The organism is Nostoc sp. EspVER01, from assembly GCF_034530635.1.
Classification (GTDB): Bacteria; Cyanobacteriota; Cyanobacteriia; order Cyanobacteriales; family Nostocaceae; genus Nostoc.
On record NZ_JAVRCS010000030.1, the window covers coordinates 1 to 57,671 of the forward strand.

At 40.7% G+C, this 57,671-nt stretch carries 51 protein-coding genes and 2 pseudogenes (1 of these 53 running past the window's edge); 34 read left to right on the forward strand and 19 right to left on the reverse strand.

The window, feature by feature from the left end:
• Positions 1 to 67 precede the first annotated feature (67 nt).
• Entirely contained in the window at positions 68 to 952 is an 885-nt protein-coding gene (locus RMX69_RS22035) for an aldo/keto reductase (RefSeq protein ID WP_409877961.1), read from the forward strand.
• Positions 953 to 1,125: 173 nt separating this feature from the next.
• Here RMX69_RS22035 and RMX69_RS22040 read toward each other — a convergent pair whose 3' ends face one another.
• Complete coding sequence (locus RMX69_RS22040; protein WP_289798100.1) at positions 1,126 to 1,323, reverse strand: hypothetical protein; 198 nt, start codon at positions 1,321 to 1,323, stop codon at positions 1,126 to 1,128.
• Between the two features lie 34 nt (positions 1,324 to 1,357).
• On the opposite strand from RMX69_RS22040, the gene RMX69_RS22045 reads away from it, so the two are divergent.
• The 4 genes from RMX69_RS22045 to RMX69_RS22060 all read left to right on the forward strand — a co-directional run bounded on the left by RMX69_RS22045 (position 1,358) and on the right by RMX69_RS22060 (position 6,055).
• Positions 1,358 to 1,858 (forward strand): DUF4174 domain-containing protein, encoded by a 501-nt coding sequence (locus tag RMX69_RS22045; RefSeq protein WP_322638715.1) that lies wholly within the window; start codon positions 1,358 to 1,360, stop codon positions 1,856 to 1,858.
• Positions 1,859 to 2,412: 554 nt separating this feature from the next.
• On the forward strand, positions 2,413 to 2,685 hold the full coding sequence (locus RMX69_RS22050; RefSeq protein ID WP_104909288.1) for a GlsB/YeaQ/YmgE family stress response membrane protein: 273 nt from the start codon (positions 2,413 to 2,415) through the stop codon (positions 2,683 to 2,685).
• A gap of 1,167 nt (positions 2,686 to 3,852) precedes the next feature.
• Positions 3,853 to 4,551, forward strand: coding sequence for a hypothetical protein (locus RMX69_RS22055; RefSeq protein ID WP_322638716.1), 699 nt, complete (start codon positions 3,853 to 3,855; stop codon positions 4,549 to 4,551).
• A 151-nt stretch (positions 4,552 to 4,702) separates the two neighbouring features.
• On the forward strand, positions 4,703 to 6,055 hold the full coding sequence (locus tag RMX69_RS22060) for a hypothetical protein (protein ID WP_322638717.1): 1,353 nt from the start codon (positions 4,703 to 4,705) through the stop codon (positions 6,053 to 6,055).
• A gap of 328 nt (positions 6,056 to 6,383) precedes the next feature.
• Here RMX69_RS22060 and RMX69_RS22065 read toward each other — a convergent pair whose 3' ends face one another.
• The 5 genes from RMX69_RS22065 to RMX69_RS22085 form a co-directional block, all read right to left on the reverse strand.
• A complete protein-coding gene (locus RMX69_RS22065; RefSeq protein WP_289798095.1) occupies positions 6,384 to 7,193 on the reverse strand; it encodes a superoxide dismutase in 810 nt (269 codons plus the stop codon).
• 332 nt (positions 7,194 to 7,525) lie between these two features.
• Entirely contained in the window at positions 7,526 to 8,089 is a 564-nt protein-coding gene (locus RMX69_RS22070; protein ID WP_322638718.1) for a 3'-5' exonuclease, read from the reverse strand.
• 189 nt (positions 8,090 to 8,278) lie between these two features.
• The gene (locus RMX69_RS22075; RefSeq protein ID WP_322638719.1) at positions 8,279 to 8,713 is read right to left on the reverse strand and encodes a hypothetical protein; all 435 of its coding nucleotides are present in this window, start codon (positions 8,711 to 8,713) and stop codon (positions 8,279 to 8,281) included.
• Positions 8,714 to 8,862: 149 nt separating this feature from the next.
• Complete coding sequence (locus RMX69_RS22080; RefSeq protein WP_289798091.1) at positions 8,863 to 10,125, reverse strand: sensor histidine kinase; 1,263 nt, start codon at positions 10,123 to 10,125, stop codon at positions 8,863 to 8,865.
• Positions 10,126 to 10,406: 281 nt separating this feature from the next.
• Positions 10,407 to 12,317 carry an ATP-binding protein gene (locus RMX69_RS22085; protein ID WP_289798090.1) on the reverse strand — a complete coding sequence of 637 codons (1,911 nt, stop codon included), beginning with the start codon at positions 12,315 to 12,317 and terminating at the stop codon, positions 10,407 to 10,409.
• A gap of 258 nt (positions 12,318 to 12,575) precedes the next feature.
• Here RMX69_RS22085 and petN point away from each other — a divergent pair, with 258 nt between their 5' ends.
• The 3 genes from petN (at position 12,576) to RMX69_RS22100 (ending at position 16,136) form a co-directional block, all read left to right on the forward strand.
• A complete protein-coding gene (gene petN, locus RMX69_RS22090) occupies positions 12,576 to 12,665 on the forward strand; it encodes a cytochrome b6-f complex subunit PetN (protein WP_012408302.1) in 90 nt (29 codons plus the stop codon).
• A gap of 7 nt (positions 12,666 to 12,672) precedes the next feature.
• Positions 12,673 to 12,834: a hypothetical protein gene (locus RMX69_RS22095; RefSeq protein WP_094350864.1), complete on the forward strand. Its 162-nt coding sequence runs from the start codon at positions 12,673 to 12,675 to the stop codon at positions 12,832 to 12,834.
• Between the two features lie 152 nt (positions 12,835 to 12,986).
• Positions 12,987 to 16,136 carry a GAF domain-containing protein gene (locus tag RMX69_RS22100; protein ID WP_322638720.1) on the forward strand — a complete coding sequence of 1,050 codons (3,150 nt, stop codon included), beginning with the start codon at positions 12,987 to 12,989 and terminating at the stop codon, positions 16,134 to 16,136.
• 1,201 nt (positions 16,137 to 17,337) lie between these two features.
• Here RMX69_RS22100 and RMX69_RS22105 read toward each other — a convergent pair.
• The 6 genes from RMX69_RS22105 to RMX69_RS22130 all read right to left on the reverse strand — a co-directional run bounded on the left by RMX69_RS22105 (position 17,338) and on the right by RMX69_RS22130 (position 23,390).
• On the reverse strand, positions 17,338 to 17,961 hold the full coding sequence (locus RMX69_RS22105) for a hypothetical protein (protein ID WP_289798086.1): 624 nt from the start codon (positions 17,959 to 17,961) through the stop codon (positions 17,338 to 17,340).
• Between the two features lie 306 nt (positions 17,962 to 18,267).
• Positions 18,268 to 19,548 (reverse strand): acetyltransferase, encoded by a 1,281-nt coding sequence (locus RMX69_RS22110; RefSeq protein ID WP_322638721.1) that lies wholly within the window; start codon positions 19,546 to 19,548, stop codon positions 18,268 to 18,270.
• 190 nt (positions 19,549 to 19,738) lie between these two features.
• Complete coding sequence (locus tag RMX69_RS22115) at positions 19,739 to 19,966, reverse strand: hypothetical protein (protein ID WP_322638722.1); 228 nt, start codon at positions 19,964 to 19,966, stop codon at positions 19,739 to 19,741.
• A 442-nt stretch (positions 19,967 to 20,408) separates the two neighbouring features.
• The gene (locus RMX69_RS22120; RefSeq protein WP_322638723.1) at positions 20,409 to 21,815 is read right to left on the reverse strand and encodes an NAD(P)(+) transhydrogenase (Re/Si-specific) subunit beta; all 1,407 of its coding nucleotides are present in this window, start codon (positions 21,813 to 21,815) and stop codon (positions 20,409 to 20,411) included.
• The gene (locus RMX69_RS22125) at positions 21,812 to 22,105 is read right to left on the reverse strand and encodes an NAD(P) transhydrogenase subunit alpha (protein ID WP_190889745.1); all 294 of its coding nucleotides are present in this window, start codon (positions 22,103 to 22,105) and stop codon (positions 21,812 to 21,814) included. Before RMX69_RS22125 ends, RMX69_RS22120 begins: the two co-directional genes overlap by 4 nt.
• A gap of 112 nt (positions 22,106 to 22,217) precedes the next feature.
• Positions 22,218 to 23,390 (reverse strand): Re/Si-specific NAD(P)(+) transhydrogenase subunit alpha, encoded by a 1,173-nt coding sequence (locus RMX69_RS22130; protein WP_322638724.1) that lies wholly within the window; start codon positions 23,388 to 23,390, stop codon positions 22,218 to 22,220.
• Positions 23,391 to 24,157: 767 nt separating this feature from the next.
• Here RMX69_RS22130 and RMX69_RS22135 point away from each other — a divergent pair.
• The 8 genes from RMX69_RS22135 (at position 24,158) to RMX69_RS22170 (ending at position 28,577) form a co-directional block, all read left to right on the forward strand.
• On the forward strand, positions 24,158 to 24,670 hold the full coding sequence (locus RMX69_RS22135) for a DUF2808 domain-containing protein (RefSeq protein ID WP_289798079.1): 513 nt from the start codon (positions 24,158 to 24,160) through the stop codon (positions 24,668 to 24,670).
• 113 nt (positions 24,671 to 24,783) lie between these two features.
• Positions 24,784 to 24,918 (forward strand): 50S ribosomal protein L34, encoded by a 135-nt coding sequence (gene rpmH / locus RMX69_RS22140; RefSeq protein ID WP_084227158.1) that lies wholly within the window; start codon positions 24,784 to 24,786, stop codon positions 24,916 to 24,918.
• Between the two features lie 25 nt (positions 24,919 to 24,943).
• Positions 24,944 to 25,366, forward strand: a complete 423-nt coding sequence (rnpA, locus tag RMX69_RS22145; RefSeq protein WP_289798077.1) for a ribonuclease P protein component — start codon at positions 24,944 to 24,946, stop codon at positions 25,364 to 25,366.
• The gene (locus RMX69_RS22150) at positions 25,353 to 25,745 is read left to right on the forward strand and encodes a PH domain-containing protein (protein WP_289798076.1); all 393 of its coding nucleotides are present in this window, start codon (positions 25,353 to 25,355) and stop codon (positions 25,743 to 25,745) included. Before rnpA ends, RMX69_RS22150 begins: the two co-directional genes overlap by 14 nt.
• 178 nt (positions 25,746 to 25,923) lie before the next feature.
• Positions 25,924 to 27,075, forward strand: a complete 1,152-nt coding sequence (yidC, locus tag RMX69_RS22155; protein WP_322638725.1) for a membrane protein insertase YidC — start codon at positions 25,924 to 25,926, stop codon at positions 27,073 to 27,075.
• Positions 27,072 to 27,599 (forward strand): protein jag, encoded by a 528-nt coding sequence (locus RMX69_RS22160; RefSeq protein ID WP_289798073.1) that lies wholly within the window; start codon positions 27,072 to 27,074, stop codon positions 27,597 to 27,599. Before yidC ends, RMX69_RS22160 begins: the two co-directional genes overlap by 4 nt.
• A gap of 161 nt (positions 27,600 to 27,760) precedes the next feature.
• Positions 27,761 to 28,288: a YceD family protein gene (locus RMX69_RS22165; protein ID WP_322638726.1), complete on the forward strand. Its 528-nt coding sequence runs from the start codon at positions 27,761 to 27,763 to the stop codon at positions 28,286 to 28,288.
• A gap of 145 nt (positions 28,289 to 28,433) precedes the next feature.
• Entirely contained in the window at positions 28,434 to 28,577 is a 144-nt protein-coding gene (locus RMX69_RS22170; RefSeq protein WP_322638727.1) for a hypothetical protein, read from the forward strand.
• Here RMX69_RS22170 and RMX69_RS22175 read toward each other — a convergent pair.
• Positions 28,555 to 28,983 (reverse strand): putative toxin-antitoxin system toxin component, PIN family, encoded by a 429-nt coding sequence (locus RMX69_RS22175; RefSeq protein WP_322638728.1) that lies wholly within the window; start codon positions 28,981 to 28,983, stop codon positions 28,555 to 28,557. The genes RMX69_RS22170 and RMX69_RS22175 overlap by 23 nt on opposite strands.
• On the reverse strand, positions 28,983 to 29,204 hold the full coding sequence (locus RMX69_RS22180) for an AbrB/MazE/SpoVT family DNA-binding domain-containing protein (protein WP_094327679.1): 222 nt from the start codon (positions 29,202 to 29,204) through the stop codon (positions 28,983 to 28,985). Before RMX69_RS22180 ends, RMX69_RS22175 begins: the two co-directional genes overlap by 1 nt.
• 163 nt (positions 29,205 to 29,367) lie before the next feature.
• Here RMX69_RS22180 and RMX69_RS22185 point away from each other — a divergent pair.
• The 4 genes and pseudogenes from RMX69_RS22185 to RMX69_RS22200 all read left to right on the forward strand — a co-directional run.
• A pseudogene (locus tag RMX69_RS22185) lies at positions 29,368 to 29,484 on the forward strand (DUF177 domain-containing protein); the annotation flags it as partial.
• 576 nt (positions 29,485 to 30,060) lie between these two features.
• Positions 30,061 to 31,572, forward strand: coding sequence for an AAA family ATPase (locus RMX69_RS22190; protein ID WP_322638729.1), 1,512 nt, complete (start codon positions 30,061 to 30,063; stop codon positions 31,570 to 31,572).
• A gap of 292 nt (positions 31,573 to 31,864) precedes the next feature.
• Positions 31,865 to 32,368, forward strand: a complete 504-nt coding sequence (locus RMX69_RS22195; protein WP_322638730.1) for an SH3 domain-containing protein — start codon at positions 31,865 to 31,867, stop codon at positions 32,366 to 32,368.
• A 217-nt stretch (positions 32,369 to 32,585) separates the two neighbouring features.
• A complete protein-coding gene (locus RMX69_RS22200; protein WP_322638731.1) occupies positions 32,586 to 34,010 on the forward strand; it encodes a peptidoglycan-binding protein in 1,425 nt (474 codons plus the stop codon).
• A 54-nt stretch (positions 34,011 to 34,064) separates the two neighbouring features.
• On the opposite strand, the gene RMX69_RS22205 is transcribed toward RMX69_RS22200, so the two are convergent.
• Positions 34,065 to 37,091, reverse strand: coding sequence for an SMC family ATPase (locus RMX69_RS22205; RefSeq protein WP_322638732.1), 3,027 nt, complete (start codon positions 37,089 to 37,091; stop codon positions 34,065 to 34,067).
• Positions 37,092 to 37,445: 354 nt separating this feature from the next.
• On the reverse strand, positions 37,446 to 37,637 hold the full coding sequence (locus RMX69_RS22210) for a hypothetical protein (protein WP_289798063.1): 192 nt from the start codon (positions 37,635 to 37,637) through the stop codon (positions 37,446 to 37,448).
• A gap of 413 nt (positions 37,638 to 38,050) precedes the next feature.
• Between RMX69_RS22210 and RMX69_RS22215 the strand changes: the two genes are divergently transcribed.
• From RMX69_RS22215 to RMX69_RS22240, 7 genes and pseudogenes are all read left to right on the forward strand, one after another.
• Positions 38,051 to 39,397 (forward strand): hypothetical protein, encoded by a 1,347-nt coding sequence (locus RMX69_RS22215; protein WP_322638733.1) that lies wholly within the window; start codon positions 38,051 to 38,053, stop codon positions 39,395 to 39,397.
• 75 nt (positions 39,398 to 39,472) lie between these two features.
• Entirely contained in the window at positions 39,473 to 39,616 is a 144-nt protein-coding gene (locus RMX69_RS29490; protein ID WP_416211625.1) for a hypothetical protein, read from the forward strand.
• 390 nt (positions 39,617 to 40,006) lie between these two features.
• Positions 40,007 to 40,726, forward strand: a complete 720-nt coding sequence (locus tag RMX69_RS22220; RefSeq protein WP_289798058.1) for a conjugal transfer protein TrbI — start codon at positions 40,007 to 40,009, stop codon at positions 40,724 to 40,726.
• A gap of 1,643 nt (positions 40,727 to 42,369) precedes the next feature.
• A pseudogene (locus RMX69_RS22225) lies at positions 42,370 to 42,999 on the forward strand (S-layer homology domain-containing protein); the annotation flags it as partial.
• 416 nt (positions 43,000 to 43,415) lie between these two features.
• Complete coding sequence (locus tag RMX69_RS22230; protein ID WP_322638734.1) at positions 43,416 to 44,657, forward strand: S-layer homology domain-containing protein; 1,242 nt, start codon at positions 43,416 to 43,418, stop codon at positions 44,655 to 44,657.
• A 643-nt stretch (positions 44,658 to 45,300) separates the two neighbouring features.
• Entirely contained in the window at positions 45,301 to 46,035 is a 735-nt protein-coding gene (locus tag RMX69_RS22235; RefSeq protein ID WP_322638735.1) for a hypothetical protein, read from the forward strand.
• 6 nt (positions 46,036 to 46,041) lie between these two features.
• Positions 46,042 to 48,768 (forward strand): protein kinase domain-containing protein, encoded by a 2,727-nt coding sequence (locus RMX69_RS22240; RefSeq protein WP_322638736.1) that lies wholly within the window; start codon positions 46,042 to 46,044, stop codon positions 48,766 to 48,768.
• A 213-nt stretch (positions 48,769 to 48,981) separates the two neighbouring features.
• On the opposite strand, the gene RMX69_RS22245 is transcribed toward RMX69_RS22240, so the two are convergent.
• Positions 48,982 to 50,337 carry an ATP-binding protein gene (locus tag RMX69_RS22245; RefSeq protein WP_322638737.1) on the reverse strand — a complete coding sequence of 452 codons (1,356 nt, stop codon included), beginning with the start codon at positions 50,335 to 50,337 and terminating at the stop codon, positions 48,982 to 48,984.
• A 287-nt stretch (positions 50,338 to 50,624) separates the two neighbouring features.
• Here RMX69_RS22245 and RMX69_RS22250 point away from each other — a divergent pair, with 287 nt between their 5' ends.
• The gene (locus tag RMX69_RS22250) at positions 50,625 to 50,942 is read left to right on the forward strand and encodes a DUF3155 domain-containing protein (protein ID WP_041566316.1); all 318 of its coding nucleotides are present in this window, start codon (positions 50,625 to 50,627) and stop codon (positions 50,940 to 50,942) included.
• 451 nt (positions 50,943 to 51,393) lie between these two features.
• Here RMX69_RS22250 and RMX69_RS22255 read toward each other — a convergent pair whose 3' ends face one another.
• Entirely contained in the window at positions 51,394 to 51,924 is a 531-nt protein-coding gene (locus RMX69_RS22255; protein ID WP_289798054.1) for a cofactor assembly of complex C subunit B, read from the reverse strand.
• A 52-nt stretch (positions 51,925 to 51,976) separates the two neighbouring features.
• Positions 51,977 to 52,324, reverse strand: a complete 348-nt coding sequence (locus RMX69_RS22260) for a PadR family transcriptional regulator (RefSeq protein WP_289798053.1) — start codon at positions 52,322 to 52,324, stop codon at positions 51,977 to 51,979.
• A 666-nt stretch (positions 52,325 to 52,990) separates the two neighbouring features.
• On the opposite strand from RMX69_RS22260, the gene RMX69_RS22265 reads away from it, so the two are divergent.
• The 6 genes from RMX69_RS22265 to rpsN all read left to right on the forward strand — a co-directional run.
• Positions 52,991 to 53,569: a DUF3611 family protein gene (locus RMX69_RS22265; protein WP_181930989.1), complete on the forward strand. Its 579-nt coding sequence runs from the start codon at positions 52,991 to 52,993 to the stop codon at positions 53,567 to 53,569.
• A gap of 233 nt (positions 53,570 to 53,802) precedes the next feature.
• Positions 53,803 to 54,003 carry a hypothetical protein gene (locus tag RMX69_RS22270; RefSeq protein ID WP_289798052.1) on the forward strand — a complete coding sequence of 67 codons (201 nt, stop codon included), beginning with the start codon at positions 53,803 to 53,805 and terminating at the stop codon, positions 54,001 to 54,003.
• 153 nt (positions 54,004 to 54,156) lie between these two features.
• Complete coding sequence (gene serS, locus RMX69_RS22275; RefSeq protein WP_322638738.1) at positions 54,157 to 55,437, forward strand: serine--tRNA ligase; 1,281 nt, start codon at positions 54,157 to 54,159, stop codon at positions 55,435 to 55,437.
• A gap of 161 nt (positions 55,438 to 55,598) precedes the next feature.
• Positions 55,599 to 56,699, forward strand: a complete 1,101-nt coding sequence (gene rseP, locus RMX69_RS22280; protein ID WP_289798051.1) for an RIP metalloprotease RseP — start codon at positions 55,599 to 55,601, stop codon at positions 56,697 to 56,699.
• Positions 56,675 to 57,364: an endonuclease III gene (gene nth / locus RMX69_RS22285; protein WP_322638739.1), complete on the forward strand. Its 690-nt coding sequence runs from the start codon at positions 56,675 to 56,677 to the stop codon at positions 57,362 to 57,364. The genes rseP and nth overlap by 25 nt, the downstream gene beginning before the upstream one ends.
• 76 nt (positions 57,365 to 57,440) lie before the next feature.
• Positions 57,441 to 57,671, forward strand: partial view of a 30S ribosomal protein S14 gene (gene rpsN / locus RMX69_RS22290; protein ID WP_012410383.1) — the 5' portion only. It continues 72 nt past the right edge of the window; 231 of the gene's 303 nt are visible here — the first part of the coding sequence; it begins with the start codon at positions 57,441 to 57,443; its stop codon lies off the right edge, out of view.

The following is a 57,671-nucleotide window of genomic DNA, read 5'->3' on the forward strand; positions in this document are numbered from 1 at the left end:
AACTTCTCACTATGCTTGAGTCTCAAGCTCTTTCATACCAATTAGACAGCTAGGGGGTCGTGATGAAATTGAGGCGATAGCGACAATTCATCGAGCCTTAGAACTTGGAGTTAATTTTCTTGATACTGCTGATATGTATGGGCCGTTTACCAACGAGCAACTTGTAGGCAGAGCAATTAAAGATCGCCGAGATCGAGTAGTTTTAGCAACTAAATTTGGCAATGTCCGTACTGAAGATGGTGGTTTTAAAGGGGTTGATGGTAGACCAGAATATGTCCATCAAGCCTGCGATGCCTCGTTAAAACGTCTGGGAGTGGAGGTGATTGACCTCTATTATCAACATCGAGTAGATCCAACTGTCCCCATTGAAGATACTGTCGGGGCAATGGCAGAGTTAGTCAAGCTGGGAAAAGTGCGTTATTTGGGGCTTTCGGAAGCTGCCCCAGCGACAATTCGACGGGCTGTAGCAGTTCACCCCATTACTGCACTACAAACAGAATACTCTCTTTGGAGTCGAGAGCCAGAGGATGAAATTTTACCTACCGTGCGGGAATTAGGAATTGGGTTTGTTCCCTATAGCCCATTAGGAAGAGGGTTTTTATCAGGTGCGATCGCTAGCCCTGACGATCTTGCACCTGATGACTATCGGAGAAATTCTCCTCGCTTTCAAGGTGAGAATTTTTATAAAAACCTGCAATTAGTAGAGCAAGTCAAAGCGATCGCCAGCGAAAAAGGAGTAACTTCTAGTCAGCTTGCTTTAGCATGGCTATTCGCTCAAGGAGAAGATATTGTCCCAATCCCTGGTACAAAACGCCGTACTTACTTGGAGGAGAATGTTGCAGCTACCGAAATTATCCTGACTGAACAAGATTTGAATCGACTGGAAACAGTTGCACCAAAAAATGTGGCAGCTGGCGATCGCTATCCTGACATGAGTACTGTTAACCGTTGATCTATCTGAAAAACTGGAGTATTTTTTCAAATTCCGCTTTAGATGCCCAAGCAGACATTACCGCAGCTTAACAAAGTAATCACCCAGAATTTTCTAAGGAAATGTCAAAAGTAGCGTAGGCGCAGCCCGTCGTAGACATCGCTATTTTATCGCCTATATATCTGGATACTCATTCAATCATCTGGAAACTGCCAGCACGAGATATGTTCAATATCTTTGCTGCTGCATTTACTACAGACTGCATCAATCACAGAGTCCACCCATTCATAGCTGCAACTACGACAGTGACAGAAAATGTTATTGCGGTTAGCCATTTCAATACCTTGATGCCATTGTTGCAGTTGAGAAGAGTCTGGAAAAGCTTCTGACATTTCATCAAACCTTATTCATGTCATAGTCTACATTATGAGCCTAACAAACCCCAAAGTGAATAACTCAATATTAATCGCCCTGACTCTCACCGCGTCTATAGCCCTATCGCCCGTCAGCATTGCTGATACTGTCCAAGGTTCAACCCATACTATCAAAATGTCTTCATTTAACCTCAATTCTCAAAAATGGCAAAACCGGGTGCTGCTAATCTTTGCACCATCTGTTGATAACCATAACTATCAGCAACAGATGCAGGTATTTAACCAGCGCCAAAACGATTTTAAAGATCGGGATTTAGTTCTGGTTAAAGTCTTGGCAACAGATAAAAGCTATGCCAATGGACAGTTAATAGATGAGCCTTCTGCTGCCAATTTGCGAAATCGCTTTGGGGTTGATAAAGAAAATTTTCGCGTCATTTTGATTGGCAAAGATGGTGGTATTAAGCGCCAAGAAACTACACCAGTACAAGCTACAGCAATTTTTGAGCAAATTGACGCTATGCCCATGCGTCAGCAAGAAATACAAGAACGATAAATTGGCAAAGCAGTTGGTTTTATTGTTTAACACTAATGCAAGTACAGTCAATTGCCCTTTACTACGAATGCTACGCCAATCCCTAAGCGCAAACCTCTTACAGCACCAGAATTCTACAAGTTGAGTAAACTTAAGTGCGAACCTACAAGAGTATCTGCTTTCAAACCTGAGTTCAATGCTTCAAGTATATGAGAAAAATAGACCTCTTGCAAAAATATATTTTTGCACTTTTAGGGAAAAGGGAAAAGGTTAAAGGGAAAGGATTTTGGAATTTATTTACCCTTTTACCCTTCCCCTTTACCCCGACTTTTGCAAGAAGTCTAATCATGAAAAATGCATATACTGCAATTATCAAGCAATGAATTTATTAGCTCCTGGTTTTAGAATTACTAGGAGTTTTTTTATTATCCATCTCAATAAAGGGGGTTCATCACGAGAAGTAATAGCCTTCATCCTCAAGGCTATTAGTAATTGCTTCTGTTGGTAGATTGAATGTCAATATTTGGATTGCTATTGTGTATTTGTCACTAAAAAACGTTTATCAGATAAAAACAATGAATATTCTTGCTTGGATTGTTTTAGGTCTAATTGCTGGTGCGATTGCAAAGGCTATCTACCCTGGTCATCAAGGCGGCGGAATTTTAGCAACAATTTTATTAGGAATCGTTGGTGCTTTTATTGGCGGTAGTTTGGGTGTCTTCTTCAGTACAGGAAGCTTTGCTCTTGCGGCTCCCTCTTTGAGTATTCCCGGTATTGCAGTGGCAGTTCTGGGTGCAATTGTTGCAGTCTTCTTGTGGAACGCGTTAACTAGCCGCAGTGCTTTGTAATAAATTAAATTGAATTAATTAATTTGGAACTTACACACTTTTTGTCTTATCTGTCAATGTGTAAGTTCTATTTATCAACAATTATTGACATAATTTGCCGCTTGTTATGGTGATAGCCTCAACATTATTCAGGTTGATAATGTTGAGGCTATGATTTTATTTTGGATGCCCTATATGTCGCAAACGTTTTTTGAATTGGTATTAGAAAAGTCTTAAGTCTCTGCCTTACAGGCTTATAATAGCTGTGGCAACAACAGCTAATAGCGTGCTAAATCGCAAATTTGATACCTGTAATCTAACTTAACTTTGTTTGGTGCATAGGCGTAGCCCATCATAGACATGGCCTAACAGGATAATTAAAAACTTGGGTTAGCGATCGCAATCTATTATTTATACGTGTTTTATTTATATAAAAGTTATATTTAATACATATAATTACTGGGTTACTAACAATAGTATTAAGTTCTTAAATACTAGTAGTGTGTAAATATATTAAGCTTGCCTCTTACCTATTTACTATGAAATTTAATCAAGAGGTAGTTACGATTCCCAGTGTACAACTTTGACAACTGTCCACAATACTGTTGCATGTCTCAAGCTCATGGTAATATTATTTTACTGTCAGGGAGATATTATTTATACATCAATTTGTAACCATGCTGAAAGAGTTAGTTAGGTGCGCTACCTCCAAAAAACAAAAAATTATTCAACCTACCCAGGAAATCAACAAAAGCCCTAACGTGCAAAGCACAGAGCTTTTTAAACTCTGCTTATATAAGGTACTAAAGAGCTAACTAAAGCTTTTTTTTAGGAATCATCATAGCCAGCGAGAAAGGTATAAAACCCTCTTAGGATGGCAAAAAATTAGACAAGAGTAAATAGAAAAGTTTTGACACAATGTCAATAGTTTTTTGTATATGTAAAAATATCAAAAAGCCTAATTTGTATTGTCAACAAGACATTAGCGTTGTGTGTTTTATTTAGATATTGATTCTCTTTGTGGTTGTTACCTATATATAAAAGTCCTATTTGATTAGTGAAAACTTAAGCTACCTCGATCAAGTCAGGCAAACACTTAAATTTAATAAATAATTTCGGACTGCTAGATAATCTCGATCTAGTAAAAATTCGATTATCCACAAAGTCAGTAAGAGTAACAGGAAAAACATGAGTATCATAGTTCGTTTGTTTGGAGCCATCGTTCTCCAAGTATCTGCATTGGCTGCAATGTCTAGCATGGCAATGTCTGATGACAAGCCCTTTCGCGTCAATACCCAACAGACTCCTGCTGTTTATCCACGAAAAACAACACAGCCCTTTCGCGTCAATACTCAGCAGACTCCTGCTGTTTATCCACAAAAAACAACACAGAGGATTTGCTCTTTAGATCCCATTGAAGATTTATTACCTCCACCACAAACTAAGACAAGTAATTCTTTGCTTTCTTACCTTGCTGAACAGGGTTTTACACAAAATAAAGAGGGTTCCTGGGTCTGTTATGCGAACGATCCTAAAAAAGAAGGACGTTACTTTACTTTATTTAAGGTCAAACAAGTTAATAGCAGGCTCATAGCAAGTTCTTTCCTAGATGAAGGCAGTCTGATTCAAGGGCAGGAAAATCGTAGCTTGGACTTCTTTATGATGCTGATTGAGCGTCATACGAATAGTACTAAAGAGAACCGTCAAGGTATACGTAGATATTTACAAGCCTTCGTTTCCTTAGTTAAAAAAGGGAAGATCAGACCTACACGTCGTGGGTATCTTTTTGACCAACCAAACCGGGCTATGGTCTTGTATCACACACTTTCATCAGGAAACCTTAAAGGTACGGGAATCACGATCAACATCTATTTACCTAAGAGTTGAATTGGGGAAGTCGGGGAGCATAGGGGCAGGGTAGACAAGGGGACAAGGTGACTTAAGTCAGAACTTACAACAAATCTTTCCCCTTGTCCCCAAGTCCTCTTTCCCATGCCCAATCCCCAATTAAATTGCTGTCGTTTAGTGGAGGTGCATCTTGTCTAAATCAATTGTTCAAAGAATTGCGATGCCGAAGGTAGTTCGCTTTGCAGCGATCGCATTTTCATCTGTTGCAGTAGTACTCACTACGTGTCAGTCTGCTTTTGCACAGTTAAATGTTGGACGCTATGGCATCCAACAAGGACTGGAGTCTGAGTATCTCCAGTACCAAATTAATAACCAGAATTTGAGCAAGATGCGAGTCATTCCTGCATGTGATGTGGGATTTGGTCTGACCTGCAATAAGACTGGCTCGGTAATCCAACGATTAGTGGAGTTAAACAATGGGACTAGTTATCAAAACCTTCTAATCCGAGCAGCCGGTGGCGAGAGAAACTTCCAGAATTTCGCTAGCTTCTACGGCAATAATCCCAATCTCTCTGCCGTGCCTTACGCTTCATTTTGGAGAAATGCATCTCCCACAATCATGGATGGATCTCAATACCTCCTTGGACAACCTTTTGGTCGCAATCCAGTAGAAGGACTCGGACTTGTAACCAAGCAGTTCTACTGGGCACCATACTCAGGAGTCAATGACTCTGTTAGCCTTCGTAGTGGGTTACTAGACCTGAAATTGTCATACGGAAGGCTGCTGTTTGAAGAGGCCTCAAAAATTTCCAATATTCAAGAGCAGATTCAGTCTCTAGGTCTGTCGCCAGAGATGACTAATTTTTATTTAGATAAAATCTCTACAGGCTTGGATGCGTTGAGTTCTGGAAATCAGAACCAACTCCAACAGAAGATTTTTGAAGTTCTATCCTTTCCATACTCCGAAGATGGTGGGGAACTCGGACGCCCCAATAATGCGATTCCAGCGGAATTTAATCAGCTCTTAGGAGAAGGTATCGCAGGAGATACTTTGCTGAGTGACAATCCACTAGCGTTGGACGGAGAAACAATAGCTTTTGATGCTTTCCCTGGCTCTACGGGAGATGTCTTGGTACCAGACAGTTCTAATTCCTTTCCACTTTGGCCAATAATCGGCGTTGGGGGTCTTGGTTTAATTCTGCTTCTACTACTGAGTGGCGATAGTTCTTCAGCTCAACCATCGACACCTGTTTCTTCAGTTCAACCACCCACACCTGTTTCTTCAGCTCAACCACCTACACCTGTTTCTCCAGAAAATACACCTTTGTCTCTTACCAGTAAAGGCGAATGCGATCTGACCCCTAGTGGTAATGGTTCCAATCACACACAGATCATTGAGATTCCGTGTAATGTTACTCCTCAAACCCCCACGGAACCGAAGAAAGTAATGGAGCCATCAACGATCAAAGCGCTTGTATTGTTAATTGTTCTACTATGGATAGTCCGTAACAAACACCGAACTTTAAAAATCCTTAATTCGTAATTATGTTACATAAGGGGATTTAGCGAAAAGTTAGAGCGCTAGTTTCCAGCGATGTCTACGACAATCAATGTCTACGAGCATAGGCTTACAAAGAAATAATTAACCACTTAGGTTAGCACAGCCAGCTGTGCTAACCTACCCGTGTAATATCATGTCCGCTTGATTACTTACTAAACCCCAAGAACCCCACCCCGCCAAAGCTGCGCTTTGTCTCCCCTCCCGAAGAGCGGGGAGGGGCTGGGGGTGGGGTGCAATGACTCTGGGAATCATAACTAATTATGCGGACATGATATAACTCATTCAAATGAGAACGGCGAATACGTTTCTATTATGGGAATGCCTGGTTCGGGGAACGTCCCGTAGAGAAGGAAAGGTATCGCCTGTTAATCTGCGGCCAATTCACCACATTCCACCAATTATCCAAATACTCAGCCCGACGGTTGCGATATTTCAGGTAATAAGCGTGTTCCCATAGATCGTTACCCATGATCGGATATGAACCCTCCATAATTGGATTATCCTGATTTGCTGTGGTGACAATCTGGAGTTGCTTTTGAGGATTGCGTACTAGCCACACCCAACCACTACCGAAACGAGCTGCACCCGCTGCATTAAACTGTTTTTTAAAGGCATCAAAGCTGCCAAAAGTTTTGTTAATTTCTTGAGCGATCGCGCCTGATGGTTGTCCTCCACCTTGGGGACTCATCAGTTGCCAAAAAATCGTGTGGTTGAGATGACCACCAGCGTTATTACGTACCTTTGTGCGAATATCTTCAGGTACGCTGTTCAAATTCACTAGTAAACCTTCAACACTTCTTTTTTGCAACTCTGGATATTGCTTCAATGCATCATTTAAGTTCTTGACGTAACTAGCATGATGTGCGCCATGATGCAATTTCATCGTTTCAGCATCAATAGCTTTTCCTAGTGCCCCATAAGCATAAGGCAATGGTGGTAGCTGTGCAGGAGAAGCACTTAATGACCTATTAGGATAAGCTACTGTGGCAAACAATCTAGCAGGTATTGGTGTAGAAGTTTGTGCCTCAGCTATTGGTACTAGTTCATGAGAAATTAGCAGAATGGTCAACACAATTGTTGTGAAGAAAAAAACTATTGTTTTTCGCCAAAATCTAATCATAAATTGTAGCCTCAAAAACAATGTTATTGGCTTATAACCCGCTTATAAACTGTTAGTTCGCAGTTCAGTTTAGCAAAATCTTATATATATTACCTTAGTTGTTAGTTAATTCAAGCAAAATATAGCTGAAATTTTATTGTTTTAAGCTTATAACTAAAACGTTGTCAATAAGAAAATTTTTAGGCTAAGAATAATAAATTATTAATAGGAGTCTTGATTCTACTATGCTATAGAAGTCTGAATTCGCTTATGCAAACATCTTGATTACAGCATAATAGCTAGATTTTATCCACTATTTTAGCCAGGCTATGCTACTAAAACTTTTCTATTATTCAGCTTAGTTTTTTGTTTTTGATCCGTCTGTAAATAGCTGCAATATTGCGGGCATCATCAATGCCGCGATGGTGTGTACCTTTTAATTCTATCCCCAACTCATTAAGAGCCTGTGCCATACCAAATTTTTTAGACACGCCAAGATATTCCGAAAACTCCTCTTTGATATTTATGTGTTCTGAAGTAAAAGGATAAGGAAAATTATGAAACGCGCAATCTTGAATAAATTGCTTTTTGTCGTAATTACCCCAAGAACAAAAAATATAGTTAGGAAATAAATTAATCCAGTCTTTGAAGCGAGAAATTGCTTCTAAAAATTTTGGCGCTTCGTCAACATCTTGCTGGCGAATACTAGTCAGTTCTGTGCAAAAAGTTGTCAGTTGCGGATGTCTCACAGGTTGGATGAATTGCTGAAACTCCGAATCAATTTCCCACGTTGTTCGATTGAGCATCACTGCACCGATTTCAATGATTTCCATTTGGTGACGTGGAATAGTTTTACTGTTACAGCATGTAGCTTCCAAATCGACTATCAGATAATAGTGGGATATTTTAGTATTCATATTATGTAATAGAGTATGGTTAATTAATATTAGTAATTATTTATACGTATTTTTGATAAATTACACAATTCAAACTGTAAGTTGATTGTATTTATTATACTACATAATTTTGATACTTACAGCCTTTTTGATTTATTTGAACTACAGCTAGCTGTAAGATCACAACTTCACAACTTAGGTAAAGGGAATTTAGATTGATGAAAAAGGTTTAACCCAACGCAATTGGATAGCGATATCCAGAGCGATCGCAGCGATCGCAAACCATAACAAACTTTCTGCCGCCAACACCAAAAAAGGCCAAATTGTGCTGTGAGAATTCCATCCAAGTTCTATCTGAGTTAATCCGCGCACCAAGCCAAAGGCTAATACACCACCAGCTTTGAGTTGAGGATTTCGATCGGAGCGGATGATATAGCGGTAGGTGACACCAAATAAAAAACCAGTAAAAGTTGCGATCGCACCACTCACCAACAAAGGCCAGTTAACATCACTGTGCAGACATACAAGTGTCTGAAAATACTTTGCTAGTACTAGAGTATTCAACAGACTAGCGATCGCGAAGCTAAAACACACACATAATCCCCCAACTATTCCAGCCTTGAGGGATTCTATGCGTTCTGTCATTAATTGAGGATCTAAAATTGAGTTCACTCTATATAGAAGTTAAGGATTGGGTACTTGTACTGAGCGTTGCCGAAGTATTAAGAAAATTTTTCCTTACTCTCCAGTATGATAAATGCTTGAGCAGTTTTGTCATTAATTAAATACCGCTCTCAAGTGGGAATTTTGATAATAAACTCGGTTCCCATACCAGGTTGAGAATTCACTTCTAATACACCTTTGTGTTTTTCTACAACTATTTGATATGCAATCGACAAGCCAAGTCCAGTACCTTTGCCAACAGTTTTTGTCGTAAACAACGGCTCAAACAAGCGTTTTTTAAGCCGTTCAGGAATACCAATCCCATTGTCAGCAATCCGAATTATAACCAATTGTTCAGAATCTATTTCTGTGGCAATTTTAATCTGAGGAATTAGATTACTCATTTTGCCTTCCATTATAGCTTCATCAAGGGCATCAATTGCATTTGCGAGAATGTTCATAAATACTTGATTCATTTGCCCTAGATAGCAATTTACCTCTGGTAATATTCCATAACTTTTAATAACTTCAATACCGGGACGATCGCCATTAGCCTTGAGGCGGTGTTGCAAAATCATTAGTGTACTATCTATTCCTTGGTGCAAATCAGCAGATATTTTGGCATCACTATCCGAGCGAGAGAAGGTGCGGAGTGAATTAGAAAGGTTTTGAATTCGTTCGCTTCCTATGTGGAGTGAGTTCAAAATTTTTCCCATATCTTCGAGAACAAAGTTTAGATCCAAGTTCTCAATAGTATTGGTAATTTTGGCTGTTGGGTTGGGATACTCTTGTTCATATAGTCGAAGCAACTCGGTTACTGCTGTAATATGTTCTTCCAAGGGTGGAATATTGCTGGAAATAAAGTTGATCGGATTATTGATTTCATGGCCAATACCAGCGATTAGCTCTCCGAGTGTTGATAGTTTCTCTTGCTGTACTAGTTGGACTTGGGCTTTTTGCAAAGCCCTGGTGCGATCGCTAACTTGTTGTTCTAAAGATTCAGTCAATTGTTTGAGTTGTAAATGTACGCGTACTCTCGCAATCACTTCTTCTTGGGCAAATGGTTTCGGAATATAGTCTACTGCGCCAAGGGAAAATCCCTTCGTTTTGCTTTCCGTATCTGCTAAGGCAGTGGTAAAAATAATCGGAATGTTTTGGGTAACAGGATTAGCTTTGAGGCGGCGACAAGTTTCAAATCCGTCAATACCGGGCATTTGTACATCCAGCAAAATCAACTCTGGTTGATTGCGTTCGACTTGAGCGATCGCACTTTCCCCATCGACTGCAACCCGAAAACGAAAACCCTCACTATTGAGTGCTTCACACAGTAGAGATAAATTTGTTGGATTATCATCTACAATCAAAATAAATCCGGTATCTGAGGTCTTAAGCATGATAAATTAACAATTGAATTTTAACTCAAATTAATTGATATATTGTTGAATAAAAGAATTCAGTAACCAGAATTCAGAATTCAAAATGGAATCAGCATAGCTAGTTAGTAACTAGTCTTGAAATGCTTTTACCAAAAAAATGGGTAAAAGCCCCGTCGTTTTACGACGGATTTAAAGTAATGAGTAATGAGTGGATGAAAAATGGGTATTTACTTATTACTTATTACTTATTACTCCAGAATCACCGCGCCTTTAGGTCGGTGAGGATGTCAAAGTTCGTCTCATTTATTCTGACTCCTGAGTTCTGACTCTTGAATACTTACAATAAAAGTTTCCAAACGTTTGAGTTGAAAATTACTAGCAAGCTGGATGATTTGCTGGACAAAAATGCTTAAATGCTCATCAGATTTAGAAAGTTCCTCGGCCAATACCAAAACTTTTTGAATATCACCGTCTTGCGTTAGTTCGAGTAAATCTTGTAAAACCTCTTGCGCAGGATAAATCATCTCATTTGGTTGTTCCAAAGCATCTGTATTGGTTTTTTTGATTTCATCTACCTTCACGTCAAAAACCCATTCCAGTTGCAAAAACTGTCGTAGCATTTCCAGCAGCATTTCAGCTTCTACAGGCTTTGGTAGAAATGCATTTGCACCTACATCAATACTCTTGTATTGATCGGCTGCAAATACACTGGCTGAGGAAGCGATGACAGCAATCTCTTTAAATTGCTCAGACTGACGTAAACGTTCGATCAACTCAAATCCATTCAATATAGGCATCACTAAGTCAGTGATAATCAAGTCTGGTTTGTGGGTTAGAGTCTTTTCCCATCCTTCTTGACCCTGACTAGCTTCTACAACAGTAAACCCAACTGGCTCTAGTAAATTTACAATTACCGATCGATTTTCCCATTTGTCATCCGCAATCAAAATGGTGCGGCTTTGTCCTTGATAACCAATAATAGTTCCTTTCTCAACCACTCTAGAAACCTTCGCCCAGTCTTTAGATTCTGGGAATTCTGCCTCAAACCAGAAAGTACTTCCTTTACCAAATTCACTTTGTACTTGAATTTGACCACCCATCAACAAAACAATGTTTTGGCTGATTGCTAATCCCAAGCCTGTACCTTCAGATTGTCGTTTTTGATTTCCTACTTGTTCAAAGGGTTGGAAAATTTTCTGCGCTTGTTCAGGGATTATCCCTGCACCAGTATCTATTACCTCAAAACGAATTTTGTAGTTAGTTTGTCCATTAGTATTTAATTGTTGATTAATGACCTTAACTTTGAAGGTAACACTACCTTCATTAGTAAATTTAATTGCATTACTAAGCAAGTTAATCAGTACTTGCCGCAATCGTTTTTCATCAGTATGAATGCCGATTGGTAAATCAGGATCGAGTTGGACGTAAAATTCAATGACCTTTTGTTCTGCTCGGATGCGGGAAATTTCAGTCACGCTATCTATAAAGGCAGGTAAATAGAAATCAACAGGATACAATTCTAGTTTCCTGGCTTCTATTTTAGACAGATCCAGAACATCATTAATTAGGGTTAAAAGATGAGAACCACATTGATAAATGATGCTGACTCCTTTGCGTCCTTTCTCACTCAAAGATTCTGTGCGTTGAAGAATTTGTGTATAGCCTAGAATACCGTTAAGAGGTGTGCGTAGTTCATGACTCATATTGGCGAGAAATTCACTCTTGGCTTGGCTGGAGTTTTGAGCAACTTCTTCTGCAAGGCGTAATTCTTTTTCGATGCGCAAGCGCTCGACAATTTCAGTTGAAAGCGCTCGATTGATAACTTCTAACTGGGTTGGACTAGGTAGTATTAGAGCTTGAGGCATGAGATAAAATAACGCAAATGCCGTATATATCGAAATAATGGCAGTTAGAGCTTTTAAACTACCTGCAACCCAATAATTTGGATGCCAAAGCGTCCAAATATCCATCAAGTGTCCAGTACCGCAGGCAATGATAAAAGCACCAAATAACAAAAAGACTCCATTAAAGGGAACGTCTTTACGCTTAGAAATAAAGTAAATCAGCAGGAAGGGAATAGAATAATAGGCTAGAGCGATCGTGGCATCAGAAATAATGTGAAGCCAAACTAATCCAGTTTGCCAAAGATAACAATGTCCGTGGGGAATAAAACCGTTGGAGTGGAAAGGATAGTTGAAAAATGTCGGCATGATATTAAGGGTTGCTGGATTGGATGTATATACGCATAGCCCTAGTATTCCCAAAGCATTAAATCAGAAAGCGCGATCGCTACTTTATTTATATTAGTTTTCATTATTACGTACAGCGCTAAAGTATCAAAAAAAGATAGTATCTGGTTTACAGCTGCACGCAAAACTTACAATGTCATTGATAAAAAAATCTCAGCCTGCCCAATCCCTGTATGATAAATATTAGAAACCTTTTGTAATTATTTGAAAAATGGGACTATGGAGATTTTGACACTAGGTTGGGTATCGTTGTTAGTTGTGTTCACTTGGTCAATTGCAATGGTAGTGTGGGGACGTAACGGACTGTAGAGGCATTGTGGAAAGTCCATTCTTGAGTATTTTGGCTTTATTTGCTGTAGTGCTGCTTGTAGTAGTCACTGGTGGTATTGGTTATTTGACCTTGGCAGATTGGCGCGATCGCCGTCGTCGAGATGAAGAGAAACGCACCACCCGCAGCGCCACTCCCAAGCGGCGATAATTTTCTCGTGATTGAAAATTTTTTTGTAGGGACGCGATACAATCGTGTCCCTACATTGTTTTTATGACATTCCCAGGAAATAATTGTTACCTTTGCGATCGCAACGGGAATCATGAGATAGAAGACTTTCAATATTTAAAGTCCCACTGGGAATGGAAAACTCCTCTACTACTCAACCCATACAACCAAATTCAGAACACCAAGAATCTCATTCAGATGTAACATACTCCTTGCGTCAGAATGAGCAACAAAAAGCCTTGTCTGGAGTTATTGCCCGCATTCGGGAGTCTCTAGACATAGAAACTATCTTCAAAATTACAGTCACTGAAGTCCGCCAACTTTTAAAAAGCGATCGGGTTGGCGTGTTTCGTTTTTATCCTGATTTGGCATGGGAAGGAGAATTTATCTATGAAGATGTGGCAACCGAATGGGATTCGGCACTATCAGCCAAACTGCGCGACCACTGCTTTAGTGAGGAGTTCGCAGGACTTTATCAGCAAGGTCGAATTAGAGCAATAACTGATATTTATGAAGTTAATGCCAGTGATTGCTACATCCAAATTCTGGAAAAATTCCAAGTACGTGCCAGTATAATTGCCCCCTTGATCAAAGGTAAAGATTTATGGGGATTGTTGTGTATTCATCAGTGTGGTAATCCTCGACAATGGGAAGCATCAGAAATTGAGTTTGTGCAATTAATCGCCGAACATCTAGGAGTTGCTTTACAGCAAGCAGATTTCCTGGAGCAAGTCAAACTACAATCAGCACAACTAGCACAAGCAAAAGCCAGAGAAAAAGCGGCCCAATGGCAGAAAACTATAGCTATCACTATTGAGAAAATTCGCCAGTCCCTAGATTTGGAAAGTATTTTCCACACAACCACCGCAGAACTTAGGCAGCTACTAAATGCCGATCGCGTGGCTATTTATCGCTTCAATCCCGATTGGAGTGGTGAATTCGTGTTTGAATCAGTGGCAGAGGGTTGGGTTTCCCTCAGAGATCAACAGTCGCAACGGCCGGAATTGAAAGAGAACGTCAGCGAATGTAGCGCCAAAGATTTAGCTAACCCCCCAATCGCTGATACCTACTTACAAGATACAGAAGGTGGTAGCTTCAGTCGGTGTGAAGTGTACCGGATTTGTAATGATATTTACAATTCAGGCTTTAGTGACTGCTACATTAAAATTTTAGAGATATATCAAGCAAGAGCTTATGCGATCGTTGCCATTTACCACGGTCAGAAGCTTTGGGGCTTGCTAGCAGCATACCAAAATGCTGGAACCCGTGATTGGCAAAAAGATGAGGTTTACTTGCTTACCCAAGTTGGCACCCAACTAGGTGTCGCTTTGCAGCAAGCGGAATTTATCCAACAAATGCAGATTCAAGCAGCAGATATCAGCAAAGCTGCTGAAAGGCAAAGGGCGTTGGCGAACACTGTAGAAAAAATTCGTCAGTCACTTGAAATTGAAGCCATATTTAAAACCACTACTCAAGAAGTTCGTCGGCTATTAGAAGTGGAACGAGTCGCAATTTATCGCTTCTATCCTGATTGGAGTGGGGAATTTGTGGCTGATTCCATCGTTGATGGCTGGACACCAATGGTTAAGCCGCAGCCAGTGACGGAACGCGTTCTTGTGCAAGGAAAACAAGCGGGTAAGTATGCACGTAATGAAGTTTTTGTACCCATTTCTCAGGGTGAAAAGCTGTGGGGATTGCTAGTAGCTTATCAAAACTCCCAGCCCCGTTATTGGCAAGATGAAGAAATCAACTTGCTAGCCCAAGTTGGCGTTCAATTGGGGGTAGCATTACAGCAAGCTGAGTCTTTGAAACAGATGCAAGTGCAAGCCCAAAAACTGGCTAAAGCCGCCGAACGAGAACGGAAAGCAGCCGAAAGGGAGAAGGCGCTTGCTGCAACAGTAGAGAAAATTCGCCACTCTCTTGATATTGACACCATTTTTGCAACCAGTACAGAAGAAGTCCGACGGCTATTGGAAGTTGACCGAGTGACAATCTATCGATTCGGGACTGATTGGAGTGGCGAATTTGTTGCTGAATCTTTAGCCCAAGGTTGGACATCAGTAAAGGAAATTGTACCTGCAATATCTACGACGGGCTACGCCTATGCAAGTAATTACTTGCAAGAAACCCAAGGCGGGGATTTTGCTAATGGTAAAACTCTTGTTATTAAGGATATTTACAGCACCGACGATTCTATTCCTTATATTGCCCTGATTGAACTCATGGAGGCTAGGGCATATATGATTGTGCCGATTTTTCAGGGTGAGAAACTTTGGGGATTACTAGCAGCTTATCAAAATATCAAACCCCGTGATTGGCAAGAAGATGAAGTAGATTTATTGATGCAAATTGGTACTCAGTTAGGTGTAGGACTTCAGCAAGCGGAATTACTAGAACAAACTCAATGTCAAAAAGAAGAACTGACCCAGACTCTTAAAGAATTACAGCAGACTCAGAGCCAGTTAATTCAAAGTGAAAAAATGGCAGGTTTGGGGCAGTTAGTTGCTGGTGTAGCACATGAAATTAATAACCCGATTAGTTTCATTTATGGGAATATCACTTATGTTACTGAACATACCGAAAATTTATTTAAATTACTGCGCCTTTATCAGAAACAATATCCTAAGACAACAGAAGAAATTAAAAAGCAAGTAGCAGCATTAGATTTAGATTTCATTAATGATGACTTGCCAAAAATTCTTGCTTCAATGAAGATGGGGGCAGAGCGGATCTCTCAATTAGTCTTGTCGTTACGAAGTTTTTCTCGGCTTGACGAATCAGGAATGAAGCCCGTTGACCTTCATGAAGGTATCGACAGTACTTTGCTAATTTTACAACATCGACTGCAACCACAAATTAATTCTTTTGCTATTGAAGTAGTTAAGCAATATGGTGAATTGCCTCCAGTAGTCTGCTACGCAGCCCAGATGAATCAGGCGTTTATGAATATTCTCAACAACGCGATTGATGCACTGGAAAACTCAGCAATTAGTGGAAAAGGAATTGACAATCCTAAAATTTGGATACGTACAGAAGTCATAGAAGAGAATACTATATTGATTTGGATTGCTGATAATGGTTGTGGGATTCCCGAAAATGTGCGATCGCACATTTTTGAACCTTTCTTTACCACCAAACAACCTGGACAAGGCACTGGTTTGGGGTTATCTATTAGTTACCAAATTATTGTCGAAAAACACGGCGGTACTATCAAATGTGTTTCTGAGCCTAGTAATGGCTGTGAGTTCTGGATACAAATTCCGATGAAACGGACAATTAGTTAGGAAAAAAATAGGCGATGCATTCTCTATGAAAGGCTACGTAAACATCTATGCAGTGTGGATATTTTATAGCCGATGCCCACGCTTTTTTAACGAACCACAGAGGCGCAGATAAGACAGAGAAGAAAAACAGGAGTTTCTATTTATAAGTGATTGAAAATGCACGCTGTAAATATCATATTTTGATTAGGATTAGCAATAGAGCCACTCTATAAACTTATATGCAAATTAAAGAAATTCTCCAAGCACTCCCAAACCTGAGCATAAGCGATCGCTTAAAGATAGCTGAGTCAGCGCTGCAATTAGTTCTTTAAGAAAAACACTCACTTACTAAAGATGAGTAAAAACGCCAATTAACACTAGCCGCAATACGTCCAGCCATACAGTGATACACCCTTCTCAAATGAGAAGTAGATTACCACATTTTCATATAGCGGTTCTCAGTTGAGTGCAATACAGACCTAACCCCCAACCCAAACCCTACTAGGGTTGGGGAGTAAAGTTCAAAGCCTCTCTTCTTAGGATAGAGGAATGGAAGTGAGGTCAGACTGTCTTGCTTCCATTTGAGAACCTCTATATTAGTGGGATAGATTCAAATACTCATTTAAAGCTGCTGCTGTTTTTGATTCCTTCTAATAGCCGCAGAAACTGACCCTGTTTTTAATTGGAGTATGTGCTGAGTCAGATCGGATTGAGTCAGCAAATGCAATATGGCTGGAGTACAACAAGGACAAAACAATTGTTCGAGAGGAAGCATAACTATTACTGTCTGAGATTTGTATATTGAGTTAGGCATTCATAGTGCACTAACGACATCAGTATGTATGACGAACTAATACCAATTCAAAATTCAAAATGACGTTCGCGGACTCGCTTGTCGCCAGCGCTAACAAAATTCAAAATTAAGAAAGCCAGACAGAACAAAGGTTTGGGAGTATGTATCTGTCGCATTCTTTTTTCAAATTGGTATAATTCAGGGGACTCTTGTCAATCTTCCCGTTTTTCATGATGAGTTTAAAAGCTAAAACTCCACTATTCAACCGAATGGATAGCCAAAGTGTCGCAAATCTCATTGATCCGTTGCGCTCCCGAATGGCACAAGCTATTCTCATCAGAGAAAATCTCCCTGCATGTATATCAATCCTTTATGAATGACAAGCACCTTTAATAGGGTATCCTCACGCTGGGATTGCACCACAAACCATTAGAAAAACTCACTCCCGGTGCTATCTTTGATGCCACAAGCACTATTACAGGTGTTATTAGCACCATTCAATTCAGAGGTAGTAGTTCCACCAACTGCCATTACTTGAGACCATTCACTGACGCGGTTGTTATCTAAGACAGCTCGCACTCGATAACCAAGCTGAATTTTATGCATTAACAAGATTAAATCACGGTTGAGTAATCCTTGTGATTTTTGGTTTTCATTAGATGCAGCTTGTATACGAAAGCAGCGATCGCTTTGTCGTTTCAACTTGGGAGACTTGCCTTCCATAAGCACCGTTTGCAGTTCGTATACTTCAGCTTCAGGATATGCTTCCCAGCAAAGTTGCCAGTAAGTCGACCAGCGAATTAACTGGGCTGGTAATTCCTCGACTTCATCCGACAGTGTAGACACAAGTCCGGTGACTGAAGGTTGTACCACTTGAGACTGACTGGAGGTGATATCAGTATTTACAGGGTTTATAAATCCTGGTTGACCAACCTTCTGTGCAGCTATAGATGAACCATCATCAACAATTAGTATCAACCCGAATATGAAAGTTAACAGCAGCATCAATCGTAGGCATTGTAATTGCACTAACGACAAGATTTTCAGATTCATAAATTATGCAAAAGTTAATTGCTTAGGCACAAGCTAAGAAAGAAGATACCAGCCGTCAGAAAAGAGATCCACACTACACAACGAGCAGCTAAAAATACGGCTGGTATAGCGCTCTTCCATCACTCTCATCAAACAATAATCGAAGCAGAAAACTAAAACTATCACCCAATCAAGGTTTGAGGCTTTATTTTTTAATAGAAATTCAAAAATCTAGCTAAAACCTGAAAACCGAAGTCTCGTAAGCCTTGCAGCGAGTGCTTTTCCCAAGACTGATGGAAGAGCGATAGGATTGAAAGCGGTCTCTTTTTACCACTCCACAGGTAGAATCATGCTGCCGTTGTCGGCATAGATTGTTCGAGAACGGATCTCTGTTCTGGGAGCTAATGTAGAATTGAAGACTGCGCTTTTTTGCCCAATTGCTGAGTTTTTGCCAATAACTGAGCGGAATATCACAGAATTTGGCCCTAGCCCTACAGAATCACCTATGCTCGTCTCAGGGCCATTGTCAACACCGTTGACAACCTGCCTACCGCCATGAACTAGAACACGAGGCCCATAGCCAACCTTATTACCAAGAGTCAGGCTAGTTGTTTTTAAAGCGTGAAAGACAACATCGTTTGCCATACTAGCAATTTCGCCGACATTAAAAGGTTGACCTTCATCAGCACGCAGCGAAATTCTATTACCTATTTTGTTAGTAAGGCTTGCTAAAGGATCTTGCAGAACGAGATTGCCGATGATGCGGTTACGGAAGTTTGGATCGCGAGTAACACTCCCACCTATCTGCGGTAGACCTCCAGGGTTAAAAGCTGTGACTGGAGCGTAATTTATGCCTTGTACGTTTGTCAAATCTGCTCTAGCTAATTCTGTGTAACCTTTGGCAAATGCATCATTGACTTCAATAATGCCTTCCATTAATGCAACGTCGGCTTGGGTCAGGTTTGCCACTTTCCCCAAACTGCCGCTAGTAGCTTCAAAGTTATTTGTGACGTTTTTACCTGGCAGCACTACTTTGCCGGCAGGTAAGGTAACACCAGGGCCAACCCGTGAGAGAAAGTTAATTACCGTGTTTTTTTCTACAGTTGCACCGTCTATTTCACAGTTGAAAGCGAGAAACGTCTCTGGAATATCGTTGTTGAACTGAGCATTGGTAATCGGATCGGTAAAAGGCCCAGTAGAACCTTGAGTACCGATTTTGGCTGCACCTTTGACAATGGCCATGTGTGCCAAAATGACTCGTCGCCCAATCTCTACTCCCGTCCCCGAAGCTGTAATTTTCACTTGGTCTTGGACATTAGAATCTTCTGCAATGCTAATGGGAGCAGTAGTAGCATCTAACTTGGCAAATGGTGCAATATAGACTTTTTCGCCCAAGCTTATATTTGTTGGATTTCTGATTATTGCAGCTGGGTCAATGAAACTAGCTGACTCTGAAGGTGCTGTGCTTGGACATATAGGTAGGTTATTCGCCGTTGGATTACAACCCCCTCCAGTAGCAACGGCGGGTTGTTTATGTATCTGTGTACCTATGAGAAACGCTAGGATAATTGCAACTAAGGCGCTAAAAATTGGGCGAGGTTTGAACATGGAAAGAAAACTCCTCACGGTTTTTGGAATATTTGGCTATGGGAAAATCTGTACTCTTCAAGTAAGAGATATACTCAGGCACTCGCCTACAGTGGGCGAAACGCGATCGCAACCGCAGAAATTACTAAAAAATTACATTGCACCCGTCTTTATTTAGGCTCTTTCTCTGTTTGAGTATGAGAAATGCGGGTTAACCACCCCAATAACCTCCCAATTTGAAGACTACTTGCAAGATAGATGATAATAAGGAGTTCAAAAGTGGAACTGTAACTATCGTTGTTGCCCCAGCAGCCGCCTCATTGTAGACACTTTGCCAAGCTTCTAGCCCGCTAGTAGATTCTCTATGAACTTGTGTACTAACAGCTAACGTTAAGCCAAGCGCAGCTAAACCAACTAGTATTGTGCGACGTTTCAACATTATTTCTTGATACCTAATAGTTCGCCAAGTTTATTGGGTAAGGTAAAGCGAAAAGGTACAAGACCTACTTAAACTTTTCGGTTTACCTAACCTAATAACTTTCAAATTTAATTTAATTAAGTACAAATTGCTACATTTAGCAACTAACAGCTTATTATAGTGTTATTTGCTGTTTTATACTAGAGTTTTAGATATTGAAAAAATTTATGGAAATAATAAAAATAGTATTAAATCTATAATGCAAAACTATATGGAAAACATAATGATTTAATCAAAAAATTCATCTATCTTAAGGAATAAAATTAGATTAATTGCTGCTAGTATACAAAAAACTTGCCTCAGAAGCATCACGCTCCTAAGGCAAACCAAGTCTCTAATTCTTTCTTTACTTCGCGCCTTCTCTGCGAAACGCTACGCGAACGCGGTTGGTTTCTAGTTTCTCTTAAAGTTGCTTCACTTCCGAAACCAACTTCGCCACCATATCCTTAGCGCTACCAAAAAGCATCGTCGTTTTATCCTTGTAGAACAACTCATTATCTACACCGGCAAAACCCGTACTCATCCCGCGCTTAATTACAATCGTCTGCTTCGCCCGATCTACTTCCAAAATCGGCATACCATAAATCGGGCTACTTGTATCACTCCGCGCCGCCGGATTTACCACATCATTTGCCCCAATTACTAAAGCTACATCTGCTTGCTCAAACTGGGGATTAATATCATCCATATCGTACAACTGCGTATAAGGCACATTTGCCTCCGCCAGCAACACATTCATGTGCCCCGGCATTCTCCCAGCAACGGGGTGAATGGCATACTTGACATCAACGCCCATTTTTTCTAACTGATCTGACAATTCCCGGACGCTATGTTGCGCTTGGGCAACTGCCATACCGTAACCAGGCACAATTACCACAGAACGGGCATAACCCAACATCATTGCCCCTTCTTCAGGATCGATGCTGCGGACGGTTTGATCGGTTGCACCACCACTAGCAGCACCACCACCAGAACTAGAACCTGTACCAAAAGCGCTGAACAACACACTAAATAAGGAGCGGTTCATCGCCTTACACATAATTTCGGTGAGGATTAAGCCAGATGCTCCTACCAAAGCACCAGCGATGATTAACATATTGTTCATCACCACGAACCCAGCCGCCGCCGCCGCCACACCTGACAAGGAGTTCAACAGCGAGATTACCACTGGCATATCGCCGCCACCAATGGGGATGACGAACATCACACCCAGAACTAAGGAAACAGCTACCACTCCCAAGAATATAGGTAAGCTATCTGGTGTGATGATTAAGTAGGCACTACCTACTAGATAAGCACCTAGAAGCAAAAGGTTAAATGGTTGTTGGAATGGAAATGTAATCGGCGAACCGCTAATTAAACCTTGCAATTTGGCAAAGGCGAGAAAACTACCTGTGAAGGTAACACCACCGATTAACACGTCCAATAACATGGAAATGTTCACATCTAGCGGTATCGCCTGAGAACTATCTAATAACCGCCAGAATTCGGCAACAGCTACTAGTGCCGAAGCTGCACCGCCCAAACCGTTGAGTAAACCCACCATTTGCGGCATTTCGGTCATTTGAACTTTGTAGGCAACGATCGCACCAATTCCCGATCCAATCGCCAAGCCCAACAATATCATCTCGTAATTCAACACATGTTGATCGAGCATTGTTGCTATGATCGCCAGTAGCATCCCCACAGCCGCTACAATATTACCGTTTCTCGCTGTAGCGGGCGATCCCAGCTTTTTCAAGCCCAGAATGAATAACGATGCAGCGACTAAGTACGTCAGCTGAATGCCAGTTGGTAAAAAGTCGCTCACGCCTTAATCTCCTTCTTCTTGAACATTTGCAACATTCTGTCTGTCACTAAAAAACCACCCACAACATTGATTGTCGCCAGTATTACAGCAATCAAACCGAGAATTACAGACACACTCGTATCTCTCGCACCAGCAGCAACGATTGCTCCCAGTACCGCAATCCCCGAAATTGCGTTTGAGCCTGACATTAAGGGCGTGTGTAAAGTCGGTGGGATTTTATTGATGACTTCAAAGCCGATAAAAGATGCCAATACAAATACAAACAAAGCAGCAAGTAATGCCTCTGTCATGAAATCAAGACTCCTTGTATAAGTGGGAATGGGGCGATTCAATTTTGGATTTTGGATTGAATTCCAATCTAAAATCTAAAATCTAAAATCTAAAATTCTTACTCTCCATTCCCTAATTAACCGCCGGTTGTTGAGTATTCAAAGCCTGTAGCGCATCCCGCACTCGTTGATTGCGAATTTCACCAGCGTGGGTAACGCAAGCTGCATCAACGATGTCGTCGCTAAAGTCCACTTGTAAAGCTTTGTCTTTGATTAGCAGTTGCATCAACGATGTTACGTTCTTGGCATACAATTGGCTGGCGTGAATTGGCATCGATGATGGGAGATTGATGGGGCCAATAATTGTTACGCCGTTCCAGACAATATCTTTACCGGGTTCTGTACAGGCGCAGTTACCACCTTGTTCAGCAGCCAAATCCACAATCACTGAACCTGGTTTCATCTGTGCCACCATTTCTTCTGTAACTAGCCGTGGTGCTTGTCTCCCAGGAACTTGAGCAGTGGTAATCACGACATCAGAATTTTTGATGTGTTCGGCGACAACTTCTTGGGTACGTTGTTTGCTAGCCTCAGAAATTTCCTTAGCGTAACCGCCAGCAGCAACGGTTTCTTCGTCTAATTTGACTTCAACGAATTTTGCCCCTAAGCTTTGCACTTCTTCTTTGACGGCGGGACGAATATCAAAGGCTTCTACCACTGCTCCCAAACGTCTAGCGGTAGCGATCGCTTGCAATCCCGCTACACCAGCGCCCATAATAAATACTTTCGCTGGTGCGATCGTACCTGCGGCTGTGGTTAACATCGGGAAGTATTTCGGCAATGCAGCTGCCGCAATTAATACTGCTTTGTAACCTGCTAATGAAGCTTGCGAGGACAAAGCATCCATACTTTGCGCCCTGGTGGTACGGGGGATCATCTCCATACTCAAAGCTGTGACTTTCCGATTTGCCAATTGCTGCGCTACAACAGGATTTCCCAAAGGATTGAGGAAACTGACTAAAACAGCCCCTTCCTTTAACAAATCAATTTCTGAACGTCCATCTTCTCGTTCTTGCGGTGGACTGACTTTCAGCAGAATATCTGTTTCACCCCATAATTTGGCAGTATCGCTGATTATTATGGCTCCTGCTGCTTCATAGTCAGGATCGCTAAAAAAAGATCGCTCTCCTGCACCTGTTTCTACCCACACTTCCAAACCTTGTTTTACCAATCGGGCAACTGTGTCAGGAATTAATGCCACACGGCGTTCACAAACCTCAATTTCTTTAGCAACTGCTATTCTCATGAAATCTCCTGAAGATAAATACTTAATCTCTGCCAAGTAAGCGATTGTCTAGATGATGCGTGTCCCGCACTCATAGTACTTAGGCAGGAACATCAGCCATGAATTTTACTTGTAGATTGAACCTTGAATCTTTCCTCTCCCACTCTTAGCTCTCCAGGCAAAGCCTCACTTTGCCGCTCGCAGATGTCATATTTTCAGATAGTTGCAAACAGGGTTACGTATTGCACATCCTAAATTGATTCCCAAATTTTGCATCTTTATCTTTAGCTTGTTTTCGGGATTGAGAAATTTTGGTATTCCTTTCTTATAGAGTAATATTGACCGAATTTTGAAAGCTTGATAATTTCCCAATCAAATTTTAATGATTACGACTTCGATTCCAATCCAACTTATTTTAATCAATTTAGCCCAACTTAACTGGCGATCGCTGATGACATGGATCAATTTTTATAACAAAATTCTCAAATTTAGATACACTTATACATATTTGGAAACACAATCCAACCCCCAACTGTGTTTATATCTAGTTCAAATTTGACCAACTTAGTAATCAAATCAGGGCTATATAAGGGTAATGAAGTAAATTTGATATGCGTTTATTTTAACACTAAGTAATTTTACTGTTGCCTAAAATTCAGATATAATGGCACTTTTTTTGGAAATTAAACGTCCATTGTCAGGAAGCCAGTAGTAAAGTTTAGTAAAGAATACTAACACACAGTCATTTTTAGATAACAGATTTATATTTTGGTAGAGGAAGCCCAATTATGCGACGTTTACTTTCTGCTTTAGCCGTAACTAGCTTTTTGGTTACTGGATTACCAGCCTTGACTTTGGCGCAAAGCTTACCTGGATTTACGCTGTTTAGCGGCGTCAAACAAGAAAATCAGCTACCCTTCCGGTTAGATTTTGGGGGACAAGCTAATGGTTGGGATCGATATATATTGAAGATTCCAGCCAAAAGAATGAAATTGGCAGTTGGTCAATTTGCCATTACCTACCCTGATTATTACAAAGGAACTTTTGACCAGAAAAAAATTGAAGTCCGAGTCAAAGGCAAAGCAGTTCCGCTTTCTGAGGTGAAGTGGGACAAAGAAGGTAAACTGATTAATATTTTTCCTCAAGAGCCAGTACCAGCAGGTAGTGCAGTCGAGGTAGTGTTATCTAACGTGAAAAACCCATCCTTCGGTGGAGTTTACTATTTTAACTGTCAAGTGCTTTCCCCTGGCGATGTACCACTACTGCGCTACATGGGAACATGGATTTTGAGCATTAGTTAAGAATCGGGAGTAGGGAGTGAGGATATAACCAATCGGCGATTCCCAATTCCCTAACAAAATGATAAAATTAGAGATTGTGAGTTTTTATAAAAATCACCTAAGAGGAGAAGAGTATGAAAAGAACACTGGGCGGTACTAGCCGTAAGAGAAAAAGAACCTCTGGTTTTCGCGCCAGGATGCGGACACCAGACGGCAGAAACGTGATTAGCGCCAGAAGAAAAAAAGGCCGTCACCGTCTGGCTGTTTAGGGCATATCAAGCTAAAAGAGCATCTGTGGCTTTGCCCAAAACAAATCGGCTAAAATCCCGAAAGGATTTCCAGGCAGTTTTCCGAGAAGGAATTCGGCGTCATGGCTCTTATTTAACATTGAGAGCCTTAAAGCCCTTATGTTTAACGAAACCTTCTTTGGACACTGCCACCCAGACTACACAAGCAACTGACTCAAAGCTCCTTGCCAGCACGCGGATTGGTATTTCAATTAGCACAAAAGTCAGCAAAAGAGCAGTAGTTCGCAACCGAATCAAACGGCAAATTACTGCTGCTTTATATAATCTGCTGCCAAAATTATCACCAGGATGGCGGCTAGTATTTATTGTCAAACCCACAGCAGCAGAATCTAAGTGCGTAAGCCCACAATTTCTGCAAGAATTAGAGCAGTTGTTGGCACAAGCTGAGGTGTTCGATGGGAATTCGTGAAGATGTTTATTATGAAGGTGGTCCCCATGTTGGGGATTTAATTGTCAACCTGCTGATTGGGCTAACCATTGTTGGGCTACCATTAGCAGTTGGAGCAATTGTCAGAGCATTGTGGCTGCGTTTCCGCATCACCGATCGCCGAATTACTGTGATTGGAGGTTGGCAGGGGCGCGATCGCACTGACGTGATTTACTCAGAAATTGTCAAAATCGTCAAAGTTCCCCGTGGCATTGGCTTTTGGGGAGATATGGCGATTACCCTAAAAAACGGCAGTCGTCTGGAATTGCGTGCAATTCCCAATTTTCGGGAAGTCTATGACTACATTAACGAAAGAATTGCTGCGAAAAACCCCGAATTTAGCGCCACTGCCAATCAGTGATGGGAGTAGGGGAAGATGAGTGAGATGAAGCAATACTTCGGCTACGCTCATTACAAGTGCCCAATTCCCGATGCTCCATTTGAATGTGCGGCTATCCGTAGCGAGAGATAGTCGCAGACAAATCATGATTTAGATAAATTAGATTCAGTTTACAGTACCTCAGGTTGAATTCAGAATAATGGATTTTGGTATCGGCTTTCTCTCGAACAACGTGATGCTGCCAATCATAGATTTTTTCTATGGTATAGTGCCTAGCTACGGATTAGCGATCGTTGCTTTGACCCTGATAGTCCGCTTCGCGCTCTATCCCCTGAGTGCTGGCTCAATTCGCAATATGCGGAAAATGCGAATTGTACAACCTCTGATGCAGAAGCGGATGGCAGAAATCAAAGAGCGCTATAAGGATGAACCGCAAAAGCAGCAAGAGGAAATGGTCAATGTCCAAAAAGAATTTGGCAACCCTTTGGCAGGCTGTTTTCCATTACTAGTGCAAATGCCAGTTTTGTTAGCGCTGTTTGCCACTTTGCGGGGTTCGCCTTTTGCAAGTGCGAACTACAGCGTTAACCTACAAATTCTTCCCGCAGAACAAATCGAACAAATTCAACCACAAGCCTTTGCCACTGCTCCGCAAAATATTTACGTTGCAGATGGAGAACACGTTAAAGTAGCTGCCATTCTTCCCAGCGGAAGTAAATTAGCGGTGGGAGAACAAACCAAGATACAGTATCAGACTGTTGAAGGTAAACCATTTCAGGTACTCTTAGCAGAACACCCAGAAAATAAGCTGATTCCTGATTGGAAAATTACTAAGGGTGAAGATAGGATAAAAATTGATGCTGAGGGCAATGTAGAAGCGTTGCAACCAGGAGATGTCACCATTCAAGGTACAATTCCTGGACTAGCAGCAGAAAAAGGCTTTTTATTCATTGATGCTTTAGGCAGAGTTGGCGCACAAGATCCAGATGGCACAATCCACTGGGATATCGTCGCCATGATCGTCTTCTTTGGGATCAGCCTTTATGTTAGCCAAATGCTTTCCGGGCAAAATTCCAGCGGTGGCAATCCGCAGCAGGATACAGTTAACAAAATCACCCCCGTCATCTTTTCTGGGATGTTCTTGTTCTTCCCCCTACCAGCTGGGGTGCTGATGTATATGGTGATTGGTAATATTTTCCAAACCGCCCAAACTTATCTTCTCTCCCGCGAACCTCTACCAGAAGAACTGCAAAAAATCGTAGAAACCCAGGAGAAAGAAGCAGCAGTCATAGAACAAAAAGCATTACCGTTTGAACCAAAAAGTCCTAAGAAAAAGGCAACAGGGGGATCATGAGCGACATTCCGATGCAGCGAGGTCAGCAGTGGTTAAAAACCCTGCTGGAACTCACTGGAATACCTGCTGAGATTCAGGGTCATTTAGAAACTGCCCAATCTCAAGATGGCGATTCTCCAGAACCAGATAACTACTGGTTGACTATTGACCAAACCAATTTGACATCAGAACAAATCCAGGTGTTAATTGGTGCTGATGGTTCTGTGTTAGATGCGATTCAGTATCTAGCAAATTCGGTTCTAAACCTTAGCCAACCCCCGGAAGAACAAGCCTCTTACACCATTGAGTTAAATGGCTACCGGGTCAAAAGAGAAGCCGAAATTCGCGCATTAGCAGAAGCAGCAGCCGATGAAGTGCGCTTTTCTGGTAGAGAAGTGGAAATCAAATCTCTTAGTTCTGCCGAACGGCGTCAAGTTCATACCTTCTTGAAAGAATTTGGAGATTTAGAAACCTTCAGTCGCGGTAAAGAGCCACATCGTCATCTGGTTGTCTGTCCAGCTTCGTTGGAAGGAGTTAGGAGTTAGGAGTTAGGAGTTTGGAGTTATGAGTTTGGAGTTAATTGAAAACTCATAACCATATATAATTTCAAAATTTCTCTTGTTCTTAAGGGATAAAATAAAGATTCAGTATCAGTATAATTGCTGGTGATCGAGATAAATTTTAGTGAGGATATCTCACAAATCCTATGGACGCAATTTATATTCCGCAGCTAACTCAAGCCCCGGAGCGGACAGAGGAAGTTCAGGTTAATGAATTTCTGCCTGGTCTGGAAACTTTGACACCAGTTCGCGGCTACGTGCGCGTACAGCATCATGGTAATTACTTACAAGTATCTAGTCAGGCAGAAGCAATTATTACTTGTACCTGCAACCGCTGTTTGCAGCAATACAATCGCCGTTTAGGGCTTGATACAAAAGAAATCATCTGGTTAGACGAAACTGCAAATCAGGCAAATGACTTGCCCTTAGAAAGGGAAGTAGTCATGGAAGATTTGCTGGAAAGTTTACCGCCTGATGGTTATTTTTATCCAAACGAATGGCTGTATGAGCAGATGTGCTTGGCAGTACCACAACGGCAACTGTGCGATCGCAATTGTCCAGGTATTCCAGTAAGTAGTACAGTTGATAGTTCTGATAGTTCTGATAGTGGTGAAACTCCAGTTGATAACCGTTGGGCTTCTCTAGAAGCACTGAAAAAGCAACTTCCCGGCTAATAGCTTATTACTGATGCCTAAAATTCTGTGATTGCCCGCCCGTGCGTAATTTACCAACCTAGGCATCGCTTTCGGGAATATTAACTCGACAGAGACAGCATGGGTGGCAAATATATGAGGCTTGTAAGATGCAATCAGAAAGTTTATGTCTACTATTGTATCTCGGCTCTACATTACACAAATATTCTGCGATGTAGATGACTTCTGTAAGCAGTGGGAAAACTTATGGCAACAAATACCACTTTTACAAGGCATCACCAGAAAAATTAGGGTGACTGACCATCAATAACATTTAGAAAATCTTCAGCCGTGATAATCGGGCAAGAAAAATTATCTTTTAGACTGAGTAAATCGCGATCGCCCGTCACGAGATAATCAGCCTCACTTACCACAGCTAAAAGTAAAAAAGGCACATCAAACGGATCACGACATTCAGGAATTACAGGTAAGCGGCCGGGCATTGCTACAGCTTCACAAAAGAGTATGTAATCCGATAGTAAATCTTCTTGCTCAGTTGGCGTGAGCTTAAACTTTGGATAAGCCAGCACTCGGATTAACTCAGTTGTTGTCGCTTTAGAAACCAGCGGAGTGAAGAGATCGTCCTGCCATGCCAAACGAAGCCTAGATATTCTGCCCCCAAATATCAGCGCCGAGATGATAATATTAGTATCAATTACCACCCGTGGACAAACCATTAAGATTGACGCGCCCAAGCCACTGCATCAGCCACATCCTGCTCACTCAGTCCTAAATCCGCCAGCTTAGATCGAACCGCATCAGCCCGATGAATTTTTACAGGAGTCAGAATAATTTGCCCTCCCTCCACCTTTACCTCAAAATACTCAGCCTCACCGATTTCACGAGTAATACTTTTAGGCAGCGTTAGTTGATTTTTAGAAGTTAACTTGGCGAGCATGACTTTCCTCATAGTCTTTGCTATCAAATGTAAGGATTCCTTACTTGAGTATATACATCCTACCTTACTAAATCTAAAACCTTCCCAGGTTTGGTAACAGAACATTAAGAGCATCTTAACCAAGGCGATTTCCCGCCCGTGCGTAGTTTACCAACCTAGGCATCGCAATTGTCCAGGTATTCCTGTAAGTATTACAGTTGACAGTTCTGATAGTCCTGAAACTCCAGTTGATAACCGTTGGGCTTCTCTGGAAGCTTTGAAAAAGCAACTTCCGGGATAGATATTTAATGCGCCGTTTCCTGTATTACGGCGTAATTAATTATCTCTTTGTAAGTATAAATTGCCTAGAGTACCTAACACGCCCTATAAACTTTACTCCTGATTAAAAAATCCGTTCTCGTGTAGCAAAGCGGCAATTTTATCAGTACATTCTATAGCTAATTCTGATGCCATTTCTTTAGTAAAAACTGTATCTTGTGGAATATCTTTGAAGGAATTTTCTATAAAATTTTCAACTTTTTTGCTGAAGCTATCATAAATTTGCTTATTATTTATAGTTTTAAATAGGCATCTCAAAAAATTCTGAATTTGCTAACGATAAACAATGTTTACATCCAATTTTTAAGCATTTTTTGGCAAGAGTCTGTAAAAAATTGAGTAGTTTTAAGCACCTGATTATCCTGACAGATGATTCAACTATACCCACCACAAAAGAGCGATCGCTTACCCTTGAGGAATATCTCACATAGAGCAATCGCACTGGCCACCGCTATGAACTGGTAGATATTGGTTTTTTAGTTGTTAGAGGCGATACAAACCTGAACAATGAGAGAAGAACTAATAACCACAGCAAAATATGAACTTCCGTGAAGAGTTTAAACTGCTGCTACGCGCCCGCTACCCTTTGATTTATATTCCCACTTATGAGGAAGAACGGGTAGAAGCAGCTATCCGGGAAGAAGCAACCAACCAGGGTAATCGCCCAGTGTATACTTGGGATTTTGTCGATGGCTACCAAGGAAACCCCAATGATGTGGGGTTTGGGCGACGTAACCCGTTGCAAGCTTTAGAATTTATCGAAAAATTACCAGCTTCCGCACCTGCGGTATTGATTCTCCGAGATTATCATCGCTTTTTAGATGATGTAGCGATCGCCCGCAAACTCCGCAACCTGTCGAGACTTCTCAAGTCGCAACCCAAAAATATTGTCCTACTGTCGCCGCGCATCGCTATTCCTGACGATTTAACGGAAGTGTTGACAGTCGTCGAGTTTCCCTTACCCGCCGCCCCAGAAATTAAAACTGAGGTAGAACGCTTGCTGCAAAGTACAGGTAACTCCCTTTCTGGCAAAGTTTTAGATGACTTGGTACGCTCTTGTCAAGGACTTTCGATGGAACGGATTCGCCGGGTTTTGGCAAAAGCGATCGCAACTCACGGTGAATTGCGACCAGAAGACGTGGATCTAGTTTTGGAAGAAAAGCGCCAAACTATCCGCCAAACCCAAATCCTGGACTTCTACCCTGCCACTGAGCAAATTTCTGATATTGGCGGACTCGATAACTTGAAAGATTGGCTGATTCGTCGGGGAGGTTCATTTACCGATCGAGCGCGACAGTACGGATTACCGCACCCCCGTGGTTTAATGTTGGTGGGTATCCAGGGAACTGGTAAATCGTTAACAGCAAAAGCGATCGCTCATCACTGGCATTTACCCCTGCTACGTCTAGATGTGGGAAGGTTATTTGGTGGTTTGGTGGGTGAATCAGAATCTCGGACTCGCCAAATGATCCAAGTAGCTGAAGCCCTCGCACCCTGTATTTTGTGGATTGATGAAATAGATAAAGCCTTTGCTGGACTTGGTAGCAAAGGTGATGCCGGAACAGCCAGCCGTGTGTTTGGTACTTTTATTACCTGGCTAGCCGAAAAAACCTCACCCGTGTTTGTCGTCGCCACCGCCAACGATATTCAAGCTTTACCGCCGGAAATGCTCCGCAAGGGGCGATTTGACGAAATTTTCTTTGTGGGTTTGCCCACCCAAGAAGAGAGAAAAGCAATTTATGATGTTCATTTATCCCGACTGCGCCCCCATAACTTGAAAAGTTATGACATCGACAGGCTAGCTTATGAAACGCCCGATTTTTCTGGAGCCGAGATTGAGCAAACTTTAATTGAAGCGATGCATATTGGATTTAGCCAAAACCGCGACTTTGCTACCGACGACATTTTAGAAGCAGCTAGTCAAATCATACCCTTAGCAAGAACTGCCGTAGAGCAAATTCAGCAACTCCAAGAATGGGCTGCTGCTGGGAGAGCGCGTTTAGCATCTAAACACAATCCTTTGAGCGAACGCCTCCGGCGCACCACGTGAACCAAAATAAATTAAATGTAGAGACGCAGGAGTGCTACGTCTCTACAAAGGTTTTGGATAACGCATATTTAATTTCACCAGATGTCTATTCAGCATAGCTACAATAATCAGTTAGTCAAAAGTCAATAGTTAATGATGAATTATTATGGACTATTGATTCTTATACTGATGGGTTACTTGCTTCTGTACTCGTAACCCTTGAGAGCCAGTTAAACGCCACTCACTTTAATGAGGGAAAATACGCACGACTGGCTCACCTTCACCCTTGACTCTTAATAATCAGGTTTTAATTATGTTGTCTGGCTTAACAAAGTTTATACTGGGGTTTTTCTTAGCGATCGCTGTGCTAATAGGTGGCGGTGCTGCAATTGCACTCTATTTTATGAATCGTACCGGCATAGCCCCTGCCAAACCCATTTATTCCAATGATAGTCCTTCGGTGAAAGCCCAAGCTCCTAAAAAAACTGAGCCTGGAGGAGGTAAGCCCGCTCTTACACCTGGGACATCTACTCAATCGCCTCCAACCTCTACTCCCACAGAATCACCAAAGGCTACCCCATCATCAAAACCATTACCAGCAGGAGCTTACCAAGGGCGTGTTAGTTGGGCTGAAGGCTTGAGTTTGCGATCGCAACCAAATCAAGAAGCTGAAAAGATTGGTGGAGTTGCTTTTAATCAAAAAATTATTATTTTGTCAGAAAGTGAGGATAAAGCTTGGCAAAAGATCCGTTTGGAAGGTAGCGAACAAGAAGGTTGGGTGAAAGCAGGTAATACTGAAAAAGTTGATGAACAATAGGCATTGGGCATGGGGCATTAGGAGTGCTGAGTGCTGAGTTAAGAGTTAGAAGTTTTGTTTACCCCCTTGTCCTCTTGTCCCTCTATCTCCCTCATCTCCCTCATCTCCCCACTCTCTGCTCCCCAGGACACTTACTTGTAAAGAATCATACGAAAAGTAATTCTTACATATAGCTAAGTGGTATACTTTTTTATAGTCATTAACTTTAAAAAAGCAAGTGAAAACAGGGGTAGCTAGCCATTTAATAAAGCTTGCCTCAGTCTACGAGGCATCCGAAAGCATCAAGGTTGTTCCTATCGTAGTTAATTTTAAATTTTTAAATTGGAAAAAGTTATCGACTGGTGCTGCAATGCGTCTTTTGTCTGTGGCTCTGATTACGGGGCTTCTGAGTATTGCTGGGCAAGCTTTAGCACTCCAGAAAATAGGAAGTAATGGGCCTGAAGTTAGCAGTAGCCAGAGATGTTTAAAAAAGTTAGGCTATTTTAACGGCCCGGTTACAGGTAAGTTTGCTAGTTTGACTCAAAATGCTGTGATCAAATTCCAGCAAGCCAATAGAATATCGGCTGATGGAGTTGTGGGTATTACTACTCAACGAGCCTTGCAACGAGCGTGTCAAAGTAGAAGTTCTAATAGAAATATCAGTGGCGCAGCGTCGCGATCGCCAGTTGGTCAATATCCTACTCTTTCTCAAGGTCAAACTGGTGCAGCCGTCACAAGATTACAACAGCGTCTACGGCAGTTAGGCTACTTTAATACCAATCCCACGGGGAATTTTGGACGAATTACTAAAGATGCTGTAATTGCATTCCAGCGAAGTTATCGCATAACTGCTAGCGGGATTGTGAATCAACAAACTTGGAACGCACTAATGGGTTCCTCTCCAACTCCAGGAAGATCGGGTCTTTCCACTCAACAAGTCAGAGAACTCCAAGTGCGTTTGCGGCAGCTAGGTTATTTAAATGCTGATGCCACTGGGAATGTTGGCCCAATGACTAGAGAAGCTGTAATTGCATTCCAGCGAAATAATGGACTACCTGTTGATGGCATTGCTAATGCCCAAGTTTTGGACTCAGTGCGTAGAGTCTCTACAGGTGGTATTCAACAACCAGGTAGAAATTATCTAACTGTAGGCGATCGCGGAGAAAATGTCAGAGTAGTTCAAGAGCGTTTGGCGCAGTTGGGTTTCTCTAATGCTAATCCTGATGGACTTTTCAACGATTACACCAGACAATCTGTGGTTGCATTCCAGCAATATTCTCGAATTAATTCGACTGGAAATGTAGATTGGCAAACTTGGGAAGCATTGGGGTTGAATGGTTCAACTCCGGCCAATTATACTGAGAATAATAATTATGTATTAGCTGACACTAATCGCTATGCATTACCTCCTGCCAATGACTATGTAGTACCTGTTACCAATGGCAATACATTAGTTGCTAATAATCCTTACAGAGTAATAATTCCAATTTCCAGTAATGATACTCTGAGTAAAGTGCAACAATATATACCCAACGCTGTTGCGGAGCAATCTGGTCTAGGTGATTATGTGAATGCTGGAGCATTTAGCGATCGCGCCCAAGCAGAAACCCTAACGAAAAAGCTCCGCTCATTAGGTCTAGATGCACGGGTAAAATACAATTAACTAATTCGTAATGACGCTCCTGCGTCGCTAACGCTGCGCTAACGTAATTCGTAATTAAATTGACAAACTCAACTGTGAACCTTCTTGAGTTTTATTGACTTCAATCCGGGCTTGGAAGGCTTCTTTGAGGTGGGGCATGTGGGTAACAGTGAGGATGCAAGCAAAATCGGAGGCGATCGCATTAATCGCAGCAATCAAGCGATCGCATCCTTCGGCATCCTGTGTACCAAAACCCTCATCTACAATCAACAATTGCAACGCCGCCCCCGCCCGTTGCGCTAATAGTTTCGCCAAAGCTAAACGAATTGCAAAGTTAATTCTAAAGGCTTCTCCACCAGAGTAAGTTTCATAAGCTCGTGTTCCTCTAGAATCGGCGATTAAAATATCTAGAGTGTCTATCAACTTGGCATTTTTCTTGGTTGATTTAGCACTGCGTCCAGCTTTTTGAGTAATAAATTGTACATGAAATTGATTCCCACTCAAACGCGAAAGTAGTTGATTTGTCTCGGCTTCCAGTTGTGGTAAGACATTTTCAATCATCAGTGCTTGGATACCATTTTTACCAAATGCTTGCGCTAATTCCTGATAAACCCGATATTCCTGCTTGCAAGATTGTAATTGCTGCTGCTGTTGTTCGTACTGAATTTGCAGGGTTTCGAGTTGATGTGCCAGCTGTTCTAAACGTCCCAACTTTGTAATTTGCTCATCGAGTTGCCGTCTACGTATTGCTAACTGCTGCTCTAAAGTTTGAATTTGGGCAGATGGGTTAGCTGTTGCTTGTAGTTGCTGAATAATGCTTTCAATTTGTCCGCCGAGTTTTTGGCGCTCGGTTAATCTGGCGCTTTTAGACTCCTCTAACTCTTGCAATCTCGTCTGGAGTTGGGGATACTGCTGCTGGGCTGATAGCAGTTGTTGATACCGCAAATGCCAAGATTGAGCTTTCTTTGCAGCCATACGCAAATTGTTATGCTGCTCGGAACTGTAGCCAATTTCAGTAATGTGACGCTCAAGAGCCGCGATTTGTTTAGCCCATTCAGAATCAATCTGATCCTGCTGGATTCTGGCTTGTAATTGGTCAATTTGGGATTGTAATTCTGGTTTTCGGGCTAATAATTGCGCTTGTCGCTTAGTTGCATCTTTAATTTGCCCTTGTTTAATTTCTGCCCATCGCCACCGCTCAACTTCGCTCCGGGCGAGGGCGTGGTCTTGTTCATTATAATTAACTTGTTGCAGATATTGGTCTAGTTGCCGGAGTTCGGCTTGTTTATCGGGAGCGTAATCACCAGCTTGGAGCGATCGCTCTAAATGCTGTTTTTCAGCAGCAATTTGTTGTAATTGTTGTTGCACATCAGTTGTCGCTTCTAACTGGGCTGCCAACTGTCCCCGTTGTTCCCGTAAACCATCATAACCTGCCAATTGTTGGGATATATCGCGATATTCCTGCCTAAGTACCTGAATTTCTCGGTCAGATACAGCCATTTGTTCTCGCACTACCCAAAACTGCCCTTGAGTATCCTCTAACTCACTTTGGGTTTTTTCCACCACCCGACTCCAGTGATGTTCATCCAGTGGACGCTCACATAATGGACAAAGTGCTTCAGGATTTTGGAGCATTTGTAATTTCTGCTCTAATTCTCCCAGCAGTTTTTCATAATCCCGTTGATGAGCTTGCAGACGTTCGATAAAGTGCCGCCTTTCTTGCCCCTTTTCTTGGACTCGTTGCAGATAAACCCGCTTTTTCTCCAGTTCCTCAATCTGGATTGCCACATCCATCACCGCTTGTTGCAGTTGTGGTTGGCGGCCATGCTGGCGTTGCAATTGGTTCTCAGTACTTTGGAGTTGTTCGAGTCGCGCTACTAAACCAGCATGAGTGCGATCGAGTTGGCTTTGTAAAGTTGCCCGTTGTTGCAACAAGGGAGTCACTTGCATTTGCAGTTGATCTAGACGAGCAACATGGTGACGGGCTGCGGTTAGTTGTGACAAAGCGGCTTCTACTTCACCCGATTTGGTGAGAGTTTGTTGAATGTCTCGCTCTTGTTGCTGTAAAGCTTCTAGCTGCGCTTGGGCTTGTTGCAGTTGCCGTTCAATTTCGTGAATTTGTTTGGTAAGCTGTTGTTGCTTTTGTTGACGATTCTGTTGGGCGCGGGTGTGTTCTTCAAATTTGACGGCAAAAGCTTCTTCTTGAGATTGTAAACTTTGATATTGGGCATATCCAGCTTTAATCTCGGCTTCTTGATGTAATATTTTTTCTAAATCTGATAGCTGAGAGCCAATAGCTGATTGTTCTTGTTGGAGGCGATCGCAGTCTTGGGTAAGATTTTGATATTGTTGCTTTACAAAATTGAGTTGTTGTTCCCAATTTTGGCGCTGATGCTGGACAACTTGCAAACTTTGCAATTGAATATTATCAAAAGCTTGTACCTGTTGCAGTTGATTGAGTTCGGTTTCTAACTCCACTCTTTGCGCTTGGGTGATCTCGCGTTGTTGCAGCTGAATTTTTATCAACTCCAAAGAACGCTCTAACTCTACTGCCCTTGCTTTAAACTGACGAGAAGATTCCTTTGCCCGTTCTTCCAAGTCATCATACTGATTGAGTTTCAACAACTCCGCTAAAATTTCTTTGCGTTCTGTGGGACGCTTGAGCATGAATTCATCTGCACGACCTTGACGTAAGTAGGCAGAATTAATAAATGTATCGTAATCAAGCTTGATGTGTTCTAAAATCAAATCTTGGGTTGCTCTTACCCCTTTGCCGGTGAGTGAGCGAAACCCAGATGGTATTTCTATTTGAAATTCAAGGACGCTAGTACCTCCCCGAATTCGGGTGCGAATCACCCGATATTTTTGCTGGTTACTTTGGAAAGTAAAATCAACCCGAACTTCTTTTGCACCAGAATAGATGACATCATCTTCAACAGTGGCACGGCTTTCACCCCAAATCGCCCAAGTGATTGCTTCTAAAAGAGAAGATTTACCCGCACCATTGGAACCACAAATACAAGCCGTATGCAAACCGCCAAAATCTAAAGTTGCATCACGGTAACTAAGAAAGTTTTTGAGGATAAGTTGTACTGGGATCATTCACGCTATAGCGCCACATCTACTTTTAATAATTAACAGTACAGATGCACTGTTTGTTAGTTTAGCTATCTAGATATCAGGTTTCTAGTCTTGAAGACATCAATTTTACAAAAATTAACAATATAATGAGTCAATTTTTCTTGTTCCATAAAGAACTTTTGCTATCTTCGGAGAAAAATGAAACTCATCTGGAGGCTTTTAGTTATTTCTTTGTGTTAACTCAAAAGAAAACATTCTTATTTGATTTGTGAGAGTTGAAAGTTACAGATCCCTGACTTTTCAAAGAAGTCGGGGATCTTGTCTCTTATGAATTATTTAGGATTGCTATAGTCGCAAGAGAGAATTTGTCATTGGCTAATTGCTATCGCTTGATCTTGACCGAGGTATCAACAATCCAATATATGTACCGACAGCAAATTTGGTTAAATATAGAAATTGAGGGCGACTCTTCTCGTCAATAACTGCAAGAGTGAGAGAACCAATCACCATAATCAGTGTTACAACAGCCAGCACTTCATCTCTTGAAGGAAATTTCTTGGATAACATTGACTCACTCCCAAATCATTTGAATCACTACATCCATACTTTGACAGGTGAGTGTTTGTTCTAGATTTAAATACAGGTTTGTGATATTAGTGAGTTGTGTATGCGATGAGGATGAATCGCCAAATAGGCAGTTAGAATCAGCAAAAGTCTAGTGGTTAGCTTATGTGCGGGCGATCGCTAAGTTCGCTACGAGCTAGTGGATTAGCCACTGCTTTACAAGTGGTACTCAAACCAAAGCTGCTGCTGGTAGGCAAAAAGCTATTGATACATGGCTTAATGATTTCTATCTTTCCCCAAATCCATCTGTTTTTGCTACACTCTCTACCGAACTGATAATGGACTTTTTGAAGATGTTAGAACTGCAAGAATTTTTACTATCTCTTAACTTTTCAAAAATTTTATTCAAAAGTGACATGAATAGAAAATTTTGCAAACCAATTAAATTTTTTATTTCTACCACAGTATTGACTTTAACAACGATAGGAATTAACTCTGCATATGCAGCCCTAATAGGCAATCCTATTAAACTATCAGAAGGGACAGGTTCATATCCTGTTGATCCATACTTAGCTTACAACAGTATCGATCAAGAGTATATAGCTGTATGGACTCAGCTACGGTCTTCCCAACTAGGTTTGGTATCACAGAGATTCTCCACTACAGGTTCTTTAATTGAGGGAAACGTCAACTTATCTCGTCGATATTTAGGTAGTCAATTTCAGCCAGTTATTGCTTATAACAGTACTGATAATCAATACTTAGTGAGTTTTCAAGTTCAAGGAGACCCAATTTTCCCTTATAACAACTCTGTAGGTCAACTACTAACAGCAGACAGCAAGTTCATTGGAGACAATTTTTTAATCAGTAGTGCAGGGCAAGAAATTAGTCTACTTTATAATCCTGAAGTTAACCAATACTTCCAGACAGCTAGAGCCTCCGACGACTTCGACCCAAGTACAGGCTTCGGCAACAAAATCTTGGGGCAGCGAATTAAATCGGATGGAACCTTAATTAATTCTAATATTCCTCTTGATACTTCTGGTGATAGCGCTCCCAATGGACAGGTTGCATTGGACAGTGTTAATAACCAATACTTAGCAACCTGGCGCGAGCAAGGAAGTTCTCCCAACTATACAGTACAAGGTCGTTTTATTAATGCAGACGGTGGACTAATAAGCGAACAACTTGAAATTGTACCGCCACCAGATTTTAAATCTGGTATGACGCCTCTAAGTCCTATCAGAACAATTTTTAACCCTATTAGTAAACAATTCCTCGTTATTTATAAGAACTTTGAAGATCAACAAATCCGTGGTCGCTTTCTTGATAAGAGTGGGACAACAATCGGCAGTGAGATTATTGTCAGTAGCAATTTATCTTTTGATTTTTTGTCTGTTGCTTTTAATGAAAAATTACAAACTTATCTACTTGCATGGAAAAACGAATCTGGCTTAATTGGGCAGTTTATTGGTACATCAGGCAATCTAATCAGCGATCCCTTCACCATTGCTTCAGAAGGAAATCAAATCTACGATTTTTCAATTGTTCCTAATAATGATTCAGCAGAATTTGTAATAGCTTGGCAGACACAAGGTAGCCAAAAAGGTCAAGCAGGTATCTTCGCTCAACGTATTAATACATCTTCTTCCTCCATTCCTGAACCGTCTACTATCCTTGGTATAAGTATAATCCTTGCAGCTCTACCAGGGTTGAAAAAGAAGTATGCTATGAGAAACAAGAAGGCTTTGGCAAAAGTTTGATAATCTGAAGTGCCTATATAGCGTTTTCTAAGCAACTGAGGTACACCCAAATCTTTGTTACCAAAGTTAGTAGCTTTGAAAAAGTACCTCACCAGTCCGGAAACTGCTATATCTTATTTAAATAGCGATTGTTATGTCAACCATGAAATTCGACAGCAAATAGAAGATACTTTGTTATTAACGATCGCAGAGATTAAAAAGCGCCAGCAGCAATCTTAAATACCTACATAACGGATAGTAAATCATTCGTTAAGAAAACGAAAATATTTCCCAAATCCTAGCAAATCAATCTAGAATGAAAGTAAGAGTTCGCAGTCAGCCAATTCGCCTCTATTCAATGGCTTAGATATGTGGACATGAGTAGTAAAACAGTATTTTGGAACAAAATGATACTCATTTACGTCTTATAGGTGTCTCGCCTCTAATTTGGAGTGACGCACATTAGGAGGATAAAAATTCTGAAGAGTGATTGCGATCGCAAAGACTTCCCATCATAATAAGTACTTTTATCTTCGGAATACTTCTATAGACAGGTTCAAAAACAGTCAGAAACAAACTCAGTGAATCCTCGTCATTACATACATCACATACACAAAGGATAACCTTCTTATGACACGCCTATATCAATGGAAATCTGGAACTGCTGCACTTATGGCAATAGCAGTTACTACAAGCGTCATTAGCCCCCTATTCAGCTTGGCTCCTGCTAATGCTCAATACAACATTGGGCAAAACAGAAATGGACAATACGGAAACGTTACCATTCCTTCTGGAGTTGCTCTTCCTGTCACCTACGAAAAAGAGACAATTACTATTGCTCCTGGAGAAAGTAAATCTCTAACCTTGAGAATAGCGAACGACATTATCGACAGAAATAGAAACGTCTTAATTCCTGCTGGTACTAAAGTAAATGGACGGCTAGAATCTGTTGAGTTAGATAGTTATTCCAGAGATACAAGAGATGATGATAACCAAGGAAAAGGTGTGCGGTTTGTCGCTCAAGAATTAGAATTTTCTAACGGTCAGCGTCAGTCGATTAATGCAACTTCTCGGACATACACCACAACTGAAAGAGTTTCACAGAAGCCCAACACAACTCAGGTTTTAACTGACGCAGCTATTGGTGGGGGTGCTGGTCTTTTAGGTTCATTAATTACTGGTAATCGCAGAATTGACGATTTAAAACCTGTTATTGGTGCGGCTGCGGGTGCGGGTGCTAGCGTGCTGTTACGGAAAAAAGAAGGAAATGCCTTTGTACTCAGACCTGCACAGGATTTAAAGCTCACTCTGAATTCTAACTTGAATTTAGTACCACAATCCCGCTACTAAATTTAACTTCATTCAAGTTGTGAACTTAATCATTCCTTATATGCGATCGCCACTTTAACTATAGTGTGCGATCGCCTTTATTTTTAATCCTAAAAACTTCTATTGAACAGCAACTATTCCACCTCTATATCGTCTTAATTAGTATCAATCTTTATTGTAATACTTATTTAAAACTTACCTCTATTGTATTCTGTATCTAAAAGAGTATTCAAAATGATGGAATATCCTGATACTTTTATTAAGTAGTAGCGATCGAGGAGCTTTTTCTTGTGGTAATTCAAGGTTTAAATTTAAGCACATATCTTGCAATTCCCGTAGTATTAAGTCTTTTGGTTCCGGGAGACAATATAAAAGTATCTTTAGTTGAAAACGCCCGTCAGGTATCCACTAACAAGGAAATGAGTCTATCTAGCCGTGAGCTAATCAGCGCGAATTCAACACCGAAAACATACTATGTTAGTGGTAATGGAAACGACAATGATAGCGGACTTTCTACTTCATCTGCCTTTAAAACAATTCAAAAGGCAGCAGACCTTACCAACCCTGGCGATACAGTATTGATAATGAATGGAGTATACACAAATACAGGCAAAGCTGGGAGTGTAGTAAGTATTAAACGTTCTGGAACTGCAAATGCATGGATTAGGTATAAAGCATATCCTGGGCATTTACCAAAAATTCAGCACAATACATGGAATGGTATAACGATTTCAAATAAAGCTTCATATATCGAGATCAACGGGCTGGAGGTTATGGGAAACAATGCCAATATCACCCTTGATTATGCGATGAAAGAGAAGACTAACAAAGTAAACCCACTGACAAATGGAAACTGTATAAGCGTTGATGGACGAACTAATGGTCATGTTCATCACATCCGTATTCTGAACAACAAAGTGCATGACTGTGGAGGAGCAGGTATTTCAGCGATTCAAGCAGACTATGTGACAATAGATAATAATGTGGTATTTAATAATGCCTGGTACAGTGTTTATGGTTGCAGTGGCATTTCAATGTTGAATAATTGGAATTCTGACAACAACCAGGGATACAAGATGTTTGTTACCAACAACAAGACCTACAACAATCGTATGTACATCCCTTGGATTGCAGTTGGAAAGATCACAGACGGTAATGGCATTATTATCGATAGTACAAGAAATCAAGACACCTCAAAATTGGGTGCATATAAAGGACGTACTTTAGTTAAAAACAATCTTGCATTTAATAATGGTGGATCGGGTATTCATGCCTTTTTTAGCGACCATGTTGATATTGTAAATAACACAGCTTTTTTAAATAATCAGAGTCCAGAACTTAATGGTGGGCAAATATTTGCTCATACCTCATCTGATGTCAAAATTCTCAGGAACATTCTCTATGCTTTTCCTGGAAAAAACATTAATAACAATACTAAAAACAAAAACGTTGTTTATGATTATAATATCTATCTCAATAGCTCTAAAATAAGTGCTAAGGGCCCTCACGATATTGTTGCAGACTCAGAGTTTTTAAGTAAGCATCCCACTCTCGAAAAAATATCTGACGATTGGAAATCACAGCCAGAGAAACAAAATCCGCCAACCCGGACTTCTGTACAGGCTAATTCGGCAGGTTTTGTTTGCGATCCAGTGAATTATCCTTTGCAAGGCAAACAGATCACAGTGGGATGCTCCCCCCTATCTTCAACTCAAACTGCTTTTTCTGATGTTTCATCTAACTATTGGGCAGCACAATTTATTCAACAATTGTCTCAGCAAGGTGTAATCGCCGGATTTCCTGATGGTAGCTTCCGCCCAGAAGAACCAGTTACACGCGCTCAATTTGCCGCGATGGTTGACAAAGCTTTCCAAAAAGCCCAACAACGGACTGCAATCAGTTTTGCTGATGTACCTAGCAACTATTGGGCATCTAGTGCGATTCAGCAAGCTTATAGCATTGGTTTCTTATCTGGTTATCCTGGAAATCGATTTGAGCCTAATCAAGCTATCCCCCGCGAGCAGGTTTTGGTTGCCCTCGCTAACGGTTTGAAATATAGTCCTAGTGGCAATACCGAAAGCACTCTGAAATACTTCAACGATGCCTCTAATATCGCTAGCTATGCCCGTAGCCCAATTGCAGCTGCAACCCAAAAGCAAATTGTGGTGAACTATCCGAATGTCAAGTTACTCAATCCAACCGCAACTGCTACTCGCGCCCAGGTAGCAGCTTTTATCTACCAAGCATTAGTTAGTTCTAATCAAGCCTCAGCAATTAACTCGCCTTATGTTGTGTTAAAACTTAGCAATTAACTCGCCCTATACAATGGTTGTTGAGTCTACTACTTCAACACCTCTATCAGTCACAATTAGAATCTGTTGATTTAGATAGTTATTCAAGAGGCGATCGCTACTTGAACGAGAGTGTGCGATCGCCTTCACTTTTAACCATAAAATTTTCTATTTAACAGCAACTATTCTTTCTCTATATCGTCTCACTCAGTATCTATATTTTCTGAAGTTTGCTAATAGGTAATAGTGTGATTGCATTACTTCTATTAGCTAGTTCGTTTGGCATAGATTTTTTAATAATGACTGCATGACTAAAGTAATGGTTTTTACAAAAAGCATAAAAATTAGGAACCTTGTACTTTAGTAAATGTCTAACTAATTAACAGTAAAAAAAATAATAGGACTGGAGCAAAAAAATAATGTTTAACTTAAATCGTTGGCAATCTAGAACAACTGCACTCATGGCTTTGAGCATTACAGTCGGTACTGTAGCACCTTTCATTACATCTTCACCATCTTTAGCTCAAACTACTTTTTCTGATGTTTCATCTAACTATTGGGCGGCACAATTTATTCAACAATTATCTCAACGAGGTGTAATTGCCGGATTTCCTGATGGTAGTTTCCGCCCAGAAGAACCGGTGACACGCGCTCAATTTGCTGCGATGGTCAACAAAGCTTTCCAAAAAGCACAACAACGGCAGCCAATCAATTTTGCTGATGTGCCTAGCAACTATTGGGCATCCAGTGCGATTCAGCAAGCTTATACCATTGGTTTCTTATCTGGTTATCCTGGAAATCGCTTTGAGCCTAATCAAGCTATTCCCCGCGAACAGGTTTTAGTTTCCCTTGCTAACGGTCTGGAATATACTCCTAGCGGTAATACAGAAAGCACTCTGCAATACTTCAACGATGCCTCTAACATCGCTAGCTATGCCCGTAGCCCGATCGCCGCTGCAACCCAAAAGCAAATTGTGGTGAACTATCCAAATGTGAACTTCCTGAATCCAACTGCAACTGCTACTCGCGCTCAGGTAGCAGCTTTTATCTACCAAGCATTGGTTAGTTCTAATCAAGCCTCAGCAATTAACTCACCTTATGTTGTGGCTGTCGGATCTACTACTCCAACACCTACATCAGTGACAATTGCTCAAGGGACTGCTATTCCTGTGAAGTATGACAAGGCAGAAAAAATTCTCGTTACAAAGGATGAAACCTCGCCCTTGACATTGACAGTATCCCAAAACGTGGTTACGCAAGACGGAGCTGTAGTGATTCCTGCTGGGAGTCAAGTTGTTGGTCAACTCAAACCTGCTACAGGCGGTTCTCAATTCGTTGCTGAAAAACTGGTTTTGACCAATGGTCAAGAGTATCAGTTGAACGCTACTTCTGACGTTATTACCAAAACTGAAACTGTCAAGAAGGGTACTAGTGTTAGTTCAATTATCAAGAATACTGTATTGGGCGCAGGTGCGGCAACTGCGGTATCTGCTGTCACAGGCGATCGCGCGATCGCCACAGAAGAAGTCTTGGGTGGTGCTGGTATCGGTGCGTTGGTTGGTCTGTTCTTCGGTAAGAATAGTGTTGACTTAATCGCCATTGACCCAAATACCGATTTACAAATGACCATCAATCAAAACTTGTTGGTTTCACTCAGATAGTTATTAATGCAAAGTTATAACTTACAATCTGTTCGCATAGATTAGACTTCTCCGAAAACGAATGTAGAGACGTAGCAGTGCTACGGCTCTACAAGGGTTTTAGGCAACAAATAATAATTTCTGGAGATGTCGAATATATTTTGTAAATTTGGGATACTCTTAAAATTTTTTCCTCTCCAGGGTAAGCACATCATAACTTGTAACTCGACTTTAGCCCTCTTTTATATATCTGATGAGAGAAAAATAAGATGCTGATCTTGAATCTTTTTAAAAGGTTTGATCGGCAAAATCAAAAAATCTTCATTTGGAAGCAAGCACACAGAAACAAGGTTCTAAATATTCTCTAATGAGAGTAATAAAAGAGCGTCAATCTAAAGTCGAATTGTAAGATTAGTGTAAGTGCTGTATATTGTAAGCATGTAGTACTCACACTATTTTTTGACTAAACTTACCATTTTTATAAAATTGCTGAAACTAAGTTTCAGCAGTAATTTTGCGATATTTTCATTGATGAGAGTGATAATGGCGCTCCAGAGGTAAGACAAGACTAATTTTTCTAGGATTTATTAAAAATAATTTTAATGTTGGTACTTTTGCTCAAGCGCGTAAATTAATTAGGTGGTAGAGAAAGGAAATAAGGCTTATGAATCAAGATTTATTAGATATTATTAAATTACTTCAAGGATTTATCCCTAAACTTACAGGTATCGAAAATCTGAATCTAAAGCTGGCAGAAAATATCAATCCGTCTATTAATTTTAATTTCGTTATAATAGGTAATAAAAATAAGCCTTTAGCTATAATTACTCCCAGAGATTCTACAAATAAAAGCTTAGAGAATTCGTTAGACAATGTAAATGAATCCATTGCTTTTCTTCCAAAGAATACGCCAGAAAAACGGAGAACAGAGCCAGGAAACAACATCAAGTTCAATATTAAAAATGTCCCTTTTAGCAGTGGATTACATTTAATTATTAATCAAAAAAGTTGGTGGAACAAAAAAGGAAAACCAGAAGATAAATCAGTGCTAATTGACAATATTAAATTAATTCCCATACAGGAAAATGAGTGGGCATTGATTAAAACAATCGAAAATGCAGAACAATTTGGATTATGTCTTAATAAAAACGGGGTTATAGAATTAGAATTTCCAAGAAATAGTTCCAAACGAGTGATAGATATAAATAATTTATCATCAGAGTTATCGGAAACCTTCCAATTTACAGAGTATAAAGTCGGCGAAATTATAAAGCTGGAAGCAATTCCTGACTTAGTATTCTCAGTAGAGAAAACCATAGTAAAAAAAACAATCTTAATTGAATATAAACCCAAAACCTCTCGTAAAGAATATTTTCTCTTTATTTTAGCTCAGGAGTAAATTACTATGTCCTTAGAAAAAGAAGATAGCCTTAAACAAGAAGCTGACAAATATTCATTTAAAACCTTAGGGGGTAACAGCCAAAATTTTTATTTGACATTAGATGCAAAAGGGCAGCCTATTAAACTTGGTGATGGCACTTTTGGTATAGTATTTGCAGTCCATGATAGTAATCAAGAAGACAGATTTGCTGTTAAACTTCTTTATGCTCATAAGATCGATCAGTCACGTTTTGACAATGAAATTAAATCAACACAAGAAATTACACGAGCCAAGGGAGAGAGAAAGATTTTTGGTGTTATTAGGACAGTTGGTTGGACTGATTTATTTCAAGAATCAAATGTTTATAAGACACTAAAGGTATTTTTTGAGCAATTAAGAATCTCAAACTATGCTTTAGTAACTGAGAAGTATGATGCAACACTGAAAGACATTTTGGAAAGAGACGGTAAACAAAATACAGAAGAGGAAAAATCTCAACATACTACTGCTGGGAACCTTACAGGATATGAGATTCTTAGACAGATGACCTTTGAAGATCGTATAGCTAACATACTTCCATATTTAAAAGATATTGCTCAAGGTCTTGTAACTCTTCATAAAGCTGGTCTGTTACACCTCGATATGAAACCTGCAAATATTTTTGTAAACGAAGAGGGTTCTGAGGTTAAAGCTGTGATTGGCGACCTTGGTTTTCTGTTACCAAAAAGAGATCCAATAACTACATCTTTGCCAATAGCTAGTGCAGAGCTACCTCTTGGAACACGTCACTACCGTTCACCTGAACAAAAAGACTATTTTGATATTTGTGATGCAGATATTCAAGTGGATAGCGAAAACCATAAAGTTGAGCTTATTAGTACCGATCCTAAACTTCGTGATTCAATTATTGGAAATAACGATTTTGTAGTTTTTAGTAAAAATAAAGAACAGTATGAAATTGAGTCAATCTCTATTGATGACAACTCATCAATACGCATTTTTCTTAATGTGAATAATGATGTTATTAAAAATATTAATAATGATCATAAAACACAGATTTTATTGTATAAACGGCAAGGAATACAAACCGATCTATTTGGTTTGGGAGCGATTTTCTTTGACCTACTTACTTGTGGAGAATCACCAGAGCGTTTTTATGATAATATTCGAGTAATTTATGACAAAAACGAGAAAAAAGTTGATGAGATAATGGAAGACTATGAGAAGGTTTTTAGTCTTCAATCTAGCGAACCAAGTTTAGTGCAGGTATTTGAGCCTTTTAAGCTTCATAAAAATTCCACAACATATGCTCCTCGCGAAATTGTTGAGATTATTTTAAAGTGCATACTTTACAAAGCAGGAAATACTTTTTATACCCTTAGCGATGACAGTTCTGATAAAATAGCTGTGCAGCTTGTGCTTGATAAAATACTGGAATTAGAGCAGAGTAAAAATTTTGAATTTAGAAGAACAAATAATAGTCTTTATCGCCGCAATTGGGAAAAGGAAAATAATTCACCTACTCCAAGTTTTTTAGAAACACTTAAAGAACTACAGAACTTGGATAAGGATAAATTACCTGCTCGTTTTGTAAGAGGATTTTGGTATTTGGATAAAATATCTGAATTAGTTAATCGCTCTGTGCAATCTTCATCCTCGCAGAATTCATTCTCATTTAGTGAGTTACATCCTACAAACTTGGTTATTAGAGAGACAAATGGTGAACCAGAAAATCTAACTATAAGGTTTCAGGCATACAAGACGGAAGAGTATTATAAGAAAGATTTAAGAAGTGACTCTGTATATACAAAAATTACTCGTGATATGGGAAATCCTTTTGTTCCAAATTATTTAGCGTTTCTGCGTCGAAAAATTAAAATTAAAGAATTAGAGAACAAACAATATGAATATCAATTTTTAGATTCGTCTTATTATAGAAATAATATTGAAAAGGGAGATTGGATTATAATAAAGCCTCAAAATAATACTACAAATGTATTGTTGCAAGTTGAATTTTCTGAAGGGTCTAATTTAACTTATAAACACGTCTCGTTTCAGGAAGACAATAAAGATGAAGTATCGAAAATTATAAATAATATTACTAATAGTGAGATAGTAAGGGAAGTTGTGTACTACCAAAATATTGAACCTTGTGTTTATTATTTAAACATGATAGGAATTTATATATACAATATATTTTTCGTAGGTATTGAAAACAATACTTACAGTAAACCAGGAATAAATGATATAATTAATAGTCTTTTGACTATGAATAATTCTCTTAAAAATAAGAAGATAAATATAAGAGAACCATATAATGATAATGAACAAAAAAAGAATTTTTTTGATAACCTTGCTTTTAGCAAGCAGCCAAAAAATGTAAAAATGTCTAAAATTAGAGAAATTCTTGAAAGAGTTGCTTATATGTATTTAAAACTTACTATTAAAGAAAGTGAGAATTCCTATTATAAGAGTGGCACAGAAGATAAGTTGCGAATTACTTCACTTCTTAAGGATATTGAGAAACTCAAGCATAATATTACTGATTTTATCAATAGCAATGACATCCATCCTGTCCTTCTTAGATCATATGTTAGTGATGAGTCGCTTGAAGAAATACCAACACTGTCTAAATTAATAAATAATAACCAGATAGGTGTATCTCTAGAGTTTGATAAGCTAACTTCTTCGCTCGTTGAAGTACAGTCAGGTAATATGACAATGCGCTTGGATGACATGCTAACTCTTTAAATGCTAACTATAATGCAATACGGTTCAGTTAAGGCTAAAACTCTTTATCAAAGTCAATTTTTTAACGAACCGCAGAGGCACAGAGGGAACAGAGAGAGGAAAACAATGCTTAACTGAACCGTATTGAACTATAATGTGAATAAATACTTTTAGATTAAGATTTTGAGCAGCGTTAAAAGTTAAAGAAAAACGGGATAAACCGTTTTGAATAGACTAAATTTTAGTTTCCGGCAACCAAATAATAAAAGTAGTTCCCGGTGCATTGGTTGAAGTTAATTTAGCGTTGATTGCAGGGCTGAAAACCTCTATTTCGCCCTGCATTTGTTCTATTAATTGTTTAGCGATCGCTAACCCTAAACCTGTGCCGGGGATTTCTGTTTGCGCTTGTACTCCGCGATAATGCCGTTCTCCAAGATGTTCTAAATCCTGGGGTGGAATGCCAGGCCCGTTATCACTAATAACTATTCCCTGAAAATGAGCTTTTTCTTGTCCCGCCTGAATCAAAATTTTGCCACCGGTGGGAGTGTATTTCAAAGCATTATCAATAATGTTAGTTAACACCTCTCGTAATGCTTTGACATTGGCACGTACTAAGGATGAATTCTGTTTAATTTCAGTTATTAGTTTTAGCTTTCGCTCTTGGGCGATCGCTTTGGCTGATATTAATAATGGTTCTAATATATCTGCTAGGGAGCAGTCAACTGCTTTATCTCCCGTTCCCGGCAATAATAGTGGCGGTTTAGCGTCTTTTTGGATAGTTGCTTCTACAAATACTTCATCTTCAGGCAGATGTAGTGGTGCTAAATCTGCCTCTGTCAAGTCAATTACTTGTTCAAATTGTTGCAGTAATTCTTTAAGGCGATCGCTTTCTCTGACAATACTATTTGCCACATCCCGGTTAGCGTCTGCTGGTCGTAGTCGTTTCAATAGCAGTTTGCCAAAAGTCCGTAACGCCGTTAATGGGTTACGAAACTGATGCAATAAATTATCCAGCAAATCCCGCTGTTTTTCTTGGAGAATTTGTTGCTCGCGCAACTGTTGCTCAAACCATGCTCGCCGCTGATCTAAAATACAAGCGATCGCTAATGTTTGCGCTATCCGTTGAATTTGATTTTGCTCGTGTTCATTCCATGCCCGATCTTTCCTGCGTGTCACTAGTAACCCCATCATCACACCCTCATAAATCAGAGGTAAAACAATTTGGTTGCCACTAAGTAAGTATTCCTCTTTAAGATCGGGTTGAGATGCATTTGGTATTTCAGACTCCCGTGACGAAGTTGGAGATTCTGAACCTGCTGTCAATAACCTTCCCTGATGATTGGGTAATATAAACGCATTTCCAACTTGAAGTTGCTTATATGCCGTCGCTTCAATAGTTTCCTCTCCTGGCGGCAATAATGCTGTTTCCGGGTAAATCACCACAGGAATTAGTTTGGCATCGCCAGAAGGAGTATCTACCAATTCTTGTGTTAGGTATACAATACTTAAAGTTGCTCCCAGCCCTTGGGTTAGTAGCGCTATTTGCTCTCGACACAGAGCAAGAAAATCGGAACTGGCAGACATTAACATTTTTTAGCTCTTGCTCAAGATTATAGATTTTGAGGCATGATGTAAGAGAGGATACTTAATTTTTACCTCACTCATTTAATAAAGCTTAACTAAAATTTTCAAAAGAGATGGTTTCTACTAGGGGATTATATTCTTAGGTGATTTTATTTTCTCGATGTTTCAAAGATATTAACTTTCTTATATTAAAAGGTTAAAAACTATTGATATTCTGAACTAGAACCTATATAATGACGACGGATTTTGTAGCTATCACTACAATCTATAGCTTGAAAGAGGAGGACAATAGATTGGCAAGGAGACGCAAAAGGAAGAGTCGTCGTCGTCAGGAAGGACGACGCATTTTGGAACACGTGCCTCAATATAGCATCGAAAGTGGCGAAGAAAAGCCTGTAACAGCAGCTAGAAGATTCATTCAAGCTGAAGGAATTTTGCCACCAGCGTTGCTACTTGTAAAGCGAAATGAACACACTACAGATCGTTATTTCTGGGCAGAAAAGGGACTGTTTGGTGCTCAATACGTAGAGGAAAACCATTTCTTGTTTCCTAGTTTGAGGGTGTTAGAACCTTCACCAGGTCAAGAACCTCTTGCTTTAGCTAGTCGGTGAACCATAGATGGTCATCTTGGGCATTGAGTGTGGCTCCTGACTATTATTAACTGGCAAAATTGCTAAGTTTATGCAAAATTTAATTTTTTTTTAGTTTGTAGCTGATTTGCCAGTAAATCTAGTCCAGGTAGTTGGAAATTGAACCTGTTTCAAACCACGCTAGATTGCATGGGTTGATACTAATTTGATGATGCAGAAGGGAGTGGGTATAGAGCCAAGCGCGTCTAAAAGGAAGAGTGAAGTTGCGCTCTTATGCCGTAAATGGTTAAAGTTTGCTCTGTCAATGAATTTAAGTTAATGAATTTAAATTTTTTCCCCACGACGTTGGTCATGGGGAAAACTGACAAAGCAGCAGTCTTGATTTTCTCCTGACTACTTTCCATTGCCTGCATAGTAGGTTAGGTCAGAAGTCTGCATATCATAGTTAAGAGATGGTCGCAAAAATCAACAATTATTTCCCAGGCTTGAGCTGTAGAGTCCTCTGCAACTCGCTGAGTTCATCTCGATGGGCGACTACAGTGATCTTACTTGAGGAGGTTTGTTCGCTCTGAGTTGTTTCTACTTTGAGCGACACCTTCTCAAGTCTTCCAGATTTTTTCCAATAAAATAGACCACTTAAAGGCGACAGCAGTACCATCGCCAGAACAAGGGTACTGAGGCTAGGAAAAAGCAGGTATGTAACCAGAGATAGACAAACAATCCCAGTCGCGGCCAGTAAAGTTAGAAATATAGCTAAGAACCAGCTGGGACGAACATTACCTTCAAAAATTACCTGATTTTGTTCTCGGTCTACCGCTGCCACTCGGTAAGACCGCGATCGAAAGTACTCTTTTAATTGAGACATTAAAACAGCTTCATCTTGCTCAGATACCAGTTGCGCTATTTCTATGCGGTCTTTAGTCGAGGCACGAATAAAGAAAAACAGCCCAACCGATAACAACAAGGTTAGCAGGAACGTAGAAGGCAGAATAGCAGTATCCATAACTAATTGTTAGTGTTTGACTGGAGGAGACTTATTCATTATCAATGATTCGTTACTTTTTCCTCCCGTTGATGTAGTCAAGCCATTGAAAAGCTAAATCCTGAGCTTGAACTTGCCATTCGGGAGAAACTTGGTACATCCGCCTGGGGCGCCCCCGTCCTTCAAGTTTCTTCCAATATCCAGTGATTGCCTTTTGGTCTTCCAGAAATTTGATTGCACTGTAAAGTACGGTATCTGAAAGCCGATAGACGGGATACTCAGTTTCTAATTGCTCAATTAACTCGGTTCCGTAGGATTCACCTTGTAATAAAACAGACAGTATGTAACAAACTGCTAGTTCCTGACAAAGGTAAGTTGGCGGAGGATTCTCAAAAAATTGATATATATCCTCAAGTTTCATGGTTAGGTGAATGGCTAAAAAAAATGCATTAGGGTAAATTCTATAATCCTTGTAGTCAGTATACAGTGCTACTACTACGTGAGTAATACATATAAAGCTACTTAGACTAGATATTCATTGCGTAAACATCAAACAATTACCCACGCCTGTGAAGTTGTGGGGCGAGTTTGCGAGTTTAAGGGGACAAAACAATGTACCCTCACTCAAGCTCGATACGGTGTGGTGAGGAGCGAACAGACAGTGAGAGAGTCACTATCTTGGTGCTAACTGATGCCGAGCTGCTTAGAACTGCTTAAGCAATAAAATGCCATCGAAGAAATTTTACAGGTAAAATGCTGTTTTGTCTGTAAAACTTAATAAACACTTTTTTTTACAGTGATTTTCCCAATGCAAATTCTAAAATCTTAAGCTAAGGGATATATTTGGGATCGAGCTGCTATGTCAGTGGACACACTTAAGCAGTAACCATTTCTGATTTCTTCGATCGCAGAATTTCTTGTCTTATTTGACAAGTGTAATAGTAAATTTATCAAAGAAGGCGCTAAACACTAGGGAAAGAAGACAGGAGAGGGGAGACGTAGGGAAAGAACTCTCCGTGTCCTCGCATCCCTTTATCCTCTTGTTCTCGCCTTCTTTTATCAAGCACCCAGCATATTAGCGATCGCTATGTCACAAACTCCCGATGCCCCATCATCTTCCTCAACTCTTAGGGCAATTGCCCAAACTTTTCGCCTTACAGGTTGGATTAGCTTTTGGATTCAGCTAGTACTAGGCGTTGTTTCTAGCATAATTGTGCTGCTGTTCGCCATCTTTAATCAAAGAACTGGCAGTCCTAGTAATAATCCTGGGACTGGCTTTGGCGTATTTTTAGCAATTTGTGGACTGGTTGTTTTGGGTGGGGGGATTTATTTAGCTTACCGTTACACTAGGATTGGCAAGCAATTGGAATCCTCCAATCCCAGCAACCGCCCTCGGAAAAGCGAGACTGTGCAAGTATTACGCTTAGGGCTGTGGGTGAATTTAGGGGGAACGCTAGTGACTCTTTTGGGGGCGCAAGCGATCGTTGGCACACTGGTAGCACGATCCATATCTCCGCAAGCGATAACTACCCAATTTTTTGACCCTACCCGGATTATTAGCGGTCTAGATATGCTTGTAGTACAGGCAAACACCAACACTGTCTCTGCCCACTTTGCAGGGCTGGTGGCGTCACTTTGGTTACTCAATCGCATTAACCGACCTTAGAAAAGGGAGTCAGAAGAAAAGGTAATAGTCAAAAATAAGCAATTCTTTTGACTTCTTTTCTCCTCTTTTCAGAGGTTGTATGGCAATAATTCAAATATGTTGATTGTACTTTTCCGAAATTATTAAATTACAGTGTGAAGACTAATACCAGTTACTTAATATTAGCACCCATCTAAAGAGTGATATTTGAACCGTTATTAGGGTGAATTAATTTTTATTGGAGGTCTGACACTATGAAAAAACTAGAAATCTGGAAGTTTGGGATACAAGTACTTTTTAGCACATTGATGATTGGATTATGTAGTTCCCTAATCTTTATGGAACGCGCTAATAGCCAAAATCAGGCAGTGTATTGGAGTGGTTTATCAGGTGTACTTGCCTACTGGCTACCCTCACCTGCAAACACTCAAGAATCGAGAAAATCGGAAGATTAATCCCAAATTTTGGGTTTTAAATTTTTCTAGCCCTGGCAGGATTGGCAGGTCTAGAAAAATTTAAATGGTTGCTTTTCTGCTCATACGAAGCCAAAATCAGTATATGCTGATGTGTTGGCAGGTAGATAATAGGCTAAAAACTGAGAAAAATCTGTGCTGGATATCAAGCAAATACGGGAAAATCCGCAATTAGTTCAAGAACGATTGAATAGTCGTAGTGGTAAATACGACATCGAACCGATATTACTGTTAGATCGGCAACAACGGGAACTTGAGGGGACGCGTAGTCAACTCCAAGCCCGGAGTAACGAAATTGGTAAAATAGTCGGCCAAAAGATTAAATCTGGGATTAATCCTCAAGACCCAGAAATTCAAGCTTTGCGGGATGAAGGTAACTCTGTCAAAGCGACGTTGAGTCAACTAGAACCCCAAGAAAAAGACCTCAAAGCTGAAATTGCTCAACTTGTGTTAGCACTTCCCAACTTGCCAAGCGACTCTACACCCCTTGGAAAGAATGAGGAAGATAACGTAGAAGTGCGGCGTTGGGGTGATGAGTACATTCCCCAAAATCCGAATATTCTGCCTCACTGGGAAATTGGCGAAAAGCTGGGTATTCTCAATGTCGAACGAGCTGTGAAAGTTGCCCAAAGTCGCTTTGTGACATTGATAGGCGCTGGTGCGGCATTGGAAAGGGCATTAATTCAATTTATGCTGACTCTCCATACTCAAGCTGGGTATGTGGAAGTTAGTCCGCCTCTGTTAGTGAATACCGAGTCTTTGACAGCGACCGGTCAGTTACCCAAGTTTGCGGAAGAAAGCTTTAAATGTGCTGATGATGACTTATGGCTGATTCCGACAGCTGAAGTTCCAGTTACAAATCTCTACCGGGGTGAAATTCTCGCTGCTGAAGATTTGCCTATTTACCACTGTGCTTATACTCCCTGTTTTCGCCGCGAAGCTGGTAGTTATGGGCGCGATATGCGGGGATTAATTCGCCTCCATCAATTTAACAAGGTGGAAATGGTGAAATTTGTCGAACCCAGTACGTCTTTTGATGAACTGGAGAAATTGGTAGGGAATGCAGAAGCAATTTTACAGGCGTTGCGATTGCCTTATCGAGTAGTAAATTTAAGTACTGGAGATTTGGGATTTGCCTCTACCAAAACTTATGATTTAGAGGTTTGGTTGCCCTCTTCTGGCAAATACCGCGAAATTTCTAGCTGTTCCAATACTATAGATTTCCAAGCGCGACGGGCTGATATTCGTTTCAAAGAGGCAGGGAAGAAAGGAACTCAGTTCGTACATACCCTCAATGGTTCGGGTTTGGCGGTGGGACGGACGATGGCAGCAATTTTGGAGAATTATCAACAACCTGATGGGACAGTAAGAATACCAGAAGTATTGCAACCTTACTTGGGGCGTGAAGTTTTATAATTTGTCATTTGTCCTTTGTTATTTACCAATGACCAATACTTCTCTACGAGAGGCTACGCCAACGGCTTCGCTCAGTACAAGTGACCAATGACCAATACCCAATACCCAATGCCCAATTAGAATGGAGATAACCATAGCTTAATATCTTCACAATTCACTCTATGTCAGTTTTAGCAGCGATCGCAGTCTTGGCTGTTTTGATCTTGGTACACGAGTTGGGGCATTTTGTTGCAGCACGTTCTCAAGGCATTCTCGTTAACCGTTTTTCTTTGGGTTTTGGCCCAGTTCTTTTGAAGTACCAAGGGTCACAAACCGAATATGCTGTCCGCGCCTTTCCCTTGGGCGGCTTTGTGGGCTTTCCCGATGATGATCCCGATAGCGATGTTCCACCCAATGACCCAAATCTGCTGCGTAACCGTCCAGTTTTAGACCGGGCGATAGTTATCAGTGCCGGAGTAATCGCCAATTTAATATTTGCCTACTTGGTGTTGGCTCTGCAATTGGGTATTGTTGGCATTCCCAAGGAATTAAACTATCAAGCTGGTGTCGTTGTCCAGCCTGTTAATCAAGAATCTGTTGCTTATCAAGCAGGAATTCGGGAAGGAGATATTATTCTGGCTGTTAACGGTCAAGAACTCCCGGCTTCTGAGAAATCAACTCCTTTGCTGACGAAAGAAATTCAAACTCATCCCAATCAGCAAATCGAACTGAAAATTCTGCGTGAAAAACAACAACAATCCATAAAATTAACTCCGAAATTGGGAGCCGATGGCAAAGGTGTAGTTGGTGTGGCACTCAGTCCAAATGCTACAGCAATTTATCGCCGTCCTAATGGCCCTTTTGAAATTTTCGGTCTTGCTGCTAATAGATTTCAACAATTATTTGTTGGGACACTCAGCGGTTTTGGTCAGTTGATTACCAATTTTCAACAAACTGCTGGACAAGTTTCTGGCCCAGTTAATATTGTCAAAATCGGTGCAAAATTAGCTGAGGACAATACCGTAAATCTGTTGTCTTTTGCGGCTATTATCAGCATTAACTTGGCTATTATCAATATTTTGCCTTTACCAGCCTTGGATGGCGGACAACTCGCTTTTCTGCTAATTGAAGGTTTACGCGGTAAGCCTGTACCGTCCCGGATTCAAGAAGGTGTAATGCAAACTGGTTTGGTGCTACTCTTAGGCTTGGGAATTTTTCTGATCGTCAAAGAAACCTCCCAATTAACTAGCCAATTGGAGTGGGTACAAAAATTATTCCAGTGAGCGTTACCCGCAAATCTTTATCTAAAAAGCAACGGGCGATAGAAGTTTTAGCTCGTCTGAAGCGTCTTTATCCAGATGCTACTTGCTCTTTGAACTACTCAACGCCAGTACAATTGTTGGTGGCAACGATTCTCTCCGCTCAATGTACTGATGAGCGAGTGAATCAGGTGACACCAGCTTTGTTTGGTAAGTTTCCTGATGCTGAGAGTTTAGCGATCGCTGACTTGGTAGAATTAGAAAGTTTGGTGCGTTCAACAGGGTTTTATCGCAACAAAGCCAAGAATATTCAAGCCGCCTGTCGGATGATTGTCACTGAATTTGACTCTGTTGTTCCCAACCAAATGGAACAGTTGTTAAAGCTTCCTGGTGTGGCGCGCAAAACAGCAAATGTAGTCCTAGCTCATGCTTATGGCATTAATGCTGGCGTGACAGTAGATACTCACGTCAAGCGCCTCAGCGGACGTTTGGGTTTAACTAAACATACAGACCCCGTTCGGATTGAGCAAGATTTAATGGTTTTATTGCCTCAGCCTGATTGGGAAAATTGGTCAATTCGGCTGATTTATCACGGTCGTGCTATTTGTAAAGCCCGCTCTCCCGTCTGCATTGCTTGTGAGCTTGCTGATTTATGTCCTGCTGCGAATCAGCCAGTGGTTGTAGGGTAAGCGACACAAGTAACCCCAGAATTGATGGAGAGACTGTAGAATGGAAAACGGTGTCTTTAAATAAGTTAGAGAATATATGGCTAAAAAGAGCATGATTGAGCGCGAGAAAAAGCGCACTAGGTTGATAGAAAAGTATGCTGACAAGCGAGAAGCTCTCTTAGAAGAGTTCAGAAGTGCAGCATCTCCTTTGGATAAGCTAGAAATCCACCGTAAGATTCAACAGCTACCCCGGAATAGTGCGCCCACCCGCCACCGCAATCGTTGCTGGTTAACTGGTCGTTCTAGAGGAGTTTACCGCGATTTCGGC

What these genes read in the sequence shown, in the direction of transcription:
- RMX69_RS22040 (WP_289798100.1), bottom strand. Translation starts at nt 1,323, where the DNA reads ATGTCAGAAGCTTTTCCAGACTCTTCTCAACTGCAACAATGGCATCAA.
- RMX69_RS22045 (WP_322638715.1), top strand. Translation starts at nt 1,358, where the DNA reads ATGAGCCTAACAAACCCCAAAGTGAATAACTCAATATTAATCGCCCTG.
- RMX69_RS22050 (WP_104909288.1), top strand. Translation starts at nt 2,413, where the DNA reads ATGAATATTCTTGCTTGGATTGTTTTAGGTCTAATTGCTGGTGCGATT.
- RMX69_RS22055 (WP_322638716.1), top strand. Translation starts at nt 3,853, where the DNA reads ATGAGTATCATAGTTCGTTTGTTTGGAGCCATCGTTCTCCAAGTATCT.
- RMX69_RS22065 (WP_289798095.1), bottom strand. Translation starts at nt 7,193, where the DNA reads ATGATTAGATTTTGGCGAAAAACAATAGTTTTTTTCTTCACAACAATT.
- RMX69_RS22070 (WP_322638718.1), bottom strand. Translation starts at nt 8,089, where the DNA reads ATGAATACTAAAATATCCCACTATTATCTGATAGTCGATTTGGAAGCT.
- RMX69_RS22075 (WP_322638719.1), bottom strand. Translation starts at nt 8,713, where the DNA reads ATGACAGAACGCATAGAATCCCTCAAGGCTGGAATAGTTGGGGGATTA.
- RMX69_RS22080 (WP_289798091.1), bottom strand. Translation starts at nt 10,125, where the DNA reads ATGCTTAAGACCTCAGATACCGGATTTATTTTGATTGTAGATGATAAT.
- RMX69_RS22085 (WP_289798090.1), bottom strand. Translation starts at nt 12,317, where the DNA reads ATGCCGACATTTTTCAACTATCCTTTCCACTCCAACGGTTTTATTCCC.
- petN (WP_012408302.1), top strand. Translation starts at nt 12,576, where the DNA reads ATGGAGATTTTGACACTAGGTTGGGTATCGTTGTTAGTTGTGTTCACT.
- RMX69_RS22100 (WP_322638720.1), top strand. Translation starts at nt 12,987, where the DNA reads ATGGAAAACTCCTCTACTACTCAACCCATACAACCAAATTCAGAACAC.
- RMX69_RS22105 (WP_289798086.1), bottom strand. Translation starts at nt 17,961, where the DNA reads ATGAATCTGAAAATCTTGTCGTTAGTGCAATTACAATGCCTACGATTG.
- RMX69_RS22110 (WP_322638721.1), bottom strand. Translation starts at nt 19,548, where the DNA reads ATGTTCAAACCTCGCCCAATTTTTAGCGCCTTAGTTGCAATTATCCTA.
- RMX69_RS22115 (WP_322638722.1), bottom strand. Translation starts at nt 19,966, where the DNA reads ATGTTGAAACGTCGCACAATACTAGTTGGTTTAGCTGCGCTTGGCTTA.
- RMX69_RS22125 (WP_190889745.1), bottom strand. Translation starts at nt 22,105, where the DNA reads ATGACAGAGGCATTACTTGCTGCTTTGTTTGTATTTGTATTGGCATCT.
- RMX69_RS22130 (WP_322638724.1), bottom strand. Translation starts at nt 23,390, where the DNA reads ATGAGAATAGCAGTTGCTAAAGAAATTGAGGTTTGTGAACGCCGTGTG.
- RMX69_RS22135 (WP_289798079.1), top strand. Translation starts at nt 24,158, where the DNA reads ATGCGACGTTTACTTTCTGCTTTAGCCGTAACTAGCTTTTTGGTTACT.
- rpmH (WP_084227158.1), top strand. Translation starts at nt 24,784, where the DNA reads ATGAAAAGAACACTGGGCGGTACTAGCCGTAAGAGAAAAAGAACCTCT.
- RMX69_RS22150 (WP_289798076.1), top strand. Translation starts at nt 25,353, where the DNA reads ATGGGAATTCGTGAAGATGTTTATTATGAAGGTGGTCCCCATGTTGGG.
- yidC (WP_322638725.1), top strand. Translation starts at nt 25,924, where the DNA reads ATGGATTTTGGTATCGGCTTTCTCTCGAACAACGTGATGCTGCCAATC.
- RMX69_RS22160 (WP_289798073.1), top strand. Translation starts at nt 27,072, where the DNA reads ATGAGCGACATTCCGATGCAGCGAGGTCAGCAGTGGTTAAAAACCCTG.
- RMX69_RS22165 (WP_322638726.1), top strand. Translation starts at nt 27,761, where the DNA reads ATGGACGCAATTTATATTCCGCAGCTAACTCAAGCCCCGGAGCGGACA.
- RMX69_RS22170 (WP_322638727.1), top strand. Translation starts at nt 28,434, where the DNA reads ATGTCTACTATTGTATCTCGGCTCTACATTACACAAATATTCTGCGAT.
- RMX69_RS22175 (WP_322638728.1), bottom strand. Translation starts at nt 28,983, where the DNA reads ATGGTTTGTCCACGGGTGGTAATTGATACTAATATTATCATCTCGGCG.
- RMX69_RS22180 (WP_094327679.1), bottom strand. Translation starts at nt 29,204, where the DNA reads ATGCTCGCCAAGTTAACTTCTAAAAATCAACTAACGCTGCCTAAAAGT.
- RMX69_RS22190 (WP_322638729.1), top strand. Translation starts at nt 30,061, where the DNA reads ATGAACTTCCGTGAAGAGTTTAAACTGCTGCTACGCGCCCGCTACCCT.
- RMX69_RS22195 (WP_322638730.1), top strand. Translation starts at nt 31,865, where the DNA reads ATGTTGTCTGGCTTAACAAAGTTTATACTGGGGTTTTTCTTAGCGATC.
- RMX69_RS22205 (WP_322638732.1), bottom strand. Translation starts at nt 37,091, where the DNA reads ATGATCCCAGTACAACTTATCCTCAAAAACTTTCTTAGTTACCGTGAT.
- RMX69_RS22210 (WP_289798063.1), bottom strand. Translation starts at nt 37,637, where the DNA reads ATGTTATCCAAGAAATTTCCTTCAAGAGATGAAGTGCTGGCTGTTGTA.
- RMX69_RS22215 (WP_322638733.1), top strand. Translation starts at nt 38,051, where the DNA reads ATGAATAGAAAATTTTGCAAACCAATTAAATTTTTTATTTCTACCACA.
- RMX69_RS22220 (WP_289798058.1), top strand. Translation starts at nt 40,007, where the DNA reads ATGACACGCCTATATCAATGGAAATCTGGAACTGCTGCACTTATGGCA.
- RMX69_RS22230 (WP_322638734.1), top strand. Translation starts at nt 43,416, where the DNA reads ATGTTTAACTTAAATCGTTGGCAATCTAGAACAACTGCACTCATGGCT.
- RMX69_RS22235 (WP_322638735.1), top strand. Translation starts at nt 45,301, where the DNA reads ATGAATCAAGATTTATTAGATATTATTAAATTACTTCAAGGATTTATC.
- RMX69_RS22240 (WP_322638736.1), top strand. Translation starts at nt 46,042, where the DNA reads ATGTCCTTAGAAAAAGAAGATAGCCTTAAACAAGAAGCTGACAAATAT.
- RMX69_RS22245 (WP_322638737.1), bottom strand. Translation starts at nt 50,337, where the DNA reads ATGTTAATGTCTGCCAGTTCCGATTTTCTTGCTCTGTGTCGAGAGCAA.
- RMX69_RS22255 (WP_289798054.1), bottom strand. Translation starts at nt 51,924, where the DNA reads ATGGATACTGCTATTCTGCCTTCTACGTTCCTGCTAACCTTGTTGTTA.
- RMX69_RS22260 (WP_289798053.1), bottom strand. Translation starts at nt 52,324, where the DNA reads ATGAAACTTGAGGATATATATCAATTTTTTGAGAATCCTCCGCCAACT.
- RMX69_RS22265 (WP_181930989.1), top strand. Translation starts at nt 52,991, where the DNA reads ATGTCACAAACTCCCGATGCCCCATCATCTTCCTCAACTCTTAGGGCA.
- RMX69_RS22270 (WP_289798052.1), top strand. Translation starts at nt 53,803, where the DNA reads ATGAAAAAACTAGAAATCTGGAAGTTTGGGATACAAGTACTTTTTAGC.
- rseP (WP_289798051.1), top strand. Translation starts at nt 55,599, where the DNA reads ATGTCAGTTTTAGCAGCGATCGCAGTCTTGGCTGTTTTGATCTTGGTA.